The sequence below is a fragment of the Brasilonema sp. UFV-L1 genome, assembly GCF_012912105.1.
GTDB lineage: Bacteria > Cyanobacteriota > Cyanobacteriia > Cyanobacteriales > Nostocaceae > Brasilonema.
On the sequence record NZ_QMEA01000015.1, the window covers coordinates 1 to 56,879 of the forward strand.

59 protein-coding genes and 2 pseudogenes are annotated in these 56,879 nt (G+C 42.1%); 28 read left to right on the forward strand and 33 right to left on the reverse strand.

What is annotated here, in order from left to right; all coding sequences use genetic code 11:
* Positions 1 to 283: 283 nt before the first annotated feature.
* From DP117_RS07045 to DP117_RS36910, 4 genes and pseudogenes are all read left to right on the forward strand, one after another.
* A pseudogene (locus tag DP117_RS07045) lies at positions 284 to 877 on the forward strand (IS630 family transposase); the annotation flags it as partial.
* A 273-nt stretch (positions 878 to 1,150) separates the two neighbouring features.
* The gene (locus DP117_RS07050) at positions 1,151 to 1,387 is read left to right on the forward strand and encodes a type II toxin-antitoxin system VapC family toxin (RefSeq protein WP_339381051.1); all 237 of its coding nucleotides are present in this window, start codon (positions 1,151 to 1,153) and stop codon (positions 1,385 to 1,387) included.
* Positions 1,388 to 1,462: 75 nt separating this feature from the next.
* Positions 1,463 to 1,603 carry a hypothetical protein gene (locus tag DP117_RS07055; protein ID WP_169217612.1) on the forward strand — a complete coding sequence of 47 codons (141 nt, stop codon included), beginning with the start codon at positions 1,463 to 1,465 and terminating at the stop codon, positions 1,601 to 1,603.
* Positions 1,600 to 1,734 (forward strand): hypothetical protein, encoded by a 135-nt coding sequence (locus tag DP117_RS36910; RefSeq protein WP_282440263.1) that lies wholly within the window; start codon positions 1,600 to 1,602, stop codon positions 1,732 to 1,734. Before DP117_RS07055 ends, DP117_RS36910 begins: the two co-directional genes overlap by 4 nt.
* A gap of 119 nt (positions 1,735 to 1,853) precedes the next feature.
* On the opposite strand, the gene DP117_RS36035 is transcribed toward DP117_RS36910, so the two are convergent.
* Together DP117_RS36035 and DP117_RS07065 are read right to left on the reverse strand one after the other, a co-directional pair.
* The gene (locus DP117_RS36035) at positions 1,854 to 3,113 is read right to left on the reverse strand and encodes a CHAT domain-containing protein (RefSeq protein WP_248277569.1); all 1,260 of its coding nucleotides are present in this window, start codon (positions 3,111 to 3,113) and stop codon (positions 1,854 to 1,856) included.
* 299 nt (positions 3,114 to 3,412) lie between these two features.
* On the reverse strand, positions 3,413 to 3,574 hold the full coding sequence (locus DP117_RS07065; protein ID WP_169217611.1) for a hypothetical protein: 162 nt from the start codon (positions 3,572 to 3,574) through the stop codon (positions 3,413 to 3,415).
* A 304-nt stretch (positions 3,575 to 3,878) separates the two neighbouring features.
* On the opposite strand from DP117_RS07065, the gene DP117_RS07070 reads away from it, so the two are divergent.
* From DP117_RS07070 to DP117_RS07090, 5 genes are all read left to right on the forward strand, one after another.
* The gene (locus tag DP117_RS07070; RefSeq protein WP_248277570.1) at positions 3,879 to 4,520 is read left to right on the forward strand and encodes a Uma2 family endonuclease; all 642 of its coding nucleotides are present in this window, start codon (positions 3,879 to 3,881) and stop codon (positions 4,518 to 4,520) included.
* A gap of 180 nt (positions 4,521 to 4,700) precedes the next feature.
* Entirely contained in the window at positions 4,701 to 4,925 is a 225-nt protein-coding gene (locus tag DP117_RS07075; protein WP_169217613.1) for a DUF4351 domain-containing protein, read from the forward strand.
* 90 nt (positions 4,926 to 5,015) lie between these two features.
* Positions 5,016 to 5,231 carry a hypothetical protein gene (locus DP117_RS07080; protein ID WP_169217614.1) on the forward strand — a complete coding sequence of 72 codons (216 nt, stop codon included), beginning with the start codon at positions 5,016 to 5,018 and terminating at the stop codon, positions 5,229 to 5,231.
* Between the two features lie 79 nt (positions 5,232 to 5,310).
* Positions 5,311 to 5,538 (forward strand): type II toxin-antitoxin system HicA family toxin, encoded by a 228-nt coding sequence (locus DP117_RS07085; RefSeq protein ID WP_169217615.1) that lies wholly within the window; start codon positions 5,311 to 5,313, stop codon positions 5,536 to 5,538.
* On the forward strand, positions 5,531 to 5,749 hold the full coding sequence (locus DP117_RS07090) for a type II toxin-antitoxin system HicB family antitoxin (RefSeq protein WP_169217616.1): 219 nt from the start codon (positions 5,531 to 5,533) through the stop codon (positions 5,747 to 5,749). Before DP117_RS07085 ends, DP117_RS07090 begins: the two co-directional genes overlap by 8 nt.
* Before the next feature lie 621 nt (positions 5,750 to 6,370).
* Here the strand turns inward: DP117_RS07090 and DP117_RS07095 are convergent.
* From DP117_RS07095 to DP117_RS07105, 3 genes are all read right to left on the reverse strand, one after another.
* Complete coding sequence (locus tag DP117_RS07095; RefSeq protein ID WP_169217617.1) at positions 6,371 to 6,991, reverse strand: hypothetical protein; 621 nt, start codon at positions 6,989 to 6,991, stop codon at positions 6,371 to 6,373.
* Between the two features lie 89 nt (positions 6,992 to 7,080).
* On the reverse strand, positions 7,081 to 8,841 hold the full coding sequence (locus DP117_RS07100; RefSeq protein WP_169217618.1) for a Rieske (2Fe-2S) protein: 1,761 nt from the start codon (positions 8,839 to 8,841) through the stop codon (positions 7,081 to 7,083).
* A gap of 324 nt (positions 8,842 to 9,165) precedes the next feature.
* Positions 9,166 to 9,663, reverse strand: coding sequence for a RidA family protein (locus tag DP117_RS07105; RefSeq protein WP_169217619.1), 498 nt, complete (start codon positions 9,661 to 9,663; stop codon positions 9,166 to 9,168).
* Positions 9,664 to 9,704: 41 nt separating this feature from the next.
* Here DP117_RS07105 and DP117_RS07110 point away from each other — a divergent pair, with 41 nt between their 5' ends.
* Both DP117_RS07110 and DP117_RS07115 read left to right on the forward strand, forming a co-directional pair.
* Positions 9,705 to 10,358 (forward strand): metalloregulator ArsR/SmtB family transcription factor, encoded by a 654-nt coding sequence (locus tag DP117_RS07110; RefSeq protein ID WP_169217620.1) that lies wholly within the window; start codon positions 9,705 to 9,707, stop codon positions 10,356 to 10,358.
* A 35-nt stretch (positions 10,359 to 10,393) separates the two neighbouring features.
* Entirely contained in the window at positions 10,394 to 11,008 is a 615-nt protein-coding gene (locus DP117_RS07115; RefSeq protein WP_169217621.1) for an HD domain-containing protein, read from the forward strand.
* Here DP117_RS07115 and DP117_RS07120 read toward each other — a convergent pair.
* The 3 genes from DP117_RS07120 to DP117_RS07130 form a co-directional block, all read right to left on the reverse strand.
* Positions 10,996 to 11,646, reverse strand: a complete 651-nt coding sequence (locus DP117_RS07120; protein WP_169217622.1) for an RNA ligase family protein — start codon at positions 11,644 to 11,646, stop codon at positions 10,996 to 10,998. The genes DP117_RS07115 and DP117_RS07120 overlap by 13 nt on opposite strands.
* 190 nt (positions 11,647 to 11,836) lie before the next feature.
* Complete coding sequence (locus DP117_RS07125) at positions 11,837 to 12,493, reverse strand: biotin/lipoate A/B protein ligase family protein (RefSeq protein ID WP_169217677.1); 657 nt, start codon at positions 12,491 to 12,493, stop codon at positions 11,837 to 11,839.
* A gap of 50 nt (positions 12,494 to 12,543) precedes the next feature.
* On the reverse strand, positions 12,544 to 13,047 hold the full coding sequence (locus DP117_RS07130) for a YbjN domain-containing protein (RefSeq protein WP_169217623.1): 504 nt from the start codon (positions 13,045 to 13,047) through the stop codon (positions 12,544 to 12,546).
* Between the two features lie 167 nt (positions 13,048 to 13,214).
* Between DP117_RS07130 and DP117_RS07135 the strand changes: the two genes are divergently transcribed.
* The 8 genes from DP117_RS07135 (at position 13,215) to DP117_RS07170 (ending at position 22,891) form a co-directional block, all read left to right on the forward strand.
* A complete protein-coding gene (locus DP117_RS07135) occupies positions 13,215 to 14,297 on the forward strand; it encodes an aromatic ring-hydroxylating dioxygenase subunit alpha (RefSeq protein ID WP_169217624.1) in 1,083 nt (360 codons plus the stop codon).
* A gap of 377 nt (positions 14,298 to 14,674) precedes the next feature.
* The gene (locus DP117_RS07140; protein WP_169217625.1) at positions 14,675 to 15,799 is read left to right on the forward strand and encodes a site-2 protease family protein; all 1,125 of its coding nucleotides are present in this window, start codon (positions 14,675 to 14,677) and stop codon (positions 15,797 to 15,799) included.
* Positions 15,800 to 16,377: 578 nt separating this feature from the next.
* Entirely contained in the window at positions 16,378 to 17,061 is a 684-nt protein-coding gene (locus tag DP117_RS07145) for a LamG domain-containing protein (protein WP_169217626.1), read from the forward strand.
* A gap of 68 nt (positions 17,062 to 17,129) precedes the next feature.
* Complete coding sequence (locus DP117_RS07150) at positions 17,130 to 18,959, forward strand: GMC oxidoreductase (protein WP_169217627.1); 1,830 nt, start codon at positions 17,130 to 17,132, stop codon at positions 18,957 to 18,959.
* 87 nt (positions 18,960 to 19,046) lie between these two features.
* The gene (locus DP117_RS07155) at positions 19,047 to 20,873 is read left to right on the forward strand and encodes an alpha-amylase family glycosyl hydrolase (RefSeq protein ID WP_169217628.1); all 1,827 of its coding nucleotides are present in this window, start codon (positions 19,047 to 19,049) and stop codon (positions 20,871 to 20,873) included.
* A 280-nt stretch (positions 20,874 to 21,153) separates the two neighbouring features.
* Positions 21,154 to 21,759: a VWA domain-containing protein gene (locus tag DP117_RS07160; protein WP_169217629.1), complete on the forward strand. Its 606-nt coding sequence runs from the start codon at positions 21,154 to 21,156 to the stop codon at positions 21,757 to 21,759.
* A 59-nt stretch (positions 21,760 to 21,818) separates the two neighbouring features.
* Positions 21,819 to 22,424, forward strand: a complete 606-nt coding sequence (locus DP117_RS07165) for a VWA domain-containing protein (RefSeq protein WP_169217630.1) — start codon at positions 21,819 to 21,821, stop codon at positions 22,422 to 22,424.
* Between the two features lie 71 nt (positions 22,425 to 22,495).
* Positions 22,496 to 22,891, forward strand: coding sequence for a hypothetical protein (locus tag DP117_RS07170; RefSeq protein WP_169217678.1), 396 nt, complete (start codon positions 22,496 to 22,498; stop codon positions 22,889 to 22,891).
* Positions 22,892 to 22,974: 83 nt separating this feature from the next.
* Here the strand turns inward: DP117_RS07170 and DP117_RS07175 are convergent, their stop codons facing one another.
* Positions 22,975 to 23,328, reverse strand: coding sequence for a helix-turn-helix domain-containing protein (locus DP117_RS07175; protein WP_169217631.1), 354 nt, complete (start codon positions 23,326 to 23,328; stop codon positions 22,975 to 22,977).
* 173 nt (positions 23,329 to 23,501) lie between these two features.
* Here DP117_RS07175 and DP117_RS07180 point away from each other — a divergent pair, with 173 nt between their 5' ends.
* The gene (locus DP117_RS07180; protein ID WP_169217632.1) at positions 23,502 to 24,125 is read left to right on the forward strand and encodes an FMN-dependent NADH-azoreductase; all 624 of its coding nucleotides are present in this window, start codon (positions 23,502 to 23,504) and stop codon (positions 24,123 to 24,125) included.
* Positions 24,126 to 24,227: 102 nt separating this feature from the next.
* Here DP117_RS07180 and DP117_RS35330 read toward each other — a convergent pair whose 3' ends face one another.
* From DP117_RS35330 to DP117_RS07195, 3 genes are all read right to left on the reverse strand, one after another.
* Positions 24,228 to 25,208, reverse strand: coding sequence for a hypothetical protein (locus DP117_RS35330; protein WP_211175964.1), 981 nt, complete (start codon positions 25,206 to 25,208; stop codon positions 24,228 to 24,230).
* Positions 25,209 to 25,349: 141 nt separating this feature from the next.
* A complete protein-coding gene (locus DP117_RS07190; protein ID WP_169217633.1) occupies positions 25,350 to 26,801 on the reverse strand; it encodes a DUF5009 domain-containing protein in 1,452 nt (483 codons plus the stop codon).
* 49 nt (positions 26,802 to 26,850) lie between these two features.
* Entirely contained in the window at positions 26,851 to 27,684 is an 834-nt protein-coding gene (locus DP117_RS07195; RefSeq protein ID WP_339381052.1) for a polysaccharide deacetylase family protein, read from the reverse strand.
* A 333-nt stretch (positions 27,685 to 28,017) separates the two neighbouring features.
* On the opposite strand from DP117_RS07195, the gene DP117_RS07200 reads away from it, so the two are divergent.
* A complete protein-coding gene (locus DP117_RS07200) occupies positions 28,018 to 28,890 on the forward strand; it encodes a methyltransferase domain-containing protein (protein WP_248277572.1) in 873 nt (290 codons plus the stop codon).
* A 169-nt stretch (positions 28,891 to 29,059) separates the two neighbouring features.
* On the opposite strand, the gene DP117_RS07205 is transcribed toward DP117_RS07200, so the two are convergent.
* Positions 29,060 to 29,545 (reverse strand): 2TM domain-containing protein, encoded by a 486-nt coding sequence (locus DP117_RS07205; protein ID WP_169217634.1) that lies wholly within the window; start codon positions 29,543 to 29,545, stop codon positions 29,060 to 29,062.
* A 360-nt stretch (positions 29,546 to 29,905) separates the two neighbouring features.
* Here DP117_RS07205 and DP117_RS07210 point away from each other — a divergent pair, with 360 nt between their 5' ends.
* Positions 29,906 to 30,274 carry a S1C family serine protease gene (locus tag DP117_RS07210; protein ID WP_169217635.1) on the forward strand — a complete coding sequence of 123 codons (369 nt, stop codon included), beginning with the start codon at positions 29,906 to 29,908 and terminating at the stop codon, positions 30,272 to 30,274.
* Positions 30,275 to 30,601: 327 nt separating this feature from the next.
* Here DP117_RS07210 and DP117_RS36040 read toward each other — a convergent pair whose 3' ends face one another.
* From DP117_RS36040 to DP117_RS07220, 4 genes are all read right to left on the reverse strand, one after another.
* Entirely contained in the window at positions 30,602 to 32,350 is a 1,749-nt protein-coding gene (locus DP117_RS36040) for a WD40 repeat domain-containing protein (RefSeq protein WP_248277573.1), read from the reverse strand.
* Positions 32,289 to 32,453: a WD40 repeat domain-containing protein gene (locus DP117_RS37195; protein ID WP_339381053.1), complete on the reverse strand. Its 165-nt coding sequence runs from the start codon at positions 32,451 to 32,453 to the stop codon at positions 32,289 to 32,291. Before DP117_RS37195 ends, DP117_RS36040 begins: the two co-directional genes overlap by 62 nt.
* A 3-nt stretch (positions 32,454 to 32,456) precedes the next feature.
* Positions 32,457 to 35,240, reverse strand: coding sequence for a CHAT domain-containing protein (locus tag DP117_RS36050; protein WP_248277574.1), 2,784 nt, complete (start codon positions 35,238 to 35,240; stop codon positions 32,457 to 32,459).
* Between the two features lie 110 nt (positions 35,241 to 35,350).
* Entirely contained in the window at positions 35,351 to 35,779 is a 429-nt protein-coding gene (locus DP117_RS07220; protein ID WP_169217636.1) for a hypothetical protein, read from the reverse strand.
* Between the two features lie 28 nt (positions 35,780 to 35,807).
* Here DP117_RS07220 and DP117_RS07225 point away from each other — a divergent pair, with 28 nt between their 5' ends.
* Positions 35,808 to 35,981 (forward strand): hypothetical protein, encoded by a 174-nt coding sequence (locus DP117_RS07225; protein WP_169217637.1) that lies wholly within the window; start codon positions 35,808 to 35,810, stop codon positions 35,979 to 35,981.
* Positions 35,982 to 36,161: 180 nt separating this feature from the next.
* Here the strand turns inward: DP117_RS07225 and DP117_RS07230 are convergent, their stop codons facing one another.
* The 10 genes from DP117_RS07230 to DP117_RS07275 all read right to left on the reverse strand — a co-directional run bounded on the left by DP117_RS07230 (position 36,162) and on the right by DP117_RS07275 (position 43,458).
* Positions 36,162 to 36,965, reverse strand: coding sequence for an Rpn family recombination-promoting nuclease/putative transposase (locus DP117_RS07230; RefSeq protein WP_169217638.1), 804 nt, complete (start codon positions 36,963 to 36,965; stop codon positions 36,162 to 36,164).
* 175 nt (positions 36,966 to 37,140) lie between these two features.
* Positions 37,141 to 38,070, reverse strand: a complete 930-nt coding sequence (locus DP117_RS07235; RefSeq protein WP_169217639.1) for a DUF1822 family protein — start codon at positions 38,068 to 38,070, stop codon at positions 37,141 to 37,143.
* 52 nt (positions 38,071 to 38,122) lie between these two features.
* Positions 38,123 to 38,800 (reverse strand): sigma-70 family RNA polymerase sigma factor, encoded by a 678-nt coding sequence (locus DP117_RS07240; RefSeq protein WP_169217640.1) that lies wholly within the window; start codon positions 38,798 to 38,800, stop codon positions 38,123 to 38,125.
* A 687-nt stretch (positions 38,801 to 39,487) separates the two neighbouring features.
* A complete protein-coding gene (locus DP117_RS07245; RefSeq protein WP_169217641.1) occupies positions 39,488 to 40,153 on the reverse strand; it encodes a Na(+)/H(+) antiporter subunit B in 666 nt (221 codons plus the stop codon).
* Positions 40,150 to 40,794, reverse strand: coding sequence for a DUF4040 domain-containing protein (locus DP117_RS07250; RefSeq protein WP_169217642.1), 645 nt, complete (start codon positions 40,792 to 40,794; stop codon positions 40,150 to 40,152). Before DP117_RS07250 ends, DP117_RS07245 begins: the two co-directional genes overlap by 4 nt.
* A complete protein-coding gene (locus DP117_RS07255) occupies positions 40,787 to 41,065 on the reverse strand; it encodes a monovalent cation/H(+) antiporter subunit G (protein WP_169217643.1) in 279 nt (92 codons plus the stop codon). The genes DP117_RS07250 and DP117_RS07255 overlap by 8 nt, the downstream gene beginning before the upstream one ends.
* Complete coding sequence (locus tag DP117_RS07260) at positions 41,062 to 41,313, reverse strand: hypothetical protein (RefSeq protein WP_169217644.1); 252 nt, start codon at positions 41,311 to 41,313, stop codon at positions 41,062 to 41,064. Before DP117_RS07260 ends, DP117_RS07255 begins: the two co-directional genes overlap by 4 nt.
* Positions 41,310 to 41,699, reverse strand: a complete 390-nt coding sequence (locus tag DP117_RS07265) for a Na+/H+ antiporter subunit E (RefSeq protein WP_169217645.1) — start codon at positions 41,697 to 41,699, stop codon at positions 41,310 to 41,312. Before DP117_RS07265 ends, DP117_RS07260 begins: the two co-directional genes overlap by 4 nt.
* Positions 41,696 to 43,126: a cation:proton antiporter gene (locus tag DP117_RS07270; protein ID WP_169217646.1), complete on the reverse strand. Its 1,431-nt coding sequence runs from the start codon at positions 43,124 to 43,126 to the stop codon at positions 41,696 to 41,698. The genes DP117_RS07265 and DP117_RS07270 overlap by 4 nt, the downstream gene beginning before the upstream one ends.
* The gene (locus DP117_RS07275; protein ID WP_169217647.1) at positions 43,123 to 43,458 is read right to left on the reverse strand and encodes a cation:proton antiporter subunit C; all 336 of its coding nucleotides are present in this window, start codon (positions 43,456 to 43,458) and stop codon (positions 43,123 to 43,125) included. The genes DP117_RS07270 and DP117_RS07275 overlap by 4 nt, the downstream gene beginning before the upstream one ends.
* A gap of 795 nt (positions 43,459 to 44,253) precedes the next feature.
* Here DP117_RS07275 and DP117_RS07280 point away from each other — a divergent pair.
* A complete protein-coding gene (locus tag DP117_RS07280) occupies positions 44,254 to 44,415 on the forward strand; it encodes a metallothionein (RefSeq protein ID WP_169217648.1) in 162 nt (53 codons plus the stop codon).
* Between the two features lie 83 nt (positions 44,416 to 44,498).
* On the opposite strand, the gene hemL is transcribed toward DP117_RS07280, so the two are convergent.
* Complete coding sequence (gene hemL / locus DP117_RS07285; protein ID WP_169217649.1) at positions 44,499 to 45,797, reverse strand: glutamate-1-semialdehyde 2,1-aminomutase; 1,299 nt, start codon at positions 45,795 to 45,797, stop codon at positions 44,499 to 44,501.
* A gap of 104 nt (positions 45,798 to 45,901) precedes the next feature.
* Here hemL and DP117_RS07290 point away from each other — a divergent pair, with 104 nt between their 5' ends.
* The 3 genes from DP117_RS07290 to DP117_RS07300 all read left to right on the forward strand — a co-directional run bounded on the left by DP117_RS07290 (position 45,902) and on the right by DP117_RS07300 (position 47,916).
* Positions 45,902 to 46,087: a ChaB family protein gene (locus DP117_RS07290; RefSeq protein WP_169217650.1), complete on the forward strand. Its 186-nt coding sequence runs from the start codon at positions 45,902 to 45,904 to the stop codon at positions 46,085 to 46,087.
* A gap of 110 nt (positions 46,088 to 46,197) precedes the next feature.
* The gene (gene hisIE / locus DP117_RS07295) at positions 46,198 to 46,848 is read left to right on the forward strand and encodes a bifunctional phosphoribosyl-AMP cyclohydrolase/phosphoribosyl-ATP diphosphatase HisIE (RefSeq protein WP_169217651.1); all 651 of its coding nucleotides are present in this window, start codon (positions 46,198 to 46,200) and stop codon (positions 46,846 to 46,848) included.
* An 870-nt stretch (positions 46,849 to 47,718) separates the two neighbouring features.
* Positions 47,719 to 47,916, forward strand: a complete 198-nt coding sequence (locus tag DP117_RS07300; protein ID WP_017317257.1) for a DUF2811 domain-containing protein — start codon at positions 47,719 to 47,721, stop codon at positions 47,914 to 47,916.
* 786 nt (positions 47,917 to 48,702) lie between these two features.
* Here DP117_RS07300 and DP117_RS07305 read toward each other — a convergent pair.
* A complete protein-coding gene (locus DP117_RS07305; RefSeq protein WP_169217652.1) occupies positions 48,703 to 49,419 on the reverse strand; it encodes a response regulator transcription factor in 717 nt (238 codons plus the stop codon).
* 682 nt (positions 49,420 to 50,101) lie between these two features.
* Between DP117_RS07305 and DP117_RS07310 the strand changes: the two genes are divergently transcribed.
* Positions 50,102 to 50,731 (forward strand): CPP1-like family protein, encoded by a 630-nt coding sequence (locus tag DP117_RS07310; protein ID WP_169217653.1) that lies wholly within the window; start codon positions 50,102 to 50,104, stop codon positions 50,729 to 50,731.
* Positions 50,732 to 50,754: 23 nt separating this feature from the next.
* Here DP117_RS07310 and DP117_RS07315 read toward each other — a convergent pair whose 3' ends face one another.
* From DP117_RS07315 to DP117_RS07330, 4 genes and pseudogenes are all read right to left on the reverse strand, one after another.
* Positions 50,755 to 51,492 carry an HAD family hydrolase gene (locus DP117_RS07315; RefSeq protein WP_169217654.1) on the reverse strand — a complete coding sequence of 246 codons (738 nt, stop codon included), beginning with the start codon at positions 51,490 to 51,492 and terminating at the stop codon, positions 50,755 to 50,757.
* A gap of 544 nt (positions 51,493 to 52,036) precedes the next feature.
* Entirely contained in the window at positions 52,037 to 53,239 is a 1,203-nt protein-coding gene (gene hppD / locus DP117_RS07320) for a 4-hydroxyphenylpyruvate dioxygenase (RefSeq protein WP_169217655.1), read from the reverse strand.
* 119 nt (positions 53,240 to 53,358) lie between these two features.
* Complete coding sequence (locus DP117_RS07325; protein ID WP_169217681.1) at positions 53,359 to 54,168, reverse strand: peptidylprolyl isomerase; 810 nt, start codon at positions 54,166 to 54,168, stop codon at positions 53,359 to 53,361.
* Positions 54,169 to 54,349: 181 nt separating this feature from the next.
* Positions 54,350 to 56,659: pseudogene (locus DP117_RS07330) on the reverse strand (esterase-like activity of phytase family protein); the annotation flags it as partial.
* Positions 56,660 to 56,879: the final 220 nt, after the last annotated feature.

The following is a 56,879-nucleotide window of genomic DNA, read 5'->3' on the forward strand; positions in this document are numbered from 1 at the left end:
CATCTGGACGCTAAATCAGAGATTATAGCGCCAGCCTTCTCTCCGAAATAGGTAAGCCCTAAACCGCATGGAGGTGGAGCGATTGCCTACGGCAGAGCTACGCTTAACGCTAAAATCAAAGTTAAGAACTTATCAGTAGTGCAGCAGTTAGTGGATCAACAACCAGACGTAATACTCAAAGAACTATGTGAACGTTTTGCGACTCAAAGTGGTATTGAGGTTAGTATTGCTACCATGCACCGTGCAGTTCAAAAGTTGGATTTGACCACTAAAAAAAACACTATATGCCAGTGAGCAAGATACCCCACGAGTAGAAAAGTTACGGTTTGAGTATCGTGATTGGGTGCTAAGTATTGATCCACACAACTTGATATTTGTTGATGAGTCTGGTTTAAAGTTAGGAATGACTCGACTGTATGGACGAGCTAGCAGGGGCGAAAGATTATACGATTCGTGTCCTCGCAACCGAGGACAAAACATATCGTTAATTGGGGCTTTGAGTGTAGATGGACTGATTGCTACCATGAGTATTCCTGGTAGTGTGAATACACAAGTATTTGTAACTTACGTACGCGATGTGTTAGTACCACAGTTATGGCAAGGAGCTGTGGTGGTAATGGATAATTTATCAGTACACACTGCTAGTGTGATTAAAGATTTGATTGAAGCGGCTGGCGCAAAACTTGTATTTCTACCTCCTTACTCGCCAGATTTATCCCCCATAGAATTATGCTGGTCAAAACTGAAACAATGTGTACGTGCGGGAAAAGCTACAACCTATTCGGCTTTGAATCAAATTTTAAGTCAAATAGTCAATGAAAAAATTTCCTCTGATGATGCTTGGGGTTGGTTTGCTCACTGTGGTCTATTCATGTGAAAACCGCTGTAAGCCCAAAATCCTTTGCACAAATGCGAAATTTCGCGTCTCTATATGCCTAAGAGGATGTCTGAAAACTTTAAGCAAGGTATATTTTGTCATTCTGAGCGTAACGAAGTGGAGCGAAGAATCCCAGTTTGTCGTTAATTTTTGAGATGCTTCACTGCGCTGGCGCTCCGTTCAGCATGACATTTTTGACTTCTCAGACATCCTCTAAGTGTTATTACAATTGAGGAAATTTATTATGGTTTAACAGCGAAGCCTAATGCTAGAATCCAAAACTGGTTTGAAAACTTTCTCTTCACTCACTGTCAAATTTTCCCTATCACTTCAGAAATTGCAAAGTGTTCGGGTGAATTGAGAGGCCTTTTGAGGACTCAAGGGAAACCGCGCTCTCAAGCTGATATTCTTATTGCAGCAACAGCTAAAATACATTCCTTGACCCTTGTTACTAGAAATATTAAAGATTTTGAGGGTTGTGGTATATCTACATTGAATCCATTTCTTTGAATATTTCTCCTATATCAAGAGTGCGATCGCTTGCTTTAACCTTTTCAAAATAAGTGCGACCGCCTTTACAAGAGTATGATTATTCTGGATGAGATCGCCTGTTTTAACCGTATTGCCACCAAGTGCGATCGCCTTTACAAGAATATGAATATTCAAGGTATAATTGCCTGCTTTAACCCTATCACCAAAAGTGCGATCGCCTTTACAAGAATATGAATATTCAAGGTATAATTGCCTGCTTTAAACCTATCACCACCAAGTGCGATCACCTGCTTGAACTCTATCACCACCAAGTGCGATCGCCCGTGCTAAAGTACCAGATGCGATCACCTCTACGAGAGTTATGAATATAGCAATTTTGGCAGTGTAAAACCGTAATTACATTGAAGATGATTGCTTAAACTGGTGGTTGAAGTCGTTAGCACCAACTGAGAAACCGACTATGCAACGATTAAGCCGTGGGATGCTAGGACGTACTGCCTTTCTTTAATAGCCTGGGTGTTAGGTGTTCTGCAATACCAGCCAACCGAATTGCATTGCAACCCAGTTGGTAAGCAAATTCTACCGGTTTCCCAGCACCCAAGGCATCGTAAAATCCGACTGCAAATTCAATCGCTGCCTTATCCCCAATTGCCTTATTCATCCCAATTACGTAAGGGATGTGTTTAACAATTGCCTCTGCTTGCACTTCAGAATAACAAGCGTTAAGTACAACGCACTCAACTTCACTGGCAAACAACTTAAATACTCCAGCGAGTGCTTCTGCGTCTACAAACCGCACCTGTCCAGTTTCATCCTCTAGTGCTAAACCTTCATCTCCTGCACCGTGACCGGAAAAATGAACGATTTGCGGCTTTACGTCTAAAAGGGCGCGATAAACATCTCGCACGCGCACAGCCCACTGCTGCTTGATCTCGAACTGTTCCCGTTTTTTAGCCCGCTGCAATAATCCTGCGTCAATATCTCGCACCTCTTCGCCTAAACGCAGGGGTAAAGTGGTTTTCGGATTTACTGCTAGAATCAAAATTGTTCTAGTGGCAGAGGCGCTAGCAACTTCATGAAAGGTATGACGCTTTTCAAGACGCCAAAGCCGACGATTCATTTCTTCTTGGCGAGCATTTCCGTCGATAGGTTCAGATGTTTCTGGAGAGCTAATCAACAAACTTGTAATATGCGACCAAAAATGCGAAATATACGACCAAAAATTATTGCTTTTATGCAAATATTCAATCAGCTGCTTAATCTTATCGGCTTCGGCAACCATCCCTCGCTCTATGAATAAGCTTCTAGCCGTTTCCAGTTTTTTGATAGCTTCTTTTTTGTTACCTTGCTTGTAGAGTATAGTTCCCAGCGCACTATAAGCTGCCGCAACCTTACAGTCAATGCGAATTGCTTCTTCAAATATAGATATAACTTCTGCTTCGATATAACCCTGCTGTTGCAGGTCATTTCCTAGGCTAGTGTAAGCTACTGCTACAGCTTCATCCGTAAGTCCTAAAGCTTGCTGTATATTCTTCAATTGGTAGTAAATTTTTCTATTAGTACCATCTGGATTCTGATCAATCGCTTTCTCCAGTTCTCGTTTATATTCCTGTATTTTTGATTCGTAATCATTATAATCATTAAGATATAACGTGGAGCTATTTACCCTGATAAATGCACGGGTTGTGATTTTTCTGCTACCTTTAACCGTGGATGGAGAAAAAAAGTCGAAAACTGCTCCCATTATACAATTACTTGCTTAATTTTGGAAAAAGACTTAACAAATTGTCACTAATAGAATTTTTAATTAATGCCAGTATGCGACGACTTGGACTTGAGACAAATTTGTGCAAAGTTAATTATAACAAGAGCGCCAATCTTAACTTAAGCTTGTCAAATTCCCCGCTTTTAATATAAATATATTTAGCCTTTACCCAATAACTACTCTAAGCCTAGAAAACTAGCTCAACTTTGTCCCTAGCGAAATGTTGAGTTTTAAACCTATCAAAATGTGAGTTCGACAAAGTGCGATCACTCCCAAATTTACAGCCAAACAATTCCCCGATTTACTGCAACAATCACCGCTTGTGTACGAGCGCTCACGTTCAGTTTGCTATCGTGAATTTCCTGTGCCAAGCGGTTGCGTTCTGCTAATATGGATGTTTGTTCAGCCTGCTTACGATTCGTGATATCCTGTAGAGACACAATGACATATATCTCCGCTCCGAAAAACCTATACAGAACTAGTCAAAACTCGGCAAATCTGTACAACGTCGGAGCGTGCAGACTAAGTCTTAAGTGACTACGTTGAGATGGTTACGACACCTACAAGTAAACGCCAGCTTGTAGCTTCTGTCGAAGACGGTTAAGGAATTAGTGAACAGGTTTATAGCTATAGTGCTGTCTTCCTAACAAGCCATCTCAACATTGTCGAGGCAAACTTAACTGAGAAATCAGGCTGGCAGAATATGCCATATAAGCAGGTCTTGTTTGGCAAGACCTGTACAAAATGACCAGAAATGTACAGATGTGTCCAGCAATCAAGTTACAGTTTCTAGCCCCAAAAACGCTCACCGTTGAAGATTTTCTCTCCCAATACCGAGACAATCCTCGCTATGAATTGGCAGACGGAGAATTAATTGACATGGAACCCACTGGTCCTCATGAAACGGTGAGTGGTAAAATTGCAACGCAAATTGGTATCTATCTTGTTGCAGAACAACTTCCCTGGTTTATTCCTCGCACTTGCTTAATTTACCCCTTCGCAGATGCAGCCACAATTCGTCGTCCTGATGTCGTGGTTCTCGATGAAACCGTTCTCAACCGTGAACCCCTTTGGGAGCGAGAACCCGTAATTACGCTGGGACGTTCCATTAAATTGGTGGTTGAAGTTGTTAGCACCAACTGGGAAACTGACTACGCTCGCAAAGTTGAAGAATATGCGCTCTTAGGAATTCCTGAATATTGGATTGTGGATTATCGAGGATTGGGTGGTGTGGCATTTATTGGTAAACCCAAACAACCTACTTTTACTGTTTGTCAATTGCTTGAAGATACTTATAATCAACAACAATATCGGTTAAACCAAGCAATTAACTCGCCACTTTTGCCGCGTCTTCAACTTCGCTTAGATGATATCCTTCCTCGTTAAGTGGTTGCATCCCACCCCGCGCATCCCCTCCCTTTACCACTACGGTGTACACACATCTTACTTAAAACCTCACCCTCGCTTTTAGCTGCGCTAAAATCTTTCCCTCTCCTTGGTAAGGAGAGGGATGCCTGATAGGGCTTCGAGAAACAACTCATTCGCCAGTATTTCAGGGAGGAACTAATGGAAGAGTCACCAATTTATCAAGAAATACTAGAAAAAGGTGCTAAGAAAGGAAAGCTACAAATCTTAACCCGCCAACTTTCACGGCGATTTGGCACAATTTCTTCGCAATTACAGCAACAGCTTCAAGCACTGTCGATTAACCAGCTAGATGATTTAAGTGATGCGCTGTTTGACTTTTCTGAAATATCCGACTTGGCAGTTTGGTTGCAAAACCAGCAGTAATTCAAATTATTTGCACTCGCCCCTACGAACGCATGAATATTAGAGGTGTAACGCCTAAGATTGAGTTGTATAGGTAGATAGAGTTTCAATATGTTAAATGCTGTAGAGTTTCAAGCAAAAATTCAAAATGGTTTCATTCAAATTCCCGATGAGTACAAACAAGAACTTGGTGAAGGAGATGATATTAGAGTAATTGTTTTGGTTAAGAAAAAATCATTTTCAAAAACAGACATAATTGATGAATTGACTGAGAATTCTGTTCAAGTGAATGGTATACTCAGCCGTGAGGAAATTTACAGTCGCTAGTCATGACTGCTGGTACATTTTTTTGGGTAACTTTTTTGGCTTGTGTTAATATGCTGTGGTTAATAGTCGATGCCCGATCATGCCAAAGAAAATTAGGGAGCTAAAACAAAAGCTACTTCAAGCCGGTTTTACGAAACTCCCAGGCAAAGGAAGTCACACCAACTGGATACATCCTTTGTACACAGGGAAACTAACAGTTTCTGGCAAAGATAGTTCGGATGCGAAACCTTATCAAGAAAAGGATGTACAGCAAGCTATAACAGAAGTAGAACAGAAGCAACAGCAACAGAAGCAAGAAGATGAGTAAATTTAAGTATCAAATGTTGATTCAATGGTCAGAAGAAGACAACTGCTTCTTGGTTGGATTTCCTGATTTTCCGGGACAGCGTTGGCGAACTCATGGTGATACTTATGAGGAAGCTGTTGCAAATGGTATTGAAGCCCTAGAGTCTCTAATTATGGCTTATAAAGCAACAGGCGAACCACTTCCAGAACCAACCGTTAATAAAGCGGCTTAGTAGCAAAGAAGACAAAAACTCGAAGAGGACGAATCCGCAAGTTAAGAAGTTGCGTTGGTAAAATCCCTATTACACACAGGCAAGTATTACGATTGGCAATAGAACAATACTAGCGGTTCAGCCCTCTGTTGAAAAGTTTCTTAATCTTCAAACAGGCGATCGCGCAGCGGCGGCTTCCGCATCGCCTGATTAATCTATTTGACACTCTCCGTCCGCGCATGAGCGGAGATTCTTAAGACATCACTGCCTTAATATCCTGTTTGCACAGGTTAAGCGGCTCACCACGTTTGCCCAAAGGGCGTAGTGATATCTCCTCTGTGGTTGTTTCGGGCGTAGACTTTCCCCCAGTCCGGGGGTAGGTTTTGAAATCTTGTACTGATGTGAATATTTTAACATACTTGACTCAAGCCTAAAGGCTTTCACAAAGGCTTTCATCCGACGCATTGTCCCCTAAAAAATTGGGCAGGCTTACTACTACGAGTACCCTACTACGCCGACAGATTAACAAAACAAAGCCTGCCCAATTTTTTTACGTGTAAGACCCCGCCCTTGCCTGAAGTACGGAATTCGGCACTACGTGCCTGTTCCTCAAGGGTTTTCAGCCTGCCTTCCTTATAAAAATTAACTATCACTCATAAGTGCAGCGAGCAAAATCCTGAGTACTGCTTCCAATTCTTCAGTCACTCGGTAGAGGTTAATCGCTTGTTCTATACTTTGTGTTTGTCGGTATAATATACCAAATTGCCAAACATTACCTGTCGTTACTGCTCCCAATATTTCTGCTTGAGTGGAATCAGTCCATCTATCAAGGGCTATCATTTCAGTTGCCAGTTGTGTAAATCCCTTGTTTATATCTGCTTGCTTGGCTTCTATCACAATTAAATTAGTCTTTGTTCGCAGGTAATAATCCAAATTACCTTGAAGTCTATTGTCAACTTTAATACTATATTCGATTCGTAATTTAGCGCGGGAATAGTGGATTAAATCAGTGATAATCGGCGCAATTAGCATTTCCCGGCGTGTCGCTTCGTTCTCTAAATCCACATACGGTAATACTTCTTCAATCCGCTGTTTTAAATCGAGAAGTCGGTCTAATGTACCTGAATATTGAGGCAAATCGAGAAATTTACGCTTCATAGAATAGCCAAATTCAGCTACTAAATCGTCAACTGCAAACCCTAACTCAAAGTAATTACTAAAAGTATACGAGCGATTTGGGTCTAGCAATGGTTGGCGGCTCATTTGATTCCTCACTTCTAGGCTGAAATTTTTCACAAAAAAGCGAGGTATCTGTTTGTGCATCCTCTACCCCGCTTTTGTGCTTGTTTTTGTTAATCTTCAAACAAGCGATCGCCTCTATGCAACCGATGTGCAATTTGATATGTTTGGACTTGCGATCGCATTGTCGGTGCGTGTGCCGCTAAATACCTAGTCACAGCAACCAAAACGTGAATACCAGCAGGAGTTTCACCCAAAACAGAATACTGACGGAAAGCTGCTTCTACTTCTTGGATAACATGAAATTCCCGATTTTCTCGCAGCATTAATTTACCAATCATTGCTAGTAATCTTTGTGGATTGCCACCACCGTAAAGATACTGAGCCACCAACTGACCTGCTTCGTTCACCTGCTGTTGACGATTCAACAACTCCGGTAATTGTGCAAGCAATTCCTCTGGATTTTCAACTGGTTGTTTTGGTTCTGGAAGTCGGGCAGGTGGCACATTCAAAAAGCGGTTGAGGTAGACACTCATTGCACCATCGAACACACCCCGAAGTAACTCTAACGATGGCACCCGTTGCAATCCTTGATGAACTGCATTGGCAAAGGTGAATGGATGGTGTGCTGTGTCCCAATCTCCAAAATCGTTATTGGTATTAAATCGGGCAACACGCAGGGCAGCTGTGTAGGCAACGACACCTGCCAATTGTTCTTGGGTGCAACCTTCTCTCAGTGCAGTCAATAGCGCGTCAGCTATAGCTTGGGCATCTTCACTTAAGAGAATAGGAACCAATTGTTCCCGACTTGACCAAGTTCCCCAGCGAGGTTGTCCTTCCTCCAAAGCTGCGGGTAACTTCTCAAACGCAGACTCTAAAATTGCGACTAAATCCACAGGGTAACGCCAGGAATTCGACTCTTCCATGCGGGAGGCATTTGCCAAGCCAGAAATCAAACTTGCTAAGACTTTCTGGGCACCCTGCCAATGAACCGCATCAAGTGCTTCTAACGCTTTGTTAATAAAATCGAGTGTATGACCGACATCAATATAGCGGTGGTCTGTAGCAGCAGCAAATAACATATCTGCTATTTGTTTCCTATCAGCACCCATCCGAATTGCAGACACTAAGCAACGTTCTGCTGCTTCACTATCTCGTCGTTCGATAAACTGACGGAACCAACTTTTGAGAGTTTTGATGTCAGCAGTGGAATTGGGCAATGGATGAACCACAAAGTGAGGTGGCGCACCTCCACTGTCACGGGCGACAGCTGAAAGTCCTTGGTAAAGGGCAAGGGGTCGGTCTTCTGCATCCAAATAAGGCAGCAAGTTCATCATGCAGGTGTGGATGGTTAAGCCTGCGCCCCAACCTTCTTTGTTGTAACGAGTACCAAATTCTAATCCCGTTTGGAAAGATTCGGTAGCATCTCCTCCCATATCTAGTAAGGCAATAACAGATTTGGCAATCACGAGGGAAATGCCTTGTTCTAACCCATCTTGAAGCCGTTGGCGTTGGTGGACATAAGAGTCAACTTGGGGAGTCAAATTCACCCACACCTCGCCATCCCGAATTTCTACAGGAAAGGCACGCACATCATCTGCCCAAGAATCAAATGTTCCTCCACTTGCCATGTCAAAGCGGGCATAGTGCCAAGGGCAAGTGACAATGCCATCTTTACAAGTACTCCCGTGGAGAGGAAAACCCATGTGAGGACAACGGTTATCTATGGCATAGACTTTATTGTCTGAGTAGAAGAGGGCAATAGTGTGCTTTTCCAGATTCACGAGTAAACTTCCTGCTGCTTGGACATCTGCAAGTTTGGCAGCACGGATGTATCGGTTTGTCCCTGTTGGGGGTTCAAAAGTTTGAGTCATATGATTTGATTAGATTGCAAAAAATAACTACTCTTATCCAGGCGGAAGAATAAACGAACCGCAAAGGACGCTAAGGACGCTAAGGAGGAAAGAGAAGAAGAAATAGATAATCTCATAGCACCAAAAGGAGTAATACGCACGTTGCATTCATACAGGTAATCTTCTTTTTTCTTCCTTAGCGGTCTATGCCCTGCGGGCACGCTACGAAGAGCGCGTCTATGTCCTGAGCCCTTCGGGCACGGCTTGAGGCCGAACGGACACGCTGCGCTAACGTGGTTCGTTTATAAAATTATCTCTTTGAACGCAACGCGCGTATAACTTTCATCAAACGACAGCTACAGCATCAATTTCAAACAACATACCGTCCAGCGCGAGTCTTGGTACAGGAATGAGGGTACACGCAGGTGCTTGATTTCCCCACATTGCTTGTACTTCAGCAATCAACTGCTGAAGTTTCGTCTCGTTATGATCAACTATTAGCACTGTAGTCTTTACTACATCTTCTGGATGTGCGCCCGCTGCAGATAATGCCGTCCGAAGATTCACAAAAGCCTGCTTTAATTGAGTTGCAAAGTCGTTAGAAACGAGATTACCATTTTTATCTTCACCACCTTGTCCAGCAATATAGACCGTTTTTGCTCCCGATGGTACAACTGCTACATGGGTGTAGCCGTATTGCGATGGATCGTATAATCCTGTGGGATTGAGGAATTGAAGTCCAGAAGTCTCCAATGCGATAACCTCCTTTTCCTTGCTGGAAGAAAGTTTTGTCTGTTGCTGACGATTTTCTAAAGAAATATCTTTATAAAGTATAGTACTCATTCCTAGTTGACTTTGTAAAGATTTTTCTTTAGTTTGTTGATATGGTCAAACAAAACAACAAAGCAATTGCAATTCGGACACGACGCGCGATTGTAAACCTACTTAAACAATTTGGACCGATGGATGCCTCAGAATTGTCCTCCCGTTTGGGTGTGTCTGCAATGGCTGTCCGTCAACATCTCTACGCCCTGCAAGCGGAACGATTGGTAACTTATGAGGAACAAGCCCGCACAATGGGTCGTCCTGTAAAACTTTGGCAATTGACACCTGCTGCTGAGTGTCTCTTTCCAGATGGTTACGCAGAACTCACGTTAAGCTTAATTCAGTCTGTCACAGAAGCGTTTGGTTCGGCTGGGTTGGAACGTCTGCTGGAAATAAGAACTCGTCAGCAGATTTCAGATTATCAAATGCAAATGACTGGTAAAAATTCACTTCAGGAACGGCTGGAAGCGCTGGCTGAAATTCGTACAAAAGAAGGTTACATGGCTTGTGTTGAACTTCAAGCGGATGGTTCGTTCCTGTTGAGTGAAAATCACTGTCCTATCTGCGCTGCGGCGGTTGCTTGTACAGGACTTTGTGGTCAAGAACTAGAAGTCTTTCAATCTGTCCTAGGTGAGAATACGGTCATTGAGCGCACTGAACATATTGTCGCAGGTGCGCGATGTTGTGCTTATCAGATTTCTTCTAGAGTATAGGTCAATACAGTAAATTTACGTTCATAAGCAAGAAAATGCAAATCAGCCGACTCACTCAGCAAATACAATTCATCCTCGAAATCGACAAACTCAAGCAAATCCTCCGCCAAACTCTTCTTACCGATAGTTCACGTCAAGAAAATAGTGCAGAACATTCCTGGCATTTGGCAATAATGGCGGTAGTATTAGCCGAATATGCTCCGGAGGGAGTTGTCCTGTTGCGTGCTATCAAAATGTTACTGATTCACGATTTGGTGGAAATTGATGCAGGTGATACTTTCTGCTACGATGTGCTGTTAAACGAAAGCAAGCAAGAGCGAGAAGCGCAAGCAGCGTTGCGTCTATTTGGACTTTTGCCAGCAGATCAAGCAACTGAGTTGCGTTCTCTTTGGGAAGAATTTGAAGCACAGGAAACACCCACTGCTAGATTTGCAGCAGCCCTAGATCGTATACAACCCTTACTACACAACCAGCAAACTCAAGGGGGTACTTGGCGTATTCATAGTATTACACGCGATCAGGTGATGAAACGGGTAGCACCTGTAGAGACGGGAGCACCAGAACTTTGGTCTTTTGTGCAGCAAGTCATTGAGGATTGCATAGCAGCTGGTTATCTTAAAGATAATGCTCATGTGTTCTACTCCCAATAGTTCTCCCAATCGTCTTGGAAAGCTTGCTGTAGTCTTGTGAGGTAGGCGTTGGTCTTGATTTTGACCATCCACAAATCAGCGGAACTGCTGCCGCCCTTGCACACGACACCCTCCGCTACGCCGTACTTCCCTGCACGAACGTCCTCCACAAATTGCCCGGTCAGTTTACCCCGGTAGACTATCCGTGCGATTGGGAAGGCGCTAAAATCTTGGACAAATTGTTCCGGCCCAATGATGCCCTGAGTGGTTTCCACGTCAAAGAGAATCAGTTGTTTAGGATCATTCGGTTTGTGCATTCCCGCGAACGAGTTTGCACCCAGAAACTCAGTGAAAACAGTGATTTCTGGACTATTGTAAGCGGGGTTTTCTCGGAAGAGTTGGTCAAGCGGGGCAGCAAGGCTGGTTTGAAAGAGAGTCGGCGCTGCTTCCAGCCCTGGATGCGCCGCGTTAAATTCAGTGATGCCCATGTCATCGAGGTCGAAGCGATCGCGCCGGGTGCCAAACCCATACCACCCCAGTTCAGGTTCCCAAATCCAATGGAGATTGGTGCCATCATACTTCTCAAACGCAATACAGCGACCAGATGGGCAGTTTTTGCTACCAGGAATTTTGGGATACACAAGCTGGATACGAGCCATGAGTTTAATCTTGAATGGAACAGGCAGTAGAAAATTCCCAGAGGGCAAGGCGCAGGACCCTTTCTTGAGAGGGTTTCGGACTCGTTTCCAGCCTGAGTCTGGGAAAGCTAACCAGGAGGCTATCCCTCCTGATTTGATGGAAATAATACATGTTAACTACTCAAGAGGTATTTGAGCCAATAGCGCGTGGCTAGCTCAAAATTGCCTGCCATTCAGACTCAGAGAGTGGTTGCACCTCTAAGCGCATACCAAAACAATCTTCAGCAGCGGCAATTAAAGCTGTCATAATCTTCTCAATATCTAGGTTCTGGGGAAGTTGCACAGAACTAAAAGATTCTGTGCCAAAAACTTGAGTAAATAACTCAGCTGAGGGGTGCAAACGGATGGAACCATGTTGTAAAATTGCTCCTCCTTGTCGCAGTTGGGCGCTACCAATGAGTTTAGTCCCATCTGGCAAAACTAAATCCGCACCAGTTGCAGTGTCAAAACAGTTGGGGTTGTTGATATAACCGCGTCCAGCTGTACCGTATTGTAGTTTTATGTCGAGCGATCGCCACCCTTGAATCAAAAACTCACAAATTTTTTCGTACACTTGAACGCGAGTCCCAACAAGTCCAGATGTTACCACAGCGTAGGTTAAATCACCTTGATGTAACACTGCGCGTCCTCCTGTAGGACGTCGCACTAAGTCCACTTTCTCACCTTGCCAAACTAAATGCTGCCAATGTTCGGGATATCTATGCTGATGGTAACCCAAGGAAATGGCAGGTGGCGACCAAGTGTAAAATCGCAAAGCAGGAGGATGTCCTGACAGGTGCTGTTCTAACAACCACCTGTCAATCACCATCTGCACTTTGCCAGAGGCTTCTAGCAACGGAATAAATCGCCACACTAAAGTCAAGCTGCACCAAATTCAGATTGTAATGCTTCGTCGTTGTTATCGGCGATTGTTGCCACAATAGTAATTAAGCGGGAAGCTTCGCCAGCAGACAAATCTGCAAGAATGCGTGTTGTGAGTACAACCACCTGGTTTTCGATGATGGCGAAACGCGCTTCAAAGGTACCAGATGCATTTGTCTCTAACAACTGTCGTGTCAACTTGGGTTCATCTTTGACGGGTAACTTCAGCACCGCAGACCAAACTGTTAATGTATCTTCATCGGTTGTTCCAGTGAGTTGGACAAACACTTCCACTGTCCCGTACTTGAACTTCCAGCGATAGCCACCTTCAGAAGGATGACTCACCATTGCGCTGTCATCTTGTTCTAGCGTGTCGATAACATTTTCGATGATCTCCACGTAATTGATGTCTTTTGTTTCTTCGATAATCTCATCAATGAGTTCATCAGTGGATGTGGATTCAGTCGCAACCGTTTGTTGATTGGATTGGTAGCTTGTCATACAGATTTTTGCCTCAACAGCATGATTGTTGCATCTAGACTAATTTATAGCTTGTGTGGTGTGTTCATTTTTAGCTCCTTAAGTCGTAGGGCTGTCTATGAGCCAGTGAACGGGAACATTAGAAAAATTTGCGGTACATTCTAACAATAGCGAGGATGTGTCAATTTATGTCTGTTGTTTCCCAAGCTGCCCAAACTCATGCCCAAAGTCATGATACTCGTCAATTGGCGATTAACCCTAATCATTGGTATGTTGTTGCGCTTTCGCGTGAGGTGAAAACTCAGCCTCTAGGTGTAACATTGTGGAAACAGGCGATCGCACTCTACCGCGACAGCAACGGACAAGTCCACGCCCTAGAAGATAGATGCCCTCATCGGTTAGTTAAACTGAGTCACGGGCAAGTTATTGGCGACGAGTTGGAATGTGCTTATCATGGTTGGCGCTTTAACGATAAAGGTGAGTGTGCAGCAGTTCCCTATCTAGCAGATAATCAGAAACTCCCCAGTTGCAAAATCCGCCGTTACCCGGTCAAGGAACAAGATGGATTTGTTTGGCTTTTCCCTGGAGATGTACAGATGTTATCTGCAAATTCTCTACAACCGATGAGTGTTCCAGAATGGGATCATCTCAATTATATTGCCACAGTTTCAATCATTAACTGTAACGCCCATTATTCCTATTTAATTGAAAATTTGATGGATATGTATCACGGACATTTACATCAGGATTATCAAGCTTGGTCAGAAGCATCTTTGGAAGAAATTGACGAAGATACTCATCGTGTTGATGCTCATTATACAGCACAAAGCTATTATAATATAGACAAAATTTGGTCAATTTCACAATTATTTTTTCCGGCTTTGCGTCGTCTTCATCCTGAACCTTTGGATGTCAGTTATGTCTATCCTCACTGGGTTTCCACATTGGGCAAAGATTTCAAAATTTACTGTTTATTGTGTCCTGTAAACGAGAGACAAACCAAAGCATATTTAATTCATTTCACATCTTTAAATGCCTTTTGGCGATTACACAAATTACCTATATGGTTTCGGCGGTTTGTAAAAAAGAGTTTGTTTGGTGCAGCGCAAAAGTTTCTTGATGGTTTGGTGCGTCAAGATGTGCAGATGATAGAGGAAGAACAGCAGGCGTATTTGGAGAATCAACAGAGGCGGGGTTATGAGTTGAATCGTGCTTTGGTAAGCGTGCAGAGGTTGATGAGAAGTCAGGTTGAGCAAAGTCATCCATTTTAGATTTTAGATTTTGGAGCCAGTGCGTTGGGGAGAACCGTGGGCGGGTTTCCCCGCTTGTAGATGCCCGTGGGGCAGCGTACACATTGGGTAGCATCTGCTGTCGGCAAACTGCTGCATCTTATGTTCTCAGTAGTCCCACCGTAATTTAAATATCCACCGTTGGCTGAGCTTGCGTATATCAGACTCCATTTCTGTACTCCTTGAGTAGGTTTTCATGCTTAGCTATAGCTTACTCCCGAACCCTGCGATAACCGCACCTCATACAGACGGATACCACGACAGTCACAAAGCTTAAAACACCTTAACCTTTCTTTACAATAGAAGCATCAACAGAGGTAAAACAAGACCTCTGCAAGTTGAAATCAAAGGTAAAAGGTATGAACGGGACTATTCGCGTTGGCAATCTCTTCGGGATTCCCTTCTATATCCATCCGTCTTGGTTTTTAATCCTGTTGCTAGTGACTTTGAGCTACAGTGGTGGACTAGCAGCGCAATTTCCCCAATTAGATGGTGGATTAGCTTTACCGCTGGGATTGCTAACAGCACTATTGTTATTTTCCTCGGTTGTCGCCCATGAATTAGGACATAGCTTTGTCGCTATTCGTCAGGGAATAGATGTCAAATCAATCACACTGTTCATATTTGGTGGGTTAGCAAGCCTGGAAAGAGAGTCGAAAACCCCGGCTGAAGCTTTTTGGGTTGCAATTGCAGGTCCTTTAGTTAGTCTAGTGCTATTTGGGATACTGACAGCTATTGGTTTTGTGGCTACTCCAACAGGACCTTTGGCAGCGATTCTTGGACTACTGGCTTCTATTAACTTGGCATTAGCTCTATTTAACCTTATTCCAGGCTTGCCTCTAGATGGTGGAAATATACTGAAATCAATCGTTTGGAAAATTACAGGAAATCCATATAGAGGTGTAGTTTTTGCCAGTCGAGTTGGGCAAATCTTTGGTTGGGTAGCCATAGCCTCTGGTTTATTCCCACTACTGTTATTTGGTAGTTTTGCTAACTTCTGGAACTTGTTAGTCGGTTTCTTCTTGCTGCAAAATGCTGGAAATGCAGCTCAGTTTGCCAAAGTGCAGGAACAACTGAGTGGTTTAACAGCAGCCGATGCAGTCATCTTGGATAGTCCGATTGTGTCTGCTGATCTAACCTTGAGAGAGTTTGCTGAGGAGCGTATTTTGAATTGGCAAAACTGGAGTCGTTTCTTGGTGACTGATGAGAGTGGACAATTGGTAGGAGCGATATCCGTTCAAGATTTGCGAAGCGTCCCCACAACACTTTGGTCGGAAACTCAAGTGCGAGAAGTCATGCGAGCAGTTCAACAAGTCGTCACTGTCCAATCTGACAAACCTTTGTTAGAAGTAATGCAGCTTTTAGAACAACAAAAGTTATCTGCACTTGCGGTGATTCGTAACAATGGCGTACTCGTCGGACTTCTGGAAAAAGCTTCAATTATCAACCTCCTGCAAAGGAGAGTGCAAGCAAATCCTGCATAAGTCAGTCAATTTAACATCTTCCAAACCCAGTTTCTTGGAGAAACTGGGTTTTTAGTATTGAAGGAAAAGTGCATAAGTTGATTTCACTGACATCTACGAAAGCTCTGGAAGGATGCGGATGAAATAGCCAGAGTATGGCTCTTTTTACTGTAGTCTTATGTATCGCGTTCCCACGGTAAGAATACCAGAAATTCCGGAAAGGTTCTTTGAGGATGTGAAGCAATGATAGACCTACCAACACATTTCAAAGTCATGTCTGTAGAACTTATGCACTTTACTTTGAGACAGTTACGTTCATCAACCGCACTGCACTTACTGGCAAGGTTGAACTGACCAGAATACTGGCAATTTTTTCCATTTCTATCCCAAAGCTGCATAAGTTGATGCGTGCTTACATCTATTAAGAATACGTCAGGGTTAGTGACATGAGTGCTTAACTTCTGTTGAGCAAATCAAGTCAGACTTGACGCATAAAACTAAATTTCTGTCAAGTCTCCCCAAAGGATGCATCCCTTGGGCAGCAGCTTCACGTCAATGCGTAAGTCCTAGTAGTAAACAAGTTTTTTGGAGAAAGTTTCATGGGCATTCATGATGGATTGATAGGCTATTGGCAATTTGATGAAACAGAAGGGACTACTGTCCTCGATAGATCAGGCAATAATAATCGTGGCTTGATAATCAATGGCACTCGAAGCGATGGGAAATATGGCAAAGCTGTAGAACTTCGCGGTAGTGATGATTCACATGTCAGTATTCCTGGTTCGGTGAGCCTCAATAGCCTAATTGATCAGATTACTGTAACAGCTTGGGTGTTTCCAAATGTAGCCCCGGAGGGTTTTAAAGTCGTTGTTTCTAGACAAGTTGATACTGTTTTACATCCTGATCAGTTTTATTTAGGTTTTGGTCCAGAAAATGGCGGGATGCATTATAAGTGGCACCTTGGCACAGATGACAATGGTACTTTACGTGAAGGCGACATTTACAGTGGTATTCCAGACAACAATCGTTGGATACATCTGGCAGGAACCTACGATGGAAGTATCATGCGCCTTTTTGTTGATGGCATCGAGATTGACAATCGACCTTTGACTGGAAACATTCGAGTAGATGATAATCCTGTCACTATTGGCGGGGAAGAAAATGGACCAGCACCTCAGGTAGTGGATGGCGAATTTGAAGGACTCATTGATGAAGTTCGCATCTATAATCGTGCCTTAGATGCATCTGAAATTCGCGAAATTTTTAACCTTGACTCAGAGTGATTTAAGTGTAATTTTGACTACTCCTCAATGTCCTAAGTCTCTTTATTCACGGATAAAAGGTATTTTTCATGATTTTTGTGGAATTAGTTACCATTGCCCATATTCCCCCTTTCTCTGAAGTGACCTTGCGAACAGATAAAGATGGATGGGCAACTAATGAGATTGAAGGCAGTTACCAAAATGATCGCTGGATATTCGAGCTCGCTGATCCCAAGTATTTAACTGGCTTCCTTTGTAAGTTTGCACTCAACCAGCAGATTTGGTCTAACGGTGATAATTTTAATATTCCTGGCACCGACAACGAGCGTCATACTTTTTATCTCAGTGAGATTGGTTTTGGTTCGCCTGTGCAGCCCGTTGTTGAACTCGGTCAAACCCAGACTAAGCTTTTTGATATTTCCCGTCCAGATCCTGTCGGTCGCGAACCCTACGATGTTATTGTGATCGGTTCTGGTATGGCTGGGGGCGTATTGGCTGATCAACTCGCTGATAGCGGTTTAGAGACTTTAGTACTGGAAGCAGGGGGAGTTCCCCTAGAGACTCACATTGCAAATCTGCCTCGACGTCATTTTCCTGGTGTATTTACGAAACACGTTTGGGATCGCTGGTTTGAATATCAAGTCATTAATTATGATCAGCCTACTGATGGTAGTGAAAATGATTACGGAGGTGCCCAAGCGTTTAATTTGGGTGGTCGGTCAGTATTTTGGGGCGGTTTTATTCCACGTATGAGTTCCTGGGAGTTGGATTATTGGCCGACTCGGCTGAAGTGGGACCTAGAAGATCGCTACTATCAACTAGCTGAAGATTTGATGGGTCGTTCTACCGCACCAACAACTTACTACACGCGGGAGATTCACCGACTCTTGCGAGAACAGCTTCCTCGATACAGCCATTTCGATGCTCCGGTAGCAGTCAGACAGAATTTGACTGGAGCAAATACTATTACAACTGGCATGTTTTCCACAGCAGATTTGCTACTGGAATCATCAAGAACCGGCGGTTTTGCAGGTTCCCAAAACTTGACTGTGCGCACTCATCATCAAGTCATCAGAATCGAACCTGGAGAACCCTGTACAGTTGTTGCCCGGGATATTATTTCCGAGGAAGAACGAGAATTTACAGCCCGGTATGTAGTTCTTGCTTGTGGCTGCTTTGAAAGCGCGCGCCTTGCCAAACGCAGTAACATAGGAAATGACTTGGTAGGGCAGGGTGTGACCGATCACCCGATTGCGTTTACACATTTTTCTATTGGGCCCGATTCGCCCTATTATGATCGTTTTGGGTCTGTGAAGGTAGTATCCCAACCAATTGAGCCGCGACCAGGAGAAAATAGAATCCGTGATCCCTTTAATGTTCTGATTGAACTAGGTGCGGATTTTAATCAAGGGCGGTATCTAGATGAGGATATTTTCCGCGAAAATTCAGCAAAGCGTAATATGCTTTGCGAAATCGTTTTTCTAACAAATACGGAGTTGCTTTTAAGCAATCAAATCGAATTTGATGCAGGCAATGATTTTCGCCCGATCGCCAAAATTGTCAATCCTGGACTTCCTGACACAGTTGAAGCTAGAGTTCGGGAAATTACAGACAATATTCTAACTTCTTTAGGGGGAGTGAAGTTTAACGAAGGATTTGGCGATGGTGGGCTTGGCGGTGTCGCTCATGAAGTCGGCTCTCTTCATATGCAAGTAACAGACAGCAACAATATTGCAAAAGGTACACAGGCAGAATTAGAAGGCGTTGTCGATGAAAACGGCAAGTTTCTTGACCAGGAGTTTATTTACGCCTGCGATCTGTCGATATTTCCTACCTCTCCAGCAGCTAATCCCAGCTTAACGGCAGTCGCCCTCGCACTACGTTTAAGCGATCGTCTGGTGAGACTTGTCCGTTCTTAATCAATCCTAACCTTGACGCTCAACCGCGTGAGGGTTAAGGTTAGATTCTTTTTTGGCATTTATACATTTAAATTCATTCAGGGGAAAATGGTAGTTAGTACAGCATCGCCTCAAGTCAGTACCCATTCGGGCATGGGCAACATTGTGTATCCTGGTGGTACCGCCTTTCGCGTTTGGGCACCCAACGCCAGCCAGGTTCAAGTTGCTTTTTACGATCGCCGAGACCAAGATAATAGCAGACCTTCTCGCTTAGTTGGTTTAGCTTCAGAGAATAATGGCTATTGGTCTTGTGATGTCGCTGGGATTTCACCCGACCAGCTTTATCGCTATCAAATTACCAATCGCGATACAGGAGCGGTCTTTTATAAGATTGATCCGTATGCCAAACAAATCACTAACTCAGTTGGAAAAGGTATTGTCCGCGAATCAGAGTTTCCCTGGACGGATGCTGATTTTCGGATGCCAGACTACAATTCTCTGGTGATTTATGAGCTTCATCTAGGAACATTCGATGACGATCCAGGCGATCGCCCTGGAACCCTCGCAAGAGCAACTTCACGACTCGACCATCTACTTGAACTTGGTATCAACTGTGTTCATGTGATGCCCCCCAATGAATTCGCCGCCGATTTTTCCTGGGGATTTAATGTCGCCTTCCCATTTGCTATTGAAGAAGCTTATGGCGGGATTGTTGAATTTAAAAAGTTTGTCAATCGCGCCCATAGTTTAGGAATTGCTGTGATTACTGACAGTGTATTTAATCACTTTGGTCCTAGTGATTTACAGGATGGTTTATGGCGGTTTGATGGCTGGCATCAAGGCGAACATGGAGGCATTTATTTCTACAACGACGATAGAGAACCAACTGACTGGGGACCTCGACCTGACTTTGGACGTCCGGAAGTACGGCAATTTATCCGTGACAACGTAATGTTTATGTTAGGCGAATGTCATTGTGATGGATTGAGAATTGATAGCACGTGCAATGTCTGGGGATTCAATAACGGTCAAGGGTGGAATAACGAAGGGTTTAATTTGCTACGTTGGATTACTGATGAGAAAAACTTTTTCCATCGCTATCCCACAAATAAAATCTTCATTGCTGAAGATTGGCACAATGACGGCTGGGTAACACGTCCAACACCACAGATGGGAGCAGGTTTCGATGCTGAATGGCATTGGTTTGTCCATGAAGCGCGACATGCTTTAGAAAATCCCAACGATCAATTTCGAGATATGGACGGAATTGCTCGCGCTCTCTACGCTCGCTTCAATGGTGATGCCTTTAAGCGGGTCATCTATACTGAATCCCACGATGAATCTGGCAATAATGATGCCTTAGCTCGCCGCATCGATCCCGCCAATCCTGAATCCTGGTTCGCCAAGAAGCGAACGACCCTTGGGGCAGCTTTGGTTTTGACAGCACCAGGAATTCCCATGATTTGGCAGGGACAAGAAATTTTCTCAATTGAGAAATTTACTGACCAAGTTCCGCTTGACTGGTCTCGCAAAGAGACTTTTAACGGCATATTTCAGCTTTATCAACGTCTTTGTCAGCTTCGACGCAATTGGGACAACAACACTCGTGGACTCAGAGGACAGCACATCAACTGTCACGTCGTTGATAACCTCAATAAAGTCGTTGCCTTCCACCGTTGGAATGAAGGTGGTCCAGGGGATGATGTGATTGTGATCTTAAATTTTAGCGATCGCACTTGGGATTCTTATCGTGTAGGGTTACCCGCTTGGGGGACTTGGTGGTGTCGTTTTTCTAGCGATTGGGCAGGCTACAGCAGCGATTTTAGCAACGTGGGGGGACATCCGGTCAGCGCTGAAGCAGTGCCAAAGGATAATATGCCTCATAGTGCAGGTTTTGCGATCGGTCCCTATAGTGCTGTCATTTTTTCTCAATAAACTTCAATAAGCATTGAGGTGCCAAATCTGCTGGGAACAAAAATCAACAATTCATATCATCTCATATCATCAACGACACCCGCTAGATGTAGAGGTACCTCAAAGCTAAGTTTAGGTTTGTTAAACCTCAACTCTGACCCGTTTTCATAGTGCAAAGCGGGTTTTTTTTATTTAAGCATTTAAATCAATATTACAATGCAGCACCAGAGGATACCGTACTACAATTCAACAGCTAGACTAGAACAACAAGGTAAGCAGGCTAACAATCAAAGGAAGATTTATGATGAGCGATCGCGATTACACATTAATTATTGATAAAAGCGGTAGCATGTCTACTCCTGACCAAGCAGGTGGTAGAAGTCGGTGGGAGATAGCCCAAGAATCTACACTTGCTTTGGCAAGAAAGTGTGATCAATTTGACCCAGATGGCATCACTGTTTATGTCTTTTCTGGTAGATTTAAACGTTATGAAAATGTCACTTCAACTAAAGTTGCACAGATATTTCTGGAAAATGACCCAGCAGGCACAACTAATTTAGCAGGTGTACTCCAAGATGCAACCAATAATTACTTTCAACGTAAAGCTGCTGGTCAAACCAAGCCTAATGGAGAAATAATTTTAGTTATTACCGATGGTGAACCAGATGACCGCAAAGCAGTTTTTGAAGTCATCGTTAATGCATCTCGCCAAATGGAACGTGATGAAGAATTAGGAATTTCTCTCATTCAAGTAGGTTCAGATCCTCAAGCAACCAAGTTTCTGAAAGCTTTGGATGACCAAATGCAAAGTATTGGTGCTAAATTTGACATTTGCGACACCATTACTTTGGATGATCTTGAAGATATGAGTCTCGCGGATGTATTGATGAACGCAGTGACCGATTAATCTATCTTTTGTTATTTGTCGATGACTGATGAATGTTCACAAATATGGAGAATTAAAAAATGCTAGAGAATCGTGATTACACCTTAATTATCGACAAAAGTGGTAGTATGGCAACTCAAGACCAAAAGGGTAGTAGAAGCAGATGGATTGCAGCACAGGAATCCACTTTTGCTTTGGCGAGTAAATGCGAGCAATTTGACCCTGATGGTATTACTGTTTATCTATTTTCTGGACGATTCAAGCGCTACGAAAATGTAACCTCAAACAAGGTGTTGCAAATTTTCCAAGAGAATGATCCTTCTGGGACAACAGATTTAGCAGGTGTGTTGAAACACGCAACTGATAACTACTTTCAACGTAAAGCTGCAGGTGAAACTAAGCCAAATGGTGAAACTATTTTAGTTGTGACTGATGGTGAACCAGATGACCGTAAAGCGGTGATGAAGGTGATTATAGAAGCTTCTCGCCAGATGGATCGCGATGAAGAACTTGCTATTTCTTTTATTCAAGTGGGTACAGATTCCCAAGCAACTCGTTTTCTCAAAGTATTAGACGATGAATTGCAAGGAGCAGGTGCAAAGTTCGATATCTGCGACACTGTTACTATAGAAGATATGGAAGACATGAGTTTATCAGAAATACTGCTTAATGCTATTAATGATTAAACCATCCCCCTAACTTTTCACTGAATTGAGGAGGCAAACTGAATGTGCTGTCATAAAAAGGATTTTCTATGATGGATTCTCTTGATAAACTTTTAGCAGAACTGAAAGCTGAATATGAGGAACACAAACCCCAACAGCATCAGCTAAAAGCAAATTTTATAAAACCAGTCAACAAATTGCAAGCCAAATCTGAATTTTTAATAGATAATCTATTAGCGGAAGTCAAGGCTGATTTTGAGGAAAAAGATTTTGCTGAAAAATTGCAAAGACAGCAAGAACTTGAACAAGAACGAATTAAACAAGAACAACTTCAGGCTAAAAAATTAGAGGAATTGAAAAAGCAAGCAAAAGATTGGCTAGCAAAATTAGATCCTTTGTCTTTAGAAGGGCTTTGGTTTGAAAAGTTTGCAGAAGGATATCCGTCAAAATTAGAGGCGGCGATTGAGTATTTACAAAATAGTGAATAAATACTAATTAAGAAAAACTCAGAATACATTCCCATAAAGAAATGCGTGAGTATTGAAATAATACTCAGTCATCAAATATTTTATCAAATATTTCGTTTTTTATGATTGATTTCAGATAAATGCTTAACACCCCACTCATGCATTGCATAAAGAATTGGTTGAAGACTTTCTCCTAAAGGTGTTAATGAATACTCTACTTTAGGAGGAATTTGTGGGTAAACTTTGCGATGAATAATCCCATCGTCTTCCATCTCCCTGAGTTGTTGGGTCAGCATTTTTTGAGTAATTCCATCTAAAGCTCGCTGTAACTCACCAAAGCGTTTTATACCATCCATTAATTCTCGAATAATCAAAACCTTCCAGCGTCCACCAATGACTTTGAGTGTGGTTTCCACCTCACAAGTTAGCCTGGTGTGGTTTTGCGCTTCAGCTTTCATAGTTTCCTTTAAGTAACTACCTTACTTTTAAGTGCCTACTTCTCATCTTAACTTTACATAGTTTAAAGTTAGTACGGATAAAAAGTTTAACCACAAATAATGGGACGGGTTCGCAGCCTTTGTTTATGCGTAACCAATCTCAAACCTACTGCTTCCTAATTAGGAATTAATTCATGGCACATATCCTGCAAATTGACTCTAGTCCTCGTGGAGACCGTTCTTTCTCCCGCAAGTTCTCTGATGAGTTTATCACAGCTTGGAAAAATGCCCATCCTGAAGATAAAGTCACATATCGGGATATAGGTCACAATAGAATTCCTCATGTAGACGAATCGTGGATCGCCGCTGCTTTTACACCACCAGATGCTCGCACACCTGAGTTAACCAAAGCAATTGAATTATCAGATACCTTAGTTGATGAATTTTTAGCGGCTGACCGCTACGTTTTTGGTGTGCCAATGTACAATTTCAATGTCCCTTCTGCGTTTAAAGCGTACATTGACCAGATTGTTCGCGCTGGGCGCACCTTCGCTGTAACCGAGCAAGGTGGATTTAAAGGGCTGGTTGAAGGTAAGAAGATGCTGATTATCACGGCTCGTGGTGGTGACTTTTCTCCAGGAAGCCCCGCTGCACCCTATGACTATCAGGAGCCCTACCTTAGAACGATTTTTGGATTTATTGGAATTACAGATATCACATTCATCAATGTGGAAAACTTAGGCGCAGGTGATCAGGCTCGCGAACAGTCTTTTGCAAAAGCACACGAAGCTGTAGCACAAGCTGTTGCTAATTGGTAATTTAAATTCTCTATAGAGATTGGTTCAAAGTTATAATTAGAAACCACGGATTAACACAGATGATTTATCTGTGTGCATCTGTGGTTTCATTCTATCCCCGAATTACGTTAAAAACTTTTTAACACGAACCGCAGAGGCACAGAGCAAGTAGAGGAGAAAAATTGAGGAAGGAGAAAGCTCGTTTATATTTGTTACAGGCTTAATAAAGGTGTTCCCGTTTGTTTGGCGCTGTAGATACTGGACTATGTAGTTGATATTACTAGGCAGCATCTCCATAATATTAGACTCAGACACAGACGATTCATATATGACATCAGGTACGTAAACGAACCAGGTACTCTTGGCTTGTCCCTGATTCGGTTGAAGTGGTTGCACAAATGTGACTTTCCAGTGATCACCGCCATATCTTTGAGCATTGCGATCAATAGATGAAACACGCAATTGCTGACCTGCTGTGGCTGCGTACTTGTTTTCTTGTGCTAAATTTGATGACTGTTCTCGCCAGTCTTGTTTGAAAGTTGTGTTTGTTCTGACTCTGAGAATTGTTGAAGTTGATGTATCGCCTAATAGTTCTACATTAGGTACATAAACGAACCAGGTACTCTTGGCTTTTCCTTGATTAGGTTGAAGTGGTTGTACGAATGTGACTTTCCAATGATCGCCACCATATTTTTGAGCATCTCGATCAATAGATGAAACACTTAATTGCTGACCTGCTGTGGCTGCGTACTTGTTTTCTTGTGCTAAATTTGATGATTGTTCTCGCCAGTCTTGCTTGAAAGTTGTGTTTGTTCTGACTCTGAGAATTACTGAAGTTGATGAAACTCCTGATAATTCTTGCACATGAGGTGCGTAAACGTACCAAGTGCTTTTTGCTCTACCTTGATTTGGCTGAAGTGGTTGCTCAAAAGTGACTAACCAATGATCACCACCGTATTTTTGAGCATCTCGATCAATAGATGAAACACGTAATTCCTGACCTGCTGTGGCTGCATACTTGTCTTGTTGTGCTAAGTTTGATGATTGTTCTCGCCAGTCCTGCTTGAAAGTTGTATTTGTCTTTATTCTTAAAGTAATTGGCATTGATGCATCTCCTAGTAGGACAGTTTGAAGTCTTTGAGCTTTTGTTATTCGTCAATTGGTTACCCAAAATTATGATACCCATTTTTTGTAATATAAATGACAATATCCTAAATAAGGATTAGTCATTTTTACGTTCTCTGATTACGCTCTCCAAAAAAGCTTTAACTTGGTAAACAAACTCACAAGACACGCAATTATTAAGGTATAAAATACACCTTTCAAAAAACCTGTTAAGGGAGTCTGTGTAAACTTTAAAATTAACGGTTCAATGTGAGTTAATCTAAGAATGGGCAAAAGAAGATTGGCAAATGCAACATAGGCAATCATTGGATTTTGTCCATTGTCTATGAGTGATTGAAAAAATTTTTGCTGTTTGAAGATATCTAGAAAGATCGTAAAAGTAATCAGGAGAAAAAGGGCGATCGCCGTAGTGACAAAGTAATAACTCAACGTAGAAGGGTCTTTTTTTATTCCATTCTGAAACGGTTCAAAAAGCAAGCCAAGCACCAACCAATAAAAGCCCCATTGGTAAAAAGATTTTAGCAATCTTTCGGTATCATTAGACGGATTGACAAAGAAAAACCAGCTGATAGCACAAAGAACGAAACTCAATAATGTTGTTTGCCATACCCACCTAGCTTGTAAGCCAATGAGTAGTCCTAAACAAGTCGTCAACATTAATAAAATAATGCCGTAAAAACGAAGTTTATTCCAGCTTGGTTTTATATCCTGATTGTCTGCATGAGCTGCTGAGTTAGTTTGCAACCAGTTCCGAATGAAATCTCCTGCAATTGTTCCAGGAATCACAATAAATAAATACTTTAAATAATCAAAGCGAAAAATCCAAGGAATCGGTGAGGCTTTCCAAAGTATCGCAATCCAACTCTCCTTAACAGTGGCTGAGAACTGCAAAGCAATCAAAAAACCTAACAATCCTAGACGTAAAAACAGATTATTTCTGGTCATTAACCAGGCACATGAACCAAAAACTGCCATGTTCGCCAGAACGACTAGGATAATATCACTTCTTGAAAGTGAAAATCCACCTCCATCTGGATATTGAAGGAAAGATATGAGGATAATTGCAGCGAGAAAAGCACCAAGAGAAATCCATTTGACATATTGCCTATATTGTACGTTGACTGACAAGCGAACATACATCAAAAAGAGTATTAAAAAACCTAACAAAGCTATCCACCACGTTTGTTCTGTTGGATTTTTGTTGATTGTAAATGGTCTAAGATGTTGAAGGGATATCGCAAATATTCCTAATAAAAATCCTCTTTTCAGAATGTAAAAAATAACTTGTTTTGTTGTAAATCCTTTAGCAAAACGACTCGACAGCGCTAAAGGAATCGCTGCTCCCAAGCAAAACAAGAAAATTGGAAATACAGTATCTACCCAAGTTAACCCAGGTAGATTAGGATGAAATGTATGGGTAGGTGGCGGCTCCTGAGCATGGTACATCCAAGCTGGCAAAATCTCATACCTTATAGTGCCTGATAAAACCATTGCTAAAATTGCAAATCCACGCAGTGCATCTAGGGCGTAGGCGCGTTTCATGTTGGCGACAGTGACAGTCTTCTCCTGCATGGAAATCTCATCCTAATTCCTATGTTTTAGCTGTCATACCAATTTTCTTCTATTTTTCATCACATTTATCTTGACTTTTGATTTGATGAAATCCTTCAGCTATATCTAGTGCTTGGTGAAATGAAATTTTTCTGTTAATTGGTATACGAGGAATTTCGTAGTAGTTTTTCAAGCATCCGTACTTTAATATCCTGTTATTGTATAAATAGCTGGATAAATAGTATTTCGATGCATAGTGTTGCACCTGTTTATTAGAAGCTCCATAAGGATAAGCTATATGAGAAGCAACTTTTTTTTGTGGATCTAAATCTTGGGTACATTGTCTCAACTTAATCTGGGCTTGCTGGAGTTCTTTAACTAATTCTTTACGAGTGAGTGTTGTTAAGTCTTTATGATTTAATCCATGAGATTGAATGTCATAAAAACCTTTTTTCAAACCTTTCCTCAAGTCCTGGCATCCTAAGTGAGTTGAAGAGGTAATTCCTTTTCGTTCCATAATGCCTGGGTTGATAAACAAGACAACTTTTATTTTTTTTCCATATTTCTGTTCAAGCTTAGACAAAATGGGTAGTAAGTTCGTGTCTACTGTTTTATATCCGTCATCAAATGAAATCATGATTGGCTTCTGATTTGAATACTCCTTGGGGATTTTTTGAGATTTTGTTAAGAAAAAATCATACAAGTCTTGAGTTGTTAAAAACCAATAATTATGACGGACTAAATATTCTAAACTTTTTTCTAAATCTTGTTGTGGGTAGTGCATTTCTAGCAATTGCGAAGTAGGAGTCTTAGAATTAACGATGCCATGAAATCCCAAAATAGGAATGACAGGCTCATTAGCGAGTAAATTGAGAACAGAAATAATAATGATAAGTGTGAGGATGAAACGGAAAGAAAAATTTTTATTGATTTGATTCACTTTGATGAATTTCGTTCGATTGATTTGATGGTAGATATAGTCAGCTTTGTGGATTTGGAACTGCAGATAGACAAGGCTGGTGCTAACACCGGGTTTTCTGAAAGTCGGTGCAACTGCCGTGCAGATAAATATAGATAATTTATTTGTGTCTATCTGTAATCTTATGTTCAAAAAAATTAACTTTTGTCAGAGACTTCATCAGCTAAAGCTCACAAGCAAGGATAAAAGTAGATTTTCAAGGCAGGTCTATTGTATTACAGTATGACCGAGGTGTCGCGTTTGCTGAAAGCATTTATCATGAGTCTAGGTTTTAAAAAACAGTTGCATCTTAAATCTCTGATGACTAAACAACTTGAGTTAAATGACTACAAGCAGCAAATAGCGGATGTGTATAATCGTAGAAGTCACAACTACGATGAAAGCGAATGGCATTTGAGGATTGCTCATCGTCTGGTTGAATACGCACAAATCAACCCTGGATATGACGTTTTGGATATTGCAACTGGAACAGGTCATGTTGCAATTGAAGCGGCTCAGAGAGTTAGAGCTTCTGGTAGAATTGTTGGGGTGGATATTTCAACACAGATGCTCTCTGTTGCTAGGCGTAAGGTTGAGGCGTTGAATCTGAGCAATGTTGAACTTCAGCTGGCGGATGCTGAAGCACTAAATTTTCCAAGCAACAGTTTTGACAGAATTTTGTGCGCGAATGCATTTCCTTTGATGTCAGATATGGAAGCGACATTACGCCAATGGATGCGATTTCTCAAACCGAATGGGCTAGTTGGTTTTCACGCGCTTGCGGATACAGCTTTAGTTGGAGTTGTGATTTGGCAGAAAATTTTTGAAAAGTATGGTGTTTTACAACAGTTGAGCGAACCAACAGGTACAGTTGAAAAATGTCACAACCTGCTTGAAAGAGCTGGCTTTAAATCGATTGAAATTAAAACCGAGCAGTATGGTAACTATATTAGTTTAGAGGAGGCAAAGCAAAGGTGGACTATAAGTTCCTATCCAGCCCCCAAATTCTCTAACACTCTGTTCCAGCTTTCATCAGAGCAACTAGAACATATCAAGGCTGAATTTGATGCACAATTGGAGGCATTAGTGACAGAGCATGGAATTTGGAACGATGGTACCTCCTTTTTTGCATTCGGTCGTAAAGGAGATTGAATAGAAGTAGACAGCATCACTCATCAACGAAATCACTACACAGTAGAAAGTTATCAATTATCGATTTGCTCATTGTTTATTGATAACTGTTTATTGTTCATTGTTCATTGATTGGTGAAGTTTGGTGGTAATTGATAATTGTTCATTGTTCATTGTTCATTGATTTTGACTAAATCTGCCACGCCTTAAGCCATTTGTTCACGACTGTGTTAAAGAATTTTTTCACCTGATGCTTGCGACGCCATCTCTCGAAAGCGAGTTCGTATTCTTCGCCTTTGGTTTGAAAAGTATTCCAAGCATCAAGACCAACTGCAAACCCACAACAAAGTAAAATGTACAATGACCAGGAAAGACCTGCACCACCAATAAGATCCATAGACAACAAAAAGACATTGACAATTGCATAATTGCCAAAACGTTTCTTGAATCTACCCTGACGTTGAGCGTTAAACGCTTGACGTTGTAGCATTTCTCCTTGTTGTTCTAGCCAGTCTCGTTCTGCTTGTTTGAGTGTATCTGTGGAGATTTCTAATTCTGTCGCAATTTCCAGCAGTTGCTCGTAGGAAAATTCTTTGTCTTTGTCGTCTGCTTGACGTGCGATCGCCAGATTGAGAATTTGCTGTATATCTTCTTGTGTATAGGTTCTTGTAGACATAATTAAAATGACTGTGAAAATTTCACACTTACCATATCTATATTTATGAATCTAACAAAAAAAATTGACCCCGCCATACTTGCTGATCCCATCAACAGAAGTAAATGAGAAAAACGAGATGAACCATACAACAGCTTTGGACGAACAGAAACCTACGCTGTGCAGATTGCTTTTAGAGTGTCCAAGGAAATGAAGCGATCCATCATAACCTTACCCAATTGAGCGGAAGTCGTGCGCCTAGTCCTAGAAGAAGATTTATCCTGCGGAAAATTCACGCAACGACAACCCAACACCCAAAAAGCGCGGACGCGGTAGAACTGGCGACGGCGCAGAAACGCAAATAATCAACCGTGTACCTGAGTGCCGTGCCGCAGGCATAGGCGAAAAGTTCCTGCTGATGTGCGGGGTTTTGGCAAGGGCGGCTTAGATTTAGCAGTTCTGAAAATTCACACTCAGGGTAAGTTGCGTACACTTCCTTTAGCTACTGCTGGTTCTGCGAAAGTAGGCGATCGCGTTTTTGCTCTTGGGACTCCTATTGATGCCAACTTTAAGGATACCTTTACCCAAGGTCATATCACTCGTATCGACAAGGCAAATGGCGAGATTCAACATGATGCAGTGATTATGGGTGGTAATTCAGGAGGTCCGCTTCTCAATGTACAAGGTCAAGTGATTGGAGTGAATACATCAGGGATTGGACAACTAAACACTGGTATGAACTTTGCCTAATCCCTAATTACCTGTTAGCAATTCGCTTTGTAAAAATACAGCGCTTTGCATTTAAATGGAGTACATCCCTCCCCTTGCTAAGCTACGGTGTATATACAAGTTCTTGAATTACCCACTCATTCGGTGCAAAACCTCACCCTGCCCTATCGGGCATCCCTCTGGGAACTCGCGGAGAGGGAAAGATTTTAGCTCAGCTAATTACCCACTCATTCGGTGCAAAACCTCACCCTGCCCTATCGGGCATCCCTCTGGGAACTCGCGGAGAGGGAAAGATTTTAGCTCAGCTAAAAGCGAGGGTGAGGTTAAAAGCGAGATGTATACACTTACTTATTTACGTTCACATAATTTATGTTCATTTTCACTTAAACTGGGGTTATTTCTCAAGTAGTCATCTAACCATTGACAACTACGCTTTTGTAAATCATTGATATCCAAATTCCATAAAACTATATTATTGATATCTACTGAAGCAATGATATTCCCATCTGAACTAAAATGAACATCTGAAATATTACCTTGATGTCCTTGAAGGGTATAAAGTCGTTTTCCATCCAAATCCCACAGATTGATTTTATCTGCACTCGCTGAAAGCAGTATTTGGCTATCAGGGCTAAAGTTAACACTAGAAACGCTTTCGTTATGGTGTAAGGTTCGCAATAATTTCCCACTATCACTATGCCAAAGTTTGACTGTTTTATCAGCACTTGCAGTCGCAATAATTTTTCCATCTGGACTAAAGCTGACAGATGCAATATTATCTTGATGTCCTGATAGAGTTTGTAATAATTTTCCCTCCATGTTCCACAGCTTTACTGTTTTGTCTCCAGCAGTCGCCAAGGTTTTACCATCTGGACTAAAGTTAATACTTGTCAACAAATCATCATGAGTCTGCCAGTTGTTTAATAAGCTTCCCTCTAGATTCCAAAGTTTAACTTGTTTATCAATTCTCCCAAGAGTTGCCAGAGTTTTACCGTCTGGACTGAAACTTACATCTTGAATAGGGTTAAAAATACTATTATTAATTCTCTCATGTCCTTGCCAACTTCTTAATAAGTTTCCTGACAAATCCCACAGTTTAATTTGATTATCTTTACCGATAGTGACAATATTTTTACCAGTTGGATGAAAAAGTACCTTGATAATTTCTCCCTCATGTGCATGAAAGCTTTGCAGCAAACTTCCATCGCGCTGTCGTAGGGTGACAATTCCTTGTTGATTGCCAACTGCAATAGTTTTGCTATCTGGGCTAATACTCACACTATTGCCTGAGAAAGTGGGTAAAATGCCTTCCAAATGCCAAAGTTTGACTGTTCGATTAGCACTTGCAGTGGCGATCGCTTTCCCATCTGGACTAAAACTCACTTCAGATGCTTTACCTCCATGTCCTTTAAAAGTATAAAGTTCTTTCTTTTTCTCTACACTCCAAACTTTTACCGAATCATCTGCACTCGCAGAAGCGATCGCTTTACCATCTGGACTAAAACGCACATCTAAAACTTCATCTGTATGACCTTCAAAGGTATGCAATAATTGACCTGCTAAATTCCAGAGTTTGACAGTTTTATCTTTACTAGCAGATGCAAGAATTGTACCATCTGGGCTAATATCAACACTTAAAACCTCATCACTATGACCTTGTAAGGTTTTTAAAACCTTCCCCTCAAGATTCCAGAGTTTAACTGTTTTATCAGCACTTGCAGTGGCGATCGCTTTACCATCTGGACTAAAACTGACACTCCAGATTCTTTGGCTATGGGCTGGAATTGTTTTGATAAGTTTACCATCCAGCGTCCATAATTTGACTTGACCATTTTGGCTTGCAGTGGCAAGAATTTTGCTATCGGGACTTAAGGCAACTGCCCAAATTCCATCCTTATCTGATAATGTTAAAAAAGGATGCTCTCCAAATAAACCAGTTGTAGAATTATATCGCCATAAACTGACGGTGTTGTCAAAACTGGCAGTCGTCAGAATTTGACCATCTAGACTGAAAATAACCTTGAAAACACCATCTTTATATCCTTTTAAGGTTTGCAGTAGTCTGCCATTTTTTTTGCCAAATTTTAATCGTTCCATCTTGACTGCTTGAGGCTAAAATCTGACCATTAGGACTAAAGCTGACGCTGGTAACAGAGCCTTCATGCCCTTTGAAGCTATTGTACTCTCGAATCTGATTTATACTTTATAGGGTAGATGTTAAGAGACTGGTTTTTGTTTTAAAGTCTAAAGATTGTAATTGCTGTAATTTTTTGATGACTGGAATCAGAGAAACTAAACTTTCAACTTCATTTCCTGAGTTCAATAGCACTTTAGCAGAAAGGTTGAGAGATTTTAACTCACTCACTTGAGCTTGTTGTCGTTGGGATTCTGCTTGCTGCCATTGCAATAAAGCGACGCTAGTTAAGAGCAGTGATACCACTAAACCACCAGTTAATCCGATAAAAATCCTTTGGCGATCAGCATTTTTCTCTTGTTCATCTCTCTCTCGTAATTCCAAACTCAAATTAATAAAAGTTTGTTCAGTAGCACTCATTTGATTTGAGCGGTACAGTAACCATTCTTCAGCATCTATTAAAGGTTTACCTCGCAACAATGCGCCTGCATCTTGATCGCTATTTTCCCATTGTCGTATTGCTGCCCTGAGTTGCTCTTGCCAAAGGCGAAACTCTCCATCTACTCTCATCCATTGTTTCAATCTTCGCCAGTTGTTAATTAACGCCTCATGGATAATTTCAACAGTTTCGATTTTGGTGATTTCATGGCGGTTTGTTACCACTAATCGTGCATCTGCTAACCTTGCAACAATCTCCCAGTTGTCTTCTCCTACTTCCTCACGAGTTGCTAAACGGCGGATATCTGCGCTTATTTCTATGGGTTGTATTATGGGTTGTACTAACTGAATAAATATCTGTTGCACCCTTTCCTTATCTGTTACACTCAGTTGAGCATATATTGCTTCTGCATGATTTGCTAAAGCGGTTTCAACGCCACCGATGTCTGTGTAAGCTTGATGAGTTAGCCATCCGTGCCGTTGTTTGTGCCACAATTGAGTTAAGGTAAATTCGAGCAAGGGTAAGTGATTGGGAGAGTGCAACACCGCATCAATCAAACGTTGGGTTAATCCTGGTTCTAACTGGACGTTGAAGCTATGAGCTGGTTTTTCTATCGCTGCTGCTAATTCTTGAGTATTCATGGGACTCAAGTTTAATTGAGCATCCTGCAATGCATCTGCAAAAGGACGGTAAGATAAAACCTCTCCAAAAAAGTCTGCCCGTAAGGTTAAAACCAAAGTAAAACGCGGAACGTTCTCAACTGCATTCAGGAGATTATCTAAAAAGATTTTGCGTTCTTTGGTATCGTGACAAAGGGTGTAGAGTTCTTCAAATTGATCAGCAATGACAACTAGGTGAGATTTGGGTGAAGCTGTCGTGATAGATTCAATGAAGTTTTGTAAAGCGTAAGCGCTCTCTTTTAACTCCACTTCCAGTTCTAATTCTACCAAACGGGGATTAGGAAGAGGAAAGGGAGCAGGGGGCAGGGAGAGTGGGAGAGTGGGAGAGTGGGAGAACTTCACCTCATCCCCTGTTGCTTCTTTCCCATTCTCTAGTTTTCGATAAAGAGCGATCGCTAAAGATTCCGAAGGGTTATTACCAGGGCGAAACGAAACAATCAACCAATCATGCTTTTTATCTCGCTTTAATTGTGGAACTAATCCAGCAAACACCACTGAAGATTTACCACTTCCAGAAGCACCAACCACTGCTACTAAATGCTTTTGCTTAACAGCAACAACTAACTTTTGTGTGACTCCTTCTCGCCCATAAAAATAAGGTGCATCTTCTTCTCGGAATGCAGCTAATCCCTGATAGGGACAGTGAGAAATTGCCCCCAGATTCTGCCAAGTCGGAGGCATTTCTAATAAATTCTGGACAATGACAGGTAACCAACTCGCGCAAGGGTAATCTTTCTCCAAACCCTGCAATTTTTTTCGAGCTATATTAACAGATTGATAAAGAGATTTGCCTGTGGTAAACTCTTTAAAAAAGTTTTTTAAAAACTGATGTGCTACCGTATCGGGTACAGGTTCGCGCATCACAATAATTTGAGGAATATGCAAACTTTCTAACTCAGCCGCAATTCCTAACCCATCACAAGAGTTGAAAAAAGCTAACTGTAAACCTCCTCTCACGGCGGTTTGCAGTCCATACCTCAACTCATCCATAGTTAAACTATCGGTGCCGTTGAGAAAAATTCTGCCTTTTGTTGACTCTGTGCGACTATGCCCAGAAAAAAAGAGAATATCCCACCCTTTGTCATCCCAAAGATGTGCGTTGAGTTCTGCAGGTGTTGGTTCGACTAAAACAACTGTTTCAGCTTTTTGGCAGTATTCTTTGAGGAGTTTCTCATCTTCAGCAACGTTAATTCCTTCGCTATTGCCCAAAATAATTAAGATGCGGATATTCGGGCGATCGCTTCTTTGAAAACGCTGCGACGAAAGAGAACTGAAAGCAACTTCTGCATCAGGATAAGACTCAAATAAATACCATAAATGCCAAGGTAATTTCCGCAGTTGAGGTTCAGTCGTGCGGATAATCACTCGCACTTCATCACCAGGAGTTAATTGTGTTAAACATTGCTCTTTAATCAGACGAAACGAATCTGCTTGTAACCAACTCATCAAACTCTGCTTGATGATTTCTGCCTTTTCATGGCATTCCTGTTTCAGAGATTGAAATTTAACATGAAAAATCTGCTCTTTTTTCGGTTTAATGCGGTGTCCATCCAGACTACGATAAATCTTAGACCAGTCTTGATAAATATTAGGTAGGGTGGCAAGCGGAGGTAATCTGAATTCGTTGTCACTTAGCTCAACATCGGGAAGTGAACCATCTTCGCCAATTTCCAAACTAACACGAAACCCCTGATCGAAGGAACCATCCAGTTTGAGGACAACTAACTTTTTCATGGTGTTACCACTCCTACCTCGGCATAAAACCTCTATTTTGAGTTCGGTTTGCTTGGCAACATTTTACGCGATTGAGTGGAATTGTCACAGAAATTTACAAAAGAAAAATCCTAATCTACATAGATTGCGATCGCACTACCGTTCCTAAATTCTCCTAGACATCCCATAGCCTGTGATCTGAAACCACATTGCATAGATACATTCCATTGGTTAATAATGCGACTACCTCTTTGCAAAGCAATTTTACGCACGTAGAAACCTTCACCATCTGCTACATTAGCAAGTTGAGTAGGGCTAAGTATGAGGATAAAGCAATAGCGTCTGGAGCATAGTTTGAGATTGGCAGTAGCATTATTGAAAGCTCCTACCACTGTATAGTCACAGGTATATTTTTCACCGTTGAACGCAATGGTGCAAGTTGATGGATAATAGGTTTTGTGGGCTGCAAAATAATCTGCTGGTCTTGCTAATGTGGGGTTAGCATTGAGGCTTAATAGACCAACTGAGGTGAGCACAGATGCTACCATTCTTTTCAACATAATTCTTCCCCTTGTAAAAATCCTTGTTATGGGTGATGCAACCTTGTTGATTGCTTCTATTTGTGTTTCTGTACCCGTTCGGTGTTTTTATGCAGGTGGGGAAGATGGTTACAAAAGTTTACTGTTTGTGGAAATTATAAAAACTAAAAACCCAGCTTGTTTGCAAAGCGAGGTTTTTTCAATTGACTTGATTGATTTGTAAATTTCTGACTTGAACTCAGAAGTCCCAAAGAATCATATTAATGTAAGAATTCAGCACCAATGAGGTCATTCGTCAGAATTTCTAAGGAGTCTATGATTTTTGGTATATTCATTTCATCAAATTTTCTCCTGATTGTTTAACTCTTCTGACTCCTGAATTGGCTCTGTGAATTCTTACATATTAACCTTGATTTTGCACTAACCAAGCTTCTAAATCGGTTAACACCGAAAAATCAAGTAAAGCTTCTCCCAAGTCTTCAACCTGTGTTAATGGTAGAGATTGAATTTTTAATTGTAGTACAGGCGGGACAGTTCCAACTTTACGGCGAAGTTGTCGCATAATTAGAGAAAGTGCTTCTTCCTGCAAAATATCCTGATAAATTACAGACTCGCGCATAGCATCACTCCGTAATAACCTTTTAATCAGTTCCTTGTTTAATACTAGCCCAGCTAATATTGCCGTTGACGCAGCAATATTACTTTGTATTCGGGTGTCGTTTATTTGCTCAATAGCTTCTGCAACCTGTTGTAATGTTCGCGTTTTGTCATCAGTTTGACTCAGGGTTGCAAACGGTAACAAACCTGGAGTATTTAAGAATATGTCACTAGATTGCTCCCAAAGACGAATAACTCCAAATTCATGACGGGTACTTTCTAAAACAAAAGCAGTTTGCTGGACTAATTCGGATGTGGTGGGTTGCAGGTAAATCACAATCTGACGCATCCGCTTGCGGGGAAATCTGCGATACGCCCTTAAGCGATAATCAGCCATGCGAAAAGGAATTTCGGCTTTTGCTTCGGTTTGGAATTCGATATGCAAAACAATTTCATCTGACTGCAACAAAATTAACGCATCCGCTCGAATCGGTTCGAGGGATAATTCTGATGGGCTAAGTTGGGTGAGTGTAATAGATTCGCCGAGTAGCCAGGTGGCAAAATCGGCTGAGAATGACTCTGCTAAAAAGCGACACACATTATCAAACATAGATAGGCATTATATCAGCCATGTTTTACGTCTACTATGGTTTTTGTATAACCAGTTTATACATTTGTTAATTCATCTTTAGCTCAAGTGCCTTAATAAGAGGAAGCTAAGATAAGAGTTTTATTCATATTTAAAAATCACAAAATATGGTAGAGAACCACGATTTATAATCGCCTTAAACTTGAAAATCTCTCGTTTCCTGCGACTCACCATAAACCACCATAATTTGAAACTTTTCCCCCAACTCAGCACTAAACTCCAATTGAATCCAATTATCTTCATCTCTAGATGTGACTTCTAAAACTATTGCTCCTGATTCATCACTAATACTTAACTTCACCCCTTCAGGTAAAACATTTTGTCCTACCGGATATACTTGAGTTAAAATGTCAACCTCTCCCTGACTTTCTGAAGCCACTTTCACCACTAACGCAACAGAAAGTTTATCAAGATGCACCCCCAAATCAATTTTTTGTCCCCGCGTCATGCTCACAGCACTCTTAAAAGCCAGTCCCAATTGTTGAGGATTTAAAAGATTTTCAATAGTCTGCCAACCTGCATCTACAAATCCATCTAACCATTGTCCAATTTTTACCAAGCTTGATGAATCTTCTTCCTCTGGAGACTTAGCCACTTCCAGTTCGCTAAGATAAAGTAAAAAATCTTCCAAAGATTGCAACTGACTCAGAGAAACTTCAGCCGCTGCTTGGGTTGTAAAACCTAAAATTGTTGCTTCTTTCAAAGAAGAATTGAATTGCACAGCCACATAACCAACTCTATCCTCCCAAACCTCCGGTGGAATCGCGCATACTTCTGCTTTTGGCAAAACAGAACGGCATTCTAATTTACCGATACCTTTGACTTCTAAATCAGCCACATCCATCAATTTAGTTGCTAAATTATTGCGGCTGTCACTTTCTTTCCAATCCGTTGCAAATCCCATACACTGTAGATAATTCTCTACAGCATACACAGCCAAAGTATTCAGATAAACCTGTTTGCGCTTCACAGTGTTAGAGATGCCTTGACTATATTCTTGAGCAATGGCATGAGCTTCAACAGATAGAGGAACGCTAAAGGTTAGTTTATTAATGATGCTATTCATAAGAAATTCTCCAAAATTTGACCAAAGTTTAAATAGTCAGTTAATTCATTTTCTATATATATTTATTCAAACAAGTAATAATTTTACGCATCCGACGCTGGTAAAAACTAGAAGCAGTCGAAATTGGTACACCTAATTCTTCAGAAATTTCTTTCCATTGCTTGCCTTCTAATACCAGCAGCAGAATAGTTTTTAAATTAGCTTGAGGATATTCTTTAAGAGACTCCTCACTGAAAAAATTCTCCGGGTCACTCTCTATAATTTCCTTAAGCTGCTCTGACTCAGATATCTCATGCTCTACGGGTAAATTTCTGTTAATTTCATCTAGAGACAGCACATAAGTCTTTTTTTGATTTTTGGGAAGCAGAGTTATCCCTCGTTTCTGGTCTTTTCTAACAATATCAGAAAATCGACTATTGAAAATTTTATTTACCCATGCCATCACAGGATATTGGGGATTATATTGTTCAGTTTTTTGACAAATTTCTATGAAGGTGTGCTGCAATGCCTCATTATAATAATCTTCGTAGTTAGGTAATCCTAACCACTGGGTTTGCTTACTCAATCTTCCAGAACACCGAACAGCATTGATTAGCTTATTCAAAGCTATCCGTCGTTTCGCTCTGTCATGTGGATTTTTACTGTCAGCCGGATACTGCTTTGCTTCGTTAATTAGCTGCTGTAGTTCCTGGTTGAGAGCATCATCTCTGTCTTGGGAATCATTCGTCATCTAACGCTGCGATCGCTCCAGTAGGGAATATCTATTCTGGGACAAAAGTTTACATATCGACTCATCAATGAGAGAGCAAAACTTAATCACTGGTTTTCTCAAGGAGTTGACCGTAGAACACTAAGCGAGAAACACAAACTGCGCCTAGCTTTGGCGTTCTACACCTGAACACTAATTGAACTGGAATGAATCTGTTCAACACACAGCGACAAAGCGAACCCGCTGTGAAAATTTCCCACTAAATCAATAAACCCGCCGAAGAGAACGGAAGCGGGTTTGATCACACTGCACAAGCTTTTCTTAAATTAGCTTAGCTCGACAAAATGGATAAAGTCGAGCGTAAGCAAAACTCGTGAAAATTTCCCAACCGCTCATGCTTTACCAAGCGTGGGCGGTTCTTTGTAATAGCAAGCATCATGAATTAATCCAACAATACGCCTATCAGAATTTCGACGAACCCAAGACCAGCCTTGAAGCGAGAAATTAAACCCACATTCCGCACCCTAACTGTCACAAGCGGTAATTACTGAGATAAAAAAGGAAAACAAGAATAAAAGCAGACATTTCAAGTTGAAAAAAACATTGTTTGAAACGCCCACCGTTGAATTAACAATGGTTAAAAGGAAACAACAGCGTGCCAGTAATGGCAAACGCGGTGTGCCGCTTAACCCGCCAACTCAATTGAGCTTATAACAATCCCCGATAATGAATAAAAATCAAAACAACCGCCCATGACCCCAACGCGACTTTGACTGCGACCAAGATGTTGAGCACGGGGATAATGCCACCGCTGAAAAGTGCGCCCAACTCTCCATGCGGTAGTTCTACTCCAGCCAACGTTATAACCGACAGGACAATGAAAACAAGCACCGAAACCTTCTCCCATGTAGCGGCGTGCCAGCGCTTGTAGATCGCCTGCATCCACTCCGTTGATGAGGTAATCGCAACAAGACCAATCGCCGTTCCACCTGCCACCCCAGCCGCAAAACCACCACCCGGACTCAGATGTCCGCGAATCGCCAGTTCGATACCCACCAACGCAGCAATGGTCGCTCCCAGACGCGCCATAACAATAGAGGGTTGATCGGTAAACTGATAGATCGCGCAGAACGGTCTTTCATTCGCCAGCAGAAAATGGGCACCCATTACCGCAATCGTAAATACCACCACTTCAAAGATAGTGTCAAACAGCCGATTCCTAAGAATGATAGCCGTAACCGCATTGGGTACCCCACTATCTTGTACAACCGCTTCGACGATAGAAGAAATATGCGATGAGTCCGCTTCCGGATTGGGTACGAATAGCATTTGGACGAACAGCGCTATCCCCGCTGCAATGTACACCCATTTCATAGATGCTTCTCCTCTAAGTCTGGTACATTTACATAGGTTAGGATTATTCCTGGTGACGAAAGTTCGGTTCGCATGATGTCATAAATGCGTCGGACTCTGGTCGCGGTGTGTAGTGATTCTTTTTCGGTCCCATACGCTGCGTACTCTTGGTCATCGTGTTCCGATTGCGATAGTCGGGCACAGGTCGCATGGACTTCTTTCTCCATCAGTGCTCTGTCTAAAGCCTGTGTATTCGTGTACGGGACTAACTCAAGACGCATATACCGTTTGCCAAAAATTGTTCCTAAGTCATCTATCAGTTGCCTAAAACGGCGGTACTCCTCCGGAGTCGCTACGTTAACGGCTTTGTCGTCTCGTAGAGAATCGTCATCTGCCTCCATCGACTCGTCTTTGATCACGCCAAGACGCATGACCAGCGATGAACGCACCGCGATCGCATACAGCGTAATCGCGAGCAAGGTACCCATCAATGCTTGGGTCAAAGCAACATCCGCCGCCCCCAAAATCGCATATATCAATGCCGCCACCGCTCCCAGTATTCCCTGGATGACTAGGGCATGGTATGGATTGACCTGAAGTACCACCATCAACGCAGACAACGGCAGCAGGGCGGTTATCACATAAATATCGCTATCATTCATAGTTACCTCCACTACTAGAACAGTATGCCAATACATACCCCAGCACTGTATTCCAGATTGCCAAGGAGATGAGACCGAGGATCAGCAGCGGCCATTCGCCGGGTCTCTTCAGGAGCAGCCCGATAATGATACTCATCGATCCAAGCGTATCTGCAACCGAAAGACTATGCAGCTTAAATAATACCGATCGCTTGCCGAGTAAGGGAAAGGTTCCCCAAAACCAGAAGAAAATTCCGACGCCTATACAGGTATAACTGAGCACGTTAATCATACTTCATTGATTCGTTTAAGGATTTGTGCCAACAACATTAATCCGGCATTACCCACGCTCAGGATGATTACCCCTGTAACACCGATCATCCAATCATCCCGCAAGACGGATACGACCAGAATCATGATTGATGTCTTGGTGGCGATACTTGCAAATGCCAACATCGTCTGCCAGATATCATCATCCTTCCAAGCCTCGTAGAAGGGTATGAGTAGAGCCAAAATCATTGCAATGAGTATCAGGTTCATGTCTTTTTCCTCCGTCGAATCCGGTGTACTTCGTACCAGCCGTCTTCGTGGTATTTCAAGACAATAGTCTTGGGCGTAAAGGTGATCAAGAAGATATCCAGGAATATGAGTCCGGGCGTCCGTTGTGGTTTGACTCGTTCCATGACGACATCTTCATGGTTATGCGGACGGATGATTATTTCCAATGCCTCAACAAACGCCTGCGGAATCGCCACCATGACCTCACCCAGCGCCCGCAACCAATCCTTTAATGCTCCTGGGGTTTTGGGGCGTCCCGGCAATAGAAGTGCGATGCTAACACCAATGATGATATTTGCTACACTCAGATTGGCGGTGAGCAGAAACCAGATAGCCAGTCGTAATATCAGATTCAGATATCCAATCATGCCAATACCATCCAAAAGAGCAGGACCAACATTAGACTCATCACACCCATCAGATGCTCAAATTGCTCAAGTACACGCGGCAGCTTAAATACTGACCGTTGAAAAATCAAAAAATACGCCAACCATCCAACGCCAATGGTTGCAAGTGGTTTGATAATATTCGCAACGTTATACGCCTCGTAATACACAACATTTGCCGCAACGAGCGCACCGATCAAGAAAATCACCGCTGTCCAGAAACCAGGCTTTACATCCTGTGGTTGTCCCCCATGCGGTAGAAAGATGAATTTGGCAAACGATATTGCTGTTCCTAAAGCCGCAACGTTCATGGCGATCGCTTGCCAGAAAGCCAAATTTTTCATTGTCAACACCTTCGCCCCAAAGCCGGACAACATGGGAAAGCCCGATATTGAGAAACTAGCAATCACCAAGGCAATCCAGATCGCGGTATTGATTGGCTTATGTTGCAGTTCCTTGAAGTTGCGACTCGGTAAGGCACCTGCAATTAGAAAGAGTGCCGATTTGACCAAGCCGTGCGTCAGCGCATAAAAGCCGCCTACTTTAGGTGCAGCGAGGATAAAGCCTAACTGCGAAACCGTGTGAAATGCCAGCATCCGCTTGGTATCCTTTTCAAAGACAGCATAGAACACTCCCAGAAGCGCGGTTCCAACTCCGAAAACTCTGATGATCAGATCAACATGATCTACAATCAGAGCACAACGCACCAACGGATAGACACCGGCTTTGACCACAATTCCCGACAGCAGTGCTGACACTGGCGTCTCCGATTCGGAGTGGGTCAATGGTAACCACAATCCTGATACAAAGACTCCCCCTTTTGTCAATAGTCCTAAAAAGATGAGGGCAAGCGCTTCTGGAGGTGCCACACCCAAACCTGCAAAACTAAACGAATGATGCGCCTGATAGACCAGCACTGCGCCCACCAGATAAAAAAGCATTGCCACATTGCTGACAAACAGATAGCGCAAGCCAACCCAAATTGATCGGTCGGATCGCGAATGGGTAATCAGGAGAAACGCAGCAATACCGCTGACTTCTAACGCCACGTATAAACTCACAAAGTCCGAACAGACGAACGCGGCATTGACGCTGCCATGCAATATAATAGTCTGGGCATAAAAATAAGCCGTTTTACCGCTGTGCCAACAGTAGAGGATGACCGCAGCCGTTACCAGCGCATTGGTCAAGATAAAGTAGCCGCTCAACTGATCGACTAATAATGTGACACCGAAATTATCTAGTAACTGTAGTGTCAGTGCTGACGGGACGACAAATAGCTGTAACGCATATGCAGCCGAAACCAGGGCTTGCAAGAGTGCGAGATATCGGTCAAGCTTGGGGAGCAGGTAAATGGTGAACCCCACAAAAAACGGTAGTGCAATCCAGGCGATCGTAATGGTACTCATGGCGTATTGTTCTTCTCAATCTCGTTGCATTCCAATGTCGGATTATCCCGTGCCAGTTTCATGACACCGACCAGCATTAAGGACTGAATCGAAAAGCCAATCACAATCCCTGTCAATATGACTGCCTGGGGAACCGGATCGGCGTAAGCGACATTCTTGACACTTGAAATAATTGGTGTGAACAAGCCCTCTCGCGATGCAATCACCACGTAATAGGCGATAACCCCTGTGCTCATGACATCCATAGAGATAATTTTCATGACCAGGTTCTTTTTAAAGATGATGCCGAAAAATCCACACAATATTGTTGCTAATACACATGCTTCTAACACGGGAATTGTCTGTTGGGTAAGGGTTAGTCGTAATTTTATTTGACAAAATACATTATTTGTGTATGGTTTTCATTCGGTTCAGAATTGCTCGAAAACAGACAAAGAGCTCCTGTTTACATACGCTTTACCTATACGCTGCCAACCTGTACTTACTTAAAGTCCCAACTCACTACTCTGCAGGGTTTGACATATTATTATTGAAAAAAATCTATGCCTGAGTAAAAAAACGCGATTTAAACTTATAAGTAAATCTACCACACGAAGCCATACTAAAGAAAGTCTTAACAGATTTTGAATTGTCGATGATATCCCAAAGCATCACTTATGGTTCAATATTGTTGATCCCTGTTTTTTGATCTCAACTATCTACATGCTCCCTGAGCACAGGTATAGGTGCTATTCAGTTTGAGCGTCGTACAAGAGCCATTCTGACTCCTTGGCGGAGCGTAGGCATGGCTTTGGGGAAAACCTGCACAAAACGCAAAAGCTCTTTTATGATTAACCGTTTTAGCTATGCCTGCGGCACGGCTCTTGTCTATCACGATTAAACGCGATAGTAGGCCAAATAAGCGTGGTTAATTACGACAAATTCTCAATGTAATACGAAAAATTCCGTGCTTATTTGGTAAGTCCAGTCCTACAGGAGGGCAAGGACTCTTTTGTTTTGTGTAGATAAATGTGTTGTCCACTCCTGACGACTGACACCTGAATTCTTTTGGTTAATTTTAATTAAGCAATCAATGAACATGTGTTCATATGTTGTACATTCATCAAAAGAATAACTCAGAAAAAATTATGACCAGCGTAACTCAGATGAAATGTGCTTGTGAACCTTGCCTGTGTGTTGTTTCCTTAGAGGATGCCATTCAAAAAGACGGGAAATTCTACTGCTCACAAGCCTGTGCAGAAGGACATAAAACCATGAAAGGCTGCGCTCATAGCGGCTGCGGTTGTTAAAAAAAGACTGAGGATAAAAAATTGGAGGCTAAGAATTTTCTCCTTAGTCTCCAATTTTTCATCTATTGTCCTGAGTATTCAACTTACAAGTTTGACATCACATCCCGTGCAGCTTTGAGCGTTTGCTCAACATCTTCTTCGGTATGGGCAATGGAAGTAAATCCTGCCTCAAATTGAGATGGTGCCAGATAAATGCCTCGCTCCAACATTCCACGATGAAACCGTCCGAATTTAGCCGTATCAGACTTTTTCGCGTCCTCATAGTTATGGACTGGTCCATTCGTGAAGAATAGACCAAACATTCCACTGATTTGACCCCCACAAGCAGCGTGACCTGTTTCTTTGGCAATTTGCAGCAAGCCATCGGCTAACTTTTTCGTAATACTGTCCAAATACTCGTATGTACCTGGTTTTTGCAGCAATTCCAGCGTTTTAATTCCGGCAGTCATTGCTAAGGGGTTACCAGAAAGCGTCCCAGCTTGATACACAGGACCAGCAGGAGCAATCATTGACATGATATCACGACGACCGCCGTAAGCTCCTACTGGCAAACCACCACCAATAATCTTGCCTAAAGTTGTTAAATCAGGGGTGACGCCAAACTTCTCTTGTACGCCGCCGTAGGCAATTCGGAAACCCGTCATCACCTCATCAAACACTAACAACGCCCCATGCTCTTGGGTGAGTTCTCGTAGACCTTCTAAGAAACCCGCATCGGGAGGAATAAACCCAGCATTGCCAACAATTGGCTCTAAAATGACACCAGCAATTTGGTCGCGGTTTTCGTCAAACAGAGCTTTGACAGCTTCTAGGTCATTGAAAGGAGCAGTTAGAGTACTGCTGGTAGCCGATTTGGGAACCCCAGGAGAATCTGGTAAACCAAGTGTCGCTACACCAGAGCCAGCCTTTACTAAGAACATATCGGCGTGACCGTGGTAGCAACCCTCAAACTTAATGACTTTATCGCGTCCGGTGAAAGCCCGCATCAGGCGCAACACTGCCATACAAGCTTCTGTACCGGAGTTAACAAATCTTACCATTTCGATACTCGGAACAGCATCAATGACCATTTCTGCCAATATATTTTCTAGCATGCTGGGCGCACCGAAGCTAGTTCCTTTTTCCAAGGCTTCATGGAGTGCTGCGATGACTTTAGGATGGGCATGACCACAAATAGCTGGTCCCCAAGTTCCTACATAGTCAATATACTGGTTGCCATCTACATCCCAAATGTATGCGCCCTTAACTCGCTCAAAAACGATAGGTTGTCCACCCACGGATTTGAACGCTCTCACAGGAGAACTGACTCCCCCTGGCATAAGATTTTGGGCAGCCGCAAAGACTTGTTGTGATTTTGTCGTTTTAATCGTTGTATTTACCAAGATTCTCTCCTAAAGTGTAAATAAAAAGCTCTATCCTAGGATAGGAGCAAACAGTGTCCAGAACTTATATCGTAGTAAACTAGCTGAACCAAAGAAATAACAATATGTTATACAAGTCCAATCAAGACTTGCCTCTAGAGATTCGCACTCGTTTATCTGAGGCATACCAGGATCTGTACCGAGCTGCTTTTAACTCGGCAATACACTGGTACGGTGAAGCTCCAAAGGCTCACCAAGTAGCATTGAGTGCAGTGAAGATGCAGTCACTCATGTATAAAAATGTTCTTTGAAGCCGGGTCAGGAAGTTAAAGAAGTGAGTTAGAAAAGACGTATCAGCTGCCGTCTTTAGAATGGTATTGTAAACCAGTAAACGATTTTCTGATAGAACGACGCAGTTGATATGTTTTCTTCCGATTTACATTCACTACACCAGGCAATCCCGGTTGAAAAAATTCGCTACGATGAAAAAGGTTTGGTGCCGGCGATTATCCAAGATTATTTGGATGGCACTGTTTTGATGATGGGGTGGATGAATCGGGAGTCGTTACAAAAGACTTTGGAAACTGGAGAAACTTGGTTTTGGAGTCGTTCTCGTCAGGAGTTATGGCATAAGGGAGCGACTTCTGGGCATATCCAGAAAGTGAAAAGCATTCGTTATGACTGTGACAGTGATGCTCTGTTGGTAGGTGTAGAGCAAATAGGAGACATCGCCTGCCATACTGGTGAGCGTAGCTGTTTTCACCAAGTGGATGCAAAAATTGTCCCGCCACCAGGAGACACGCTATCACAGCTTTTTGCCATTATCTGCGATCGCCGCGAGCACCCACAAGAAAACTCTTACACTTGTAAACTGCTTGCAGGTGGTGATAACAAGATTTTGAAAAAGATTGGTGAAGAAAGCGCTGAGGTAGTCATGGCTTGTAAAGATGATAATGCTGATGCAATCGCTTCAGAAGCTGCTGATTTATTGTACCACACTTTAGTAGCGTTGGCTCATCATAGAGTTGATTTAAAGGCGGTTTATCACAAATTGCAGGAGCGTAGGAAGTAATACGAACTACAAAGGCGCACCACAGCGCAGAAAAAGAGAATGTCAACCCATAATAACCAGACTGTAAAACTGTCCTGCAAAAGAGTTGCACGCTCCTTTTGAGCATGCTCTACGGGCATATTTTGAATTGATTTGTGTTCTTCTACTAAGGGGGACCACAAAAATAAAATACCAGCCGTCAGACCTAGATCCCTCGACACCAACCCGTTACCGTTAAACACGGCTGGTATTTTATTTCCAGGCAAATGCCTAACCCTAAAATTAAGATTTTTTGTAATTCTTATCATTCACTGGAATTTTCCTCACTGATTCCACAGAGTTTCCACAGACATTTTTCTATTTTCCACAGCTGCTTGATGATGTTACAAGCGTTCGCCGTGTTACTGGGGATTTCTTTGTCTTGTCAGTAAGATTCTTAAAAAACTGAGTTTATATTAATAAATATGACAAAAAATGCTGAAAACCCTTATTCTATCGTAATAATTTATTTTTTCGGAACTGCTTCTTCATATTTCGCAGCATTGACAAACCCACCCCCTTTTGACGCAAAATGATGCGGCTTGCTTTTTTTAGTCCGTTGAACTGCTGTGTCAATTTACCTAAACTGTTGCCACAGATAATCGGACAGACCAAGAGTCGGAGTAAACATGAGACAAAATTGCTCAACCTTTCACGCAAAGCGGGTTTCAGATAAAAATGTATCAAAAAAACCGCAAATTTTGCGGCGCACCTCTAAAAGAGTGTTTTTTAGGTAGAAATGACCTAGATTGAGCAATTTTGTCCGGTTCAGATGCAACGGCTGTTTTTTGCCGCTATGGCTTACTAGAAGCAAGTTTTCCCTATTGGAGAACTTCAAAGGAGACGAATCTAATGAATGCAACAGTTAGCATATTTACAGAAATTCCTGAAACACTTCATGAATCGCTGAAAAACTACTTGGAAACACATCCAGACTGGGATCAAAACCGTGTATTGACGGCAGCACTGTCCTTGTTTTTGCTTCAAAATGGAGATAGCGATCGCCGTGCAGCTCGGGTTTATCTAGAAACTTTGTTTCATCACTGCTAGATAGAAATGCGTTTTCTCTATCAAGTTTCACTCAGACTTGAAATTGTGAAACCATTAGTTGCTTTGTCATATCTGCTGTAATGGTGAGAAGCAAACAACGCCTTTGAGTCTCATCACTACTGTGCAGTCCCAAAGGCTGAGTTGACAGCAGAAAATTAGAGCCTGGATAAATCAACGTTATTTTTTCGGCGCTTTCAAGTGAGGATGTTGAGCTAATTTCACCAAGCACCATTTGGGTGATGAGGATCAAAAATAACCGAACTACTATAATTCGGTTCCGTATCGTCAAATATAGATAGACATACGTTCGTTTCTGAGTTGATACGGGGTATCCACCATAAAAAATCTTGAGTGGCAAAAGTCGCCACTCAAGATCATCGCTTTGAGAATTATCAATTGATCAACAAAAAATTCACCAACTATTTAGATCCATTCAAAGTTTGAAAGTGTACGCCCCTTCACGCTCACTTACTTAAAATTGCCGTGCATTGCATGCATCGGGCGCTTTCGGAGTCGAGTTTGTTGCCAAAATTTCAAAGGCGCGCCCTTTGAAAGTTCCTGGATCGTGGACTCAAAATATAGACATTTATGGACGGCGGTCCTGTTTGAGCAGGATTTACCAACCCCAGTTTTTGAGGTTAACAAGCTCAGTCCTTAATGCAACGTCTAATGATTGCTTGTGCGGGTAGATGTGATTAAGGACTTGCATAATGGTTAATTTTTTAACCAGTGTTCTCAGTCAAATCTTGGTGTTTCACATATTTTGGCAATATTTCAATTCTTAATTTAAGATTTTTCAGATTGCTGGTTTAGAGAAGGACATTCAAACTTGTAACCAACACCACGCACAGTTTGAATCAATGCTGGTTGGCTAGCATCAGCCTCAATCTTCTTGCGAATTTGACCGATATGAACATCTACGACTCTTTGATCGCCGACATACTCGTAGTCCCAAACTTCCTGAATCAGTTCAGCACGTCGCCAAACTCGACCAGGATGGCTAGCTAAAAAATGCAGCAGGTCAAATTCTAAAGCAGTTAGAAGTACAGGTAGGCTATTGAGCGTGACTTCCCGTCGTACAGGGTCAATCATTAGCTTTTCAAATACTAGCTTCTTCTGCTCTGCCGTTGTCACAACACGCTGACGCCTTAAAATTGCTGCGACTCTCACCTCTAGTTCCTGTAGACCAAAAGGTTTGGTGAGATAATCATCAGCACCTTTAGCAAAGCCACGAATTTTGTCAGCTTCGTCAGCACGGCTTGTTAACATTAGTACAAAAACTCCGTTACGGCTTTGCATCTCTTGACAGAGGTTAAACCCGATGACGTCTGGTAAGTTTACGTCTAAAATTACCAAATCTGGGTTAAATTGCTCGAACAGCGCTAAGGCAGTCTTACCATCTTCGGCAGCTTCTACCTGATAGTTTTGCTTAATTAAGAAGCGTTGGATCAAATTCCGAACCGCAGGGTCGTCATCAACTACAAGAATCTTGGCAGGAGCCATGACCATCACTTTGCACAAAAAATTATAGGATTAACGAGCGAATTCCGCAAAAAGTGGTTTTCGCATTGGAGACAATATGTATCTACAAGGCTAAGGTGTGATTTCCCTGATTATTCAAATACTAGTGTAATCAGGATTTTCAATAATTAGGGCGTAAATCTAGTAATGCTACCCTTTGCTCCACTATTTGGCTTTTTTGTTTGTTAATCTTGTGTCCACAAGGTAAATCCCCCGACCTTAGCCACGGCTACTGGATGAAGTTGGACACAAGGTTATCCCAAGTGCGCAATTATTTAAAACGCTTTAATTTTAAATCGATATGCGGCATTATGACACGAGGTACATAAGGGGAATAACTCAAAACTCACCTCAAAGTGCAGTAAATTATTGAATTTGAAACAAAAGAAAATTTTTTCATCAGAAAACTGCCCTTTTAGGTATTGCTAGCTCAAATTCTAGAGTAAAGCTCCAGTTAGTGAACGACATGAGGGGATACACGGAGGTATGTCTATATGTTAAAGTGTCTATAGTTAGAATTACCAAATTAATGTAGTATACCTATGCTAATATCTAGGTCAAGCATACGAATTGACCAAAGCTTTGGTTTCGACCAAGATAAAAATATAATCTTTTTTGTTTAGCAAAATATTGCCACTGACTGAGGCTGAAGTAATAAACTCCCATGAGCGACGAGCAGAATCCTTACGAAAAACTTGGGGTATCAGAGGATGCTAGCTTCGATGAAATTCAGGATGTTCGCAATCGTCTATTAGAGCAATACAGTGGCGATGCCAAACGTCTAGAAGTTATAGAAGCTGCCTATGACGCGATTTTAATGGAGCGCTTAAAAATGCGCCAGGAAGGCAAAATCAAAGTACCTGAGCGCATCCGGTTTCCAGAGCGCCTATTGCAATCGGTTCCAAAAGAAAGTCCAACCCCTCGTCAGCAGTCACCAGCATGGCTGCAACGAATTCTAGATAAACCAACTCTGGCAGATGCTTTGTTGCCTGGAGCTTGGTATGTTGGATTAAGCGCCATTAGTGTGTTTTACCAAGCTGGTAGCGACCAAGTCTTGCAATTGGCATTAGTACTTGGGGTATGTGTCAGTATTTACTTTCTCAATCGTAAAGAAGGAAAATTTGGTAGAGCAGTTTTATTCACGCTAATTGCTCTGACTACAGGCTTAATTGCAGGAGGATTAGTCGCCAACTTGCTTCTACCTCAAATACAGTTCATGGCTTTGAGTCCAAATCAGTTTTCTACTGTGGTGACTTTTGTATTGTTATGGCTTATCAGTACCTTTTTAAGGTAGATGAGCTTTTGAGTTGTGAGTCATCACGAATAAATCGGTTCACTCAACTCCCAACTCCCAAGTTTAGTTGTCTGCTGTAGCGTTCTCTCTAAAACGAAATCCACAGCAGAACTCAAATCCTTGACAATTAAATTTGGCTGGTATTGTTCTTGTTGGGCGCGATCGCGGATACCACACTCCACAGCTATGACCTTAATACCATGTTTTGTGGCAGAAATGATATCAGCTTCTGTATCTCCCACCATCCAAGTATCAGTAGCAGGGGGTAACTCTTGTATTGCCCGTGCCATCAACAAAGGTTTATCATCGGTGTCACGGGTTTTGACGTAATCGTTGGTTAGGCAGTAACAACGATTTTCTGGAAAAAATCTACCTAAATCATATTTCTTAAACGCATAATCTAATTCCCAAGTCCGACGCATGGTCATCACAACTAAGTCAATTCCTGCTTGTTGGACTTTTAACAGTGCTTCTACAGCCCCAGGAGCTAAGCTGTCATACTGAAAGTAAGGCTTTGTATGCACAGTTTGTCGCCGCAATTGACTAAACTCCTGCGCCTGCGCTTCATCTAAACCAGAAATCATAGCAATTTGTTTTTCGCTAATGCGCGATCGCTTCAACTCCCAAAATTCCGCTTTAGCGAGTTGTCGTACCTGTTGACTTGGACGTTGAATCTTCTCCAAGCAAAATTGGTACACGCGGTAGTACCGCTCAGAAACATCAATAACAGGACCGTCAAAATCTGTGATAAGTCTTAACATTTTTTTATGAAAACTTAAACTTTATCTACAGACTATCCCAAATAACACACTTTTGTGCATTTGAAAAGTTAATGAGTCTATTTTAAACATCTAATATGTCATCCAAAATACTTAACGGGACTTAGACAAAAAACACAGACAAAATAGCCTCAAACGCATATCCTAAAAGACTTTGACATCGTTTGGCGCCTGCTTGTTGATATATCTGGGTTCCAGGGTTGGGCAAACCCAGCCTACGGCGACCTACGGTCCACTTCGTTAACGCTACGCTAACGACAAAAATGAAGCGGCTTTTTGGGCATTTGGTGTGTTTTCCTTGTCCTGCATAGGTTTGAGGCTTGTTTTGTCCTCAAAAATGTTTAAGTCCCATTAACGAGAAAAATGAGCTAGCCCGAGAACAATTCAAAATTCGCTGCCTGCCTTCGCTGCTAACACATTCAAAGTTCAAAAAAAAGAGTTATTGCGAATAACTTCTTAATTTTGAATTTATAATTTTGAATTCCCCCGGAGGGGGTTGGGGCTAGCTCGTTTTTCTTTGTACGTTTCAGCCGAGACTACCGCGTTTGATTTGTTCATTTTCAATTGCTGCAAATAAAGCGCGAAAGTTCCCTTCACCAAAACCTTGAGCTTGGTACCGACGCTCAATAAACTCAAAGAAAAAGGTCGGCTGTCCAAAAATGGGCTGGGTAAAAATTTGCAATAGTAAAGGTGTTATGTTCTTATTCGAGCCAAAAAAAGTCTCTTGTTCCCAATCTACTAAAATTTCCTGTTGAGCAATCGCATCTAGTTCGTCTATTGTTATGGGAAGTCCTTTTCGCTGTCGAACTTGTGAGTAGTAGTTTTTAGAAACTGGGAGTAACGATAAACCACTAGCGCGGAATTGAGCTATTGCATGAACAATATTACGTGTCCGCAAGGCGATATGTTGAATTCCTGCTCCTCGGTTGACGTTCAAAAATTCTTGAATTTGAGAATTGGCTGAGGCTGGCTCATTAATTGGCAATTTTACATCGCCATAACGCGAAACCATGACCTGGCTATGCAAAGCAGAGCGAGATGTTTGAATGTTAAACGTCTGCTGTCCCTGAAAATTAAGGATATTTTCATACCAAGCCACTGCGTTTTCTAACTGTCCTGCATCCACATTTAACACGATGTGGTCTATGGCGGTGAAGAAGGACGGAGGGACAACGGGCACAGAAGACAAGGAGAACCAGCTTGGTGTGGACGTTCTCTCCGTTATAGTGACGGGCGTTGGAAATGAGGGACAAGGAGGACAATCCTCTTCATCTTCCTCCTTTCTCCTTTCTATCAACGTGTGTGTTAAGGAACCCCAAGCTGTAATTTTCCCCCACTTGATGTATTCTTGACCATACTGGTGTTGCTGGATTGGTTGCAAAACTTTTGCCCCATGCTGTTGAGCACAAGAAATGACTTTTTCTACATTTTCAACACAAAAAGCAACATCTGCCACACCAGGCGGGTGGTAGCGCAAAAACTCAGCAACTGGACTGGTAGGTAATAGTGGAGAAGACACTAAAAAGTAGATTGGACCACTTTTGACCACTTGCGTGCAGGTGTGAAAGGTCTCATCCCGTTTGGCTTTCCAAGAAATGTCGTTTCCCTTTTCGAGAAAAGTTGGAGGAATAACAGAATCAGCGACTACTTGAAAACCCAAATGACGTACAAACCAATCGCGCCACACTTTGGCATTTTCCACATAGAAGTGAACGTGATCAATTTTCATGCTCTTTGAAAATCCAGCGCAACTGTTTATCTGTCTGTTAATTTTGCCTTTTTTACTGGATTTTCAGGTCATTCCTAAGCAAGAATCTGGATTCTTGCACACAAGCGAGGAATAAGGATTCACTGACTTTTGTCTGATAACAACACTTCTGGGGGTACATCAGAACGATCGCCTGGTCTTTCTACTTGATTTTGTGGAGATTCAGCCTGTAGGTTTTGTAAATTCTCTTTTAATTGGGTTTGTAACCAGTTTTCAAACAGTTCATTAAGCAGTCGCTGCTGCATTTCTTCATCTAACTGAGCTGGGAGTTGCTTTTCCAGTCGTACAACCACAATCCAATCTCCTAAAGATGTTGGTGGTAAAAGTTGACCAGGCTGAACTGAGGCTAGCATATTTGCCAGGACTGGATGGGGAACTCCCAACTCTACTGGACCTATTAAACCACCAGTTTGAGCCTCAGGACCTTGAGAATACTCGCGAGCCAGTTCGCTAAAAGACTGTTCTCCTTCTTGAATGCGGAAGTAAAGCTCTTGGGCGATACAAATATCTTTCACCCGAATCAAAGAATAAACAACCTTATCTAACTTTGCCTTACGCTGAAGAAAGAAGGACTGTAACTTATCTCCCCAATTGCTTCGCTTGAAGTTTTCCAGTTTGATATTCCGTGTGGCTAGATAGTCTAGTTGTTCACGGTTTAGACCACGAGCTTGCAACCATGCTTGCAGATCCTCCTCAGACTTCAACTGATGCTGTTGGTAGAACTGCTTATATGCTTGAGTATTTTCATCTGTTGTCAAAGCATGGTTGGCGATCGCATTATCGATAATAACTTCTCGCATCAATTGCGGCAGTATTCCGTACTGCTTGAGTAAAGGAATGAGTTCGTTGTTGCTAATGGCGCGATCGCCGACTTGTAAAGCTGGAATAATAACCTCCTAAATGCTATAATTATTAACTTAAGCTAGATAAAGTCAATAAACTGTTTGTGATTATATCAAGATATATTAATAATAGTCTTTCCAGTTTGAGCTTGTAGAAAAGTCGCCCTCACCTGAGGGGGTAAGAGCGAACAGAAGTGGAAGAATTGAAGCTTTTAGTGAGTAATTCTAATTAGACAATATCCACATTACTAAGCTGTGACCAATTCTGAGTTCCTAGCAAATTGTTACCTTCGCTGATTGACGTGTTGTTGTCAAGTCCGGCAAGACCGACACGCGGGTCAAGGTTAAGAGATTTTTCTAACCCTAGGAGGATGATTTCGTTATTATCTATTGCTGGAGGACGACCGACAGAGAATGGATAGTTGTTATCATTGGCAACTAGAATGGTCTTTTCATCAATCACCAGAACATTTTCGATGGTTTGGAAGGAGAAAGTGAACTGTGTGCTACCATCTTTATTTAAGTCCCTTGGATCTGGAATATTGAGAAGATCTACAACTTCTTCTTTGGCAACATATCCATTGGCGTCTTTTTCAGAAAAGTCTACCTTGAAGATTTTCTTAAACTTAGCGGTGTCTGCTTGTCCGTTATCACGCTCAATCACCAGGTATTCATGATCGTTAATTACAGTCAAGTCACCAATTGCATGGCTGGAGTTTTCAAGACGATAATACCCAACTAGACCTTCATACTGTTTGCTGGTAATATCAAACTCATAAATTCGTAAGGCATCATTGGGATCACCGAGAACTGACCCTTCTAACAGAGGATACAGTTTGGTTTTGTCTGGACTAATTGCCAAACCTTCAAAACCCTTGGAACCACCGAGGTTAGAGGGTGCAAGACCAGCCAGAACATCTGGGTTATCAGGAGAACGTACAAACTCACCAGTAATTTGGTCGCGGACTTTGTCTCCAGTTCCAGGGAAATCAGTAAAGTAGCCATCCACTCCTAATTTGATAAACTGCTGGTACTCTAGTTCTGGGTTTCCGTTGTAGTCAGCTGCTAAGTACTGATTTTCATTGCGGAAGGTGTAAGGATGGACCAACAAACCTGCATCGTGAGCATCTTGTACCAGTGTTGTTGGAGGAAGAGTGGTTTTGTCAGCGTCGTTGACAGCGCCATCTCCATTGACATCATCCGCTTTTCCATCACCATCAGCATCAACACCTTTAACCGAGACAATCATCCGCTTCCAGGGACCAATCCCATCGGCGTATGTCGCGATTTCCTTCAAACCCTCTGGAGTCCGTAGATCTCCATAAGTGCGGGAATCGCCACTGACGACAAAATCGTAAGGCTGCTTTTCAATCAGTGTACCATCTAAGGCAATATCAGTTGCATCCAATAATTGCACCAGGGGTACATCTATTTTCTGGTTGAGTTCCTTGAGATTCCCAACTTCAAAAGACTGGATAAACACCCGAGTTGGATCTGTAAACTCTGTTTTCTCCAGAGTTTCAACCAATGGTTCTTCCAAGGACAAGCCAACAGAATCGTGGTAAGTGGGGTGTTTGGTTTCGGGATAGATACCGATTTTTCTACCCGTTTGTGCTTCTACCTGCTTAACTAAGTCAATAATTTCCTCAAGAGTCGGAACTTCATACAAACCGTTATAAGATTGATCCCGGAAGGAAAGACGCTCCTTTGCTCGTAAGGTCTTAATTTCAGCCAAAGTGAAGTCATCAGCAAACCACCCTGTTTCAGTCACATCGTCAATCACCTTAGTCGTGTAGCGTGAAGCAAACTCTGGGCGACTTGCTACATCGGTGGTGTCTGTAATGTTGATTTCATGGCGAGCAATTAAGACTCCATCTTTGGTGGAAACTAAATCTGGCTCAATAAAGTCAGCTCCTTGCTCTATTGCTAATTTGTATGACTCTAGAGTATGCTCTGGACGTTCACCACTAGCACCTCGATGACCAATGACAATAGGAGCCTGACCATTGAGGGTATTTAGATTATAGAAGTTAGGAGTAGAAATCGGAGCGTCTAATACTTGACCTGTCTGATCAACATGTAAAAGGTAAGGTCCAAATTCATCCCCAATCCAGATAGTTCCATCACCAGCGATCACAAAGGATTCTGTATCAAAATCTGCACCTGTTAATAAACGCTCTGCACTATCTTCATTAGTGATTTTAAATGGAACTTTGTGATTCGGGTCAGAAAGTTGAATAAAGTTGAGAACTTCAACACGACCATCACCTTCTTGTGTCCCTTGAAAACTAGGTTCAAGCTGCTGGATTCGTAATAGGAAATCAGCGCTGTTGCTTTTTGCTCCATAACCATTGTCGGAAAGAAACCAAAAGCTGTTTTGGTCAGCAAACTGTACACCACTAAAGCCTTGAACAGGTTGTCCTTGAAAGGGTACTGTTCTTCCATTAGTATTGCTTGTGATAAAGTTTCCAGAGGAAGGACCGGACGCAAATGTATCTGCTGGTAGTACGGCAAATCCCTTGAGTGTTACGTTTGTCATAATTTTTCCTAGTTTGTCGTAACCTAATTTCTGAAGAGGTGGATATACTATCTGCCTTATGCTGAGTGTAGATTCACAGCACAAAAATCAAGATTTCATTTCTTTTTCCACACAAATTCTTTGTGGTAAAGAAAGCTCCAGCCATCCGTCAATACAAAATGTGCTGCACCCAGAAATTTACTTTCTGTGCATCCCCATTGAAATTCTCATATCTAGGTTA

Excerpts from the sequence above, each read along its gene's own strand:
- DP117_RS07055 (WP_169217612.1), top strand. The coding sequence starts at position 1,463 with ATGATTATTCTGGATGAGATCGCCTGTTTTAACCGTATTGCCACCAAG.
- DP117_RS36910 (WP_282440263.1), top strand. The coding sequence starts at position 1,600 with ATGAATATTCAAGGTATAATTGCCTGCTTTAAACCTATCACCACCAAG.
- DP117_RS36035 (WP_248277569.1), bottom strand. The coding sequence starts at position 3,113 with ATGGGAGCAGTTTTCGACTTTTTTTCTCCATCCACGGTTAAAGGTAGC.
- DP117_RS07070 (WP_248277570.1), top strand. The coding sequence starts at position 3,879 with ATGACCAGAAATGTACAGATGTGTCCAGCAATCAAGTTACAGTTTCTA.
- DP117_RS07075 (WP_169217613.1), top strand. The coding sequence starts at position 4,701 with ATGGAAGAGTCACCAATTTATCAAGAAATACTAGAAAAAGGTGCTAAG.
- DP117_RS07080 (WP_169217614.1), top strand. The coding sequence starts at position 5,016 with ATGTTAAATGCTGTAGAGTTTCAAGCAAAAATTCAAAATGGTTTCATT.
- DP117_RS07085 (WP_169217615.1), top strand. The coding sequence starts at position 5,311 with ATGCCAAAGAAAATTAGGGAGCTAAAACAAAAGCTACTTCAAGCCGGT.
- DP117_RS07090 (WP_169217616.1), top strand. The coding sequence starts at position 5,531 with ATGAGTAAATTTAAGTATCAAATGTTGATTCAATGGTCAGAAGAAGAC.
- DP117_RS07095 (WP_169217617.1), bottom strand. The coding sequence starts at position 6,991 with ATGAGCCGCCAACCATTGCTAGACCCAAATCGCTCGTATACTTTTAGT.
- DP117_RS07100 (WP_169217618.1), bottom strand. The coding sequence starts at position 8,841 with ATGACTCAAACTTTTGAACCCCCAACAGGGACAAACCGATACATCCGT.
- DP117_RS07105 (WP_169217619.1), bottom strand. The coding sequence starts at position 9,663 with ATGAGTACTATACTTTATAAAGATATTTCTTTAGAAAATCGTCAGCAA.
- DP117_RS07110 (WP_169217620.1), top strand. The coding sequence starts at position 9,705 with ATGGTCAAACAAAACAACAAAGCAATTGCAATTCGGACACGACGCGCG.
- DP117_RS07115 (WP_169217621.1), top strand. The coding sequence starts at position 10,394 with ATGCAAATCAGCCGACTCACTCAGCAAATACAATTCATCCTCGAAATC.
- DP117_RS07120 (WP_169217622.1), bottom strand. The coding sequence starts at position 11,646 with ATGGCTCGTATCCAGCTTGTGTATCCCAAAATTCCTGGTAGCAAAAAC.
- DP117_RS07125 (WP_169217677.1), bottom strand. The coding sequence starts at position 12,493 with ATGGTGATTGACAGGTGGTTGTTAGAACAGCACCTGTCAGGACATCCT.
- DP117_RS07130 (WP_169217623.1), bottom strand. The coding sequence starts at position 13,047 with ATGACAAGCTACCAATCCAATCAACAAACGGTTGCGACTGAATCCACA.
- DP117_RS07135 (WP_169217624.1), top strand. The coding sequence starts at position 13,215 with ATGTCTGTTGTTTCCCAAGCTGCCCAAACTCATGCCCAAAGTCATGAT.
- DP117_RS07140 (WP_169217625.1), top strand. The coding sequence starts at position 14,675 with ATGAACGGGACTATTCGCGTTGGCAATCTCTTCGGGATTCCCTTCTAT.
- DP117_RS07145 (WP_169217626.1), top strand. The coding sequence starts at position 16,378 with ATGGGCATTCATGATGGATTGATAGGCTATTGGCAATTTGATGAAACA.
- DP117_RS07150 (WP_169217627.1), top strand. The coding sequence starts at position 17,130 with ATGATTTTTGTGGAATTAGTTACCATTGCCCATATTCCCCCTTTCTCT.
- DP117_RS07155 (WP_169217628.1), top strand. The coding sequence starts at position 19,047 with ATGGTAGTTAGTACAGCATCGCCTCAAGTCAGTACCCATTCGGGCATG.
- DP117_RS07160 (WP_169217629.1), top strand. The coding sequence starts at position 21,154 with ATGATGAGCGATCGCGATTACACATTAATTATTGATAAAAGCGGTAGC.
- DP117_RS07165 (WP_169217630.1), top strand. The coding sequence starts at position 21,819 with ATGCTAGAGAATCGTGATTACACCTTAATTATCGACAAAAGTGGTAGT.
- DP117_RS07170 (WP_169217678.1), top strand. The coding sequence starts at position 22,496 with ATGGATTCTCTTGATAAACTTTTAGCAGAACTGAAAGCTGAATATGAG.
- DP117_RS07175 (WP_169217631.1), bottom strand. The coding sequence starts at position 23,328 with ATGAAAGCTGAAGCGCAAAACCACACCAGGCTAACTTGTGAGGTGGAA.
- DP117_RS07180 (WP_169217632.1), top strand. The coding sequence starts at position 23,502 with ATGGCACATATCCTGCAAATTGACTCTAGTCCTCGTGGAGACCGTTCT.
- DP117_RS35330 (WP_211175964.1), bottom strand. The coding sequence starts at position 25,208 with ATGCCAATTACTTTAAGAATAAAGACAAATACAACTTTCAAGCAGGAC.
- DP117_RS07190 (WP_169217633.1), bottom strand. The coding sequence starts at position 26,801 with ATGCAGGAGAAGACTGTCACTGTCGCCAACATGAAACGCGCCTACGCC.
- DP117_RS07200 (WP_248277572.1), top strand. The coding sequence starts at position 28,018 with ATGAGTCTAGGTTTTAAAAAACAGTTGCATCTTAAATCTCTGATGACT.
- DP117_RS07205 (WP_169217634.1), bottom strand. The coding sequence starts at position 29,545 with ATGTCTACAAGAACCTATACACAAGAAGATATACAGCAAATTCTCAAT.
- DP117_RS36040 (WP_248277573.1), bottom strand. The coding sequence starts at position 32,350 with ATGGAACGATTAAAATTTGGCAAAAAAAATGGCAGACTACTGCAAACC.
- DP117_RS36050 (WP_248277574.1), bottom strand. The coding sequence starts at position 35,240 with ATGAAAAAGTTAGTTGTCCTCAAACTGGATGGTTCCTTCGATCAGGGG.
- DP117_RS07220 (WP_169217636.1), bottom strand. The coding sequence starts at position 35,779 with ATGTTGAAAAGAATGGTAGCATCTGTGCTCACCTCAGTTGGTCTATTA.
- DP117_RS07225 (WP_169217637.1), top strand. The coding sequence starts at position 35,808 with ATGGGTGATGCAACCTTGTTGATTGCTTCTATTTGTGTTTCTGTACCC.
- DP117_RS07230 (WP_169217638.1), bottom strand. The coding sequence starts at position 36,965 with ATGTTTGATAATGTGTGTCGCTTTTTAGCAGAGTCATTCTCAGCCGAT.
- DP117_RS07235 (WP_169217639.1), bottom strand. The coding sequence starts at position 38,070 with ATGAATAGCATCATTAATAAACTAACCTTTAGCGTTCCTCTATCTGTT.
- DP117_RS07240 (WP_169217640.1), bottom strand. The coding sequence starts at position 38,800 with ATGACGAATGATTCCCAAGACAGAGATGATGCTCTCAACCAGGAACTA.
- DP117_RS07245 (WP_169217641.1), bottom strand. The coding sequence starts at position 40,153 with ATGAAATGGGTGTACATTGCAGCGGGGATAGCGCTGTTCGTCCAAATG.
- DP117_RS07250 (WP_169217642.1), bottom strand. The coding sequence starts at position 40,794 with ATGAATGATAGCGATATTTATGTGATAACCGCCCTGCTGCCGTTGTCT.
- DP117_RS07255 (WP_169217643.1), bottom strand. The coding sequence starts at position 41,065 with ATGATTAACGTGCTCAGTTATACCTGTATAGGCGTCGGAATTTTCTTC.
- DP117_RS07260 (WP_169217644.1), bottom strand. The coding sequence starts at position 41,313 with ATGAACCTGATACTCATTGCAATGATTTTGGCTCTACTCATACCCTTC.
- DP117_RS07265 (WP_169217645.1), bottom strand. The coding sequence starts at position 41,699 with ATGATTGGATATCTGAATCTGATATTACGACTGGCTATCTGGTTTCTG.
- DP117_RS07270 (WP_169217646.1), bottom strand. The coding sequence starts at position 43,126 with ATGAGTACCATTACGATCGCCTGGATTGCACTACCGTTTTTTGTGGGG.
- DP117_RS07280 (WP_169217648.1), top strand. The coding sequence starts at position 44,254 with ATGACCAGCGTAACTCAGATGAAATGTGCTTGTGAACCTTGCCTGTGT.
- DP117_RS07290 (WP_169217650.1), top strand. The coding sequence starts at position 45,902 with ATGTTATACAAGTCCAATCAAGACTTGCCTCTAGAGATTCGCACTCGT.
- hisIE (WP_169217651.1), top strand. The coding sequence starts at position 46,198 with ATGTTTTCTTCCGATTTACATTCACTACACCAGGCAATCCCGGTTGAA.
- DP117_RS07300 (WP_017317257.1), top strand. The coding sequence starts at position 47,719 with ATGAATGCAACAGTTAGCATATTTACAGAAATTCCTGAAACACTTCAT.
- DP117_RS07305 (WP_169217652.1), bottom strand. The coding sequence starts at position 49,419 with ATGGCTCCTGCCAAGATTCTTGTAGTTGATGACGACCCTGCGGTTCGG.
- DP117_RS07310 (WP_169217653.1), top strand. The coding sequence starts at position 50,102 with ATGAGCGACGAGCAGAATCCTTACGAAAAACTTGGGGTATCAGAGGAT.
- DP117_RS07315 (WP_169217654.1), bottom strand. The coding sequence starts at position 51,492 with ATGTTAAGACTTATCACAGATTTTGACGGTCCTGTTATTGATGTTTCT.
- hppD (WP_169217655.1), bottom strand. The coding sequence starts at position 53,239 with ATGAAAATTGATCACGTTCACTTCTATGTGGAAAATGCCAAAGTGTGG.